This is a genomic window from Shewanella sp., assembly GCF_047975355.1.
Classification (GTDB): domain Bacteria; phylum Pseudomonadota; class Gammaproteobacteria; order Enterobacterales; family Shewanellaceae; genus Shewanella.
In genome coordinates, this window is sequence record NZ_JBKEDJ010000001.1 from 1 (window position 1) to 57,671 (window position 57,671).

Sequence of the window (57,671 nt, forward strand, 5' to 3'; positions counted from 1 at the left end):
GTAGACTGAACTGAATTTTTGTCTGCTAATGAGGGATACGATGCTTAACAATAAACTAAAAGGATTCGCGGTTTTGACCTTCGCCTGTTTGGGCGTGACCGCTTGTGGTGGCTCCGATAACAACAAGGATGAGGACACCTCGAAGACCGATACTTATGTGCAATTCTACAATGCTTCAGTGGGGAGTACGGCTACTGCACTGAAGATTGGGGATAAAACCTATGAGAGCGTGAGCTACGCCGATGCGATGCCAAGATTTACCTCTACACCTGGCGTTAGTACGGTTGAAGTGATGGGCAAAGACGCGGCCAATAAGGATATTTCTCTCTACAAGGAAGATATAGATCTAAAAACGGCGACTGACCATTTCTTTGTCTTGCATGGGGATTTTGCCTCGCCATCGCTGCTGAATATCAATTACTCCCGTACTGAACTCGATAAGCAAAACGCCGAAGCGGACAAGAGTAAAATGCAATTATTGATCGCCCACACGGCGATGAATGTGCCTGCTTACGATGCTTATATTGCTAAAGCTGACCAAAGCATTGCCGATGCGGTAATGCTAGGCAGCGTCTCCTACGGTGAGGTCTCAGCGCCGCAGATTTTAGACACTGGGGATTACAAGGTTTACCTCGCGCCAGCGGGAACGACTAACGTGAGCTACACCACGGCAAGTATTAACTTTAAGACTAAGGTGCCCTATAAGTTGATTTTACGGGAAAGCTTTGGCGCTTCGGATGCCAAAATCAGCTTAGATAGCGTCGATTCGACCACCAATGTGCGTAACCATGTTGCCCTCGAAAGCAGTGTCGATTTTAGGGTATTCAATGGTTTGGCTGCACATAATGTCGATGTCAAAGTGGTGAGTAACAAGCAAGAAGCCCTGTTTAGCAATGTGGCCCCCTTTGGTGTTACTGCCTATCAAGGCGCCGAGTTTAATGACTTTGGGGTGAGCGTGTTTGACCATACTAGCCAAGCTAAATTGCTCGACAATGTGTTGATTACCCTCAACCAAGACGATATCAAAACCATCTTCATCTACGAGCAAACAACCGAAGAAGGTAGCCAAGTGAAGGCGATGGAGATGAAGCAAACGCAAACGCCGAGTCCCTACAGCTTTAAGTTTGATATCGTCAGTTTTGCCGACAAGAGTAACCTGACGCTGTACTTCTTAAAGGCGAACGACACCATTGAAACCGCAGCCTATAAGATCAGTGCGGTTAACCCTACGGCGCCGCAGTCGTTAGTGGTGCCAAAAGGTGAATATTCTATCAAGGTGATTGCGGTGGAAAATGGCACTAAGACAGTGGTTTATGCATCAGAGATGATGGATTTTAATAACGAAGATAATGTCACTATGGTGCTGAACAAGGACACTTCAACCAGCTTTGGCTATAACCTCGTTAAGCTTTAATCGCAAAATTGATTAGGCAATAAAAAAGCACTACCTTGGTAGTGCTTTTTCGTCTTAACCGTCTTTATTCCGACAGTTTTAGCTCTTGGCCTGGCTTAATAATGCTCTTGGCATTGAGCTGGTTCCACTTCATTAAATCCGCGAGCTTCACTTTGTTTTTGCGCGCGATTTTATCTAACGAGTCACCGGACTTTACCTTATAAGTGCTGGCTTTCGCGGCGGGCTTGTCAGCGGTTTTACTGCTGGTTTTAGCCTTAGCCGATTGAGACGTTGTTTGAGCTTTGCTCTGTTTTGGCGTCTCGGTCGAGGCGTTATCTTCGCTTGTCATCGGCGTTAACAGGGTCAGCTCTTGGCCGATTTTAATTCTATCGGAGCTGAGGTTGTTTGCTTGCTTTAACTCTTTGACTGAGATATCAAATTTCGCAGCAATTGTGCCTAGGCTATCGCCGGATTTCACAATATAACTTTGGCTGTCGTAACGTTTTTGTGCGTACAGTTTGTGCTGATTCTCTTGATACTGGCCAATGTTTTCAATCGGCAGGGCGATTTGGTATTTGCCCTTACTTGGGATCACGCTTTGGCGATAACCAGGGTTATAGGTTTTAAACTCCGCCTTAGTGAGTCCCGCAGCATTGGCAATTTGGCTGAGTTCAACGCCGTTAGGTGCAGGTAAACGCTCCAAAAATGGGCGGTTGGCAATCGGCATTACTTTGAGATTGTAATGGCTAGGTGCGCGGATAATTTGAATAAAGGCGAGCCATTTAGGCACGGTTTGCACTTGGCGAGCCGGAATATTCAGCGACCAGAAATCCGTGGGTTTGCCTTTAGCTTTGTTTCTATCGATAGCGGCTTTAATCACAAGCTCGCCACTGTTATAACCCGCAACGGCGTTGATCCAGTCGTTACCTAAGGTGTCGTGCAAGTGTTGTAAATAGTCGAGCACGGCATCGGTCGAGGCCAGCGCATCTTTGCGGCCATCGTAGGCTGAGTTGATGGTCAGGCCAAAATTACGTCCCGTGGCGGGGATCATTTGCCAGAGTCCAGCTGGACCATTTGCCTGAGCGAGCGGGTTATAACCACTCTCAACAATTGGTAGGAGTGCCAGTTCGAGCGGCATGTTGCGGGCTTCGAGTTGGCTGACAATATAGTATAAAAAAGGCTCGGCGCGCTGGGTCACCTGAGTCATAAACTTTTGCTTATCATCGAAAAAGTTACGCTGTTTGCGCACTTCGGCATCGTCATGCACATCAATGGTGCGGGCGTGTTGGATTTTCTCCCACACATCGGTATAGCGTTCGTAGACCACTTCCGCCTCAATATGCTGAGGTTGCGTTGTCTGTTCGCTAGTGCCTTGGGCTTCTGGCAAGGCTGCTGCGTATTCTGTAGGCGAAGTTTGCGCCGAAGTAGTTGCGCAGCCGCTTAGCTGAGCCGTCAACATGGCGACCACGAGCGCAGCTAATGCACTGGGTTGGCGAAAGGTTTTCCGCATGATTGTCCTGTAATCTGTGATGACTTGATGTTCCATGATTTGGCACATGCTAATCTGTTTTCGCATTTCTGAATAGCTTTGCTGGAAATTTGACCGCCTAGGTCAGATTTAGATTTAGTGCAAAATGGGCTAAGATAGTGGCGATTTTTCATCACAGTGGATTACAGAGTGCAGACGTTAGCGCAGTTAAAAGCAGGGCAATTACAAGGGATTACTCGTTTACAATTGGTTGAGGATTTAACTGAGTTTCCGCGGGAGATCTTTGAATTAGCCGATACGCTCGAGATCCTCGACTTATCCAATAATCGGCTCAGTTCACTGCCTGAAGATTTGTCTCGTTTAACCCATTTGAAGATTTTGTTTGCTTCCAATAACCGCTTTGAAGAGCTTCCCGAAGCGTTAGGCCAATGTCCGAAACTGGAGATGATAGGCTTTAAGGCGAATCAAATTCGTTCGGTACCTGAGACATCATTGCCCTTGCAGACCCGTTGGTTGATTTTAACCGATAACCAAATCTCAGCCCTGCCAGATAGTATGGGCGAATTGCATCGCCTACAAAAATTAGCCTTAGCGGGCAATCGGTTAACCTCGCTGCCAGCATCCATGGCCCAATGCCAAAACTTAGAGTTAGTACGTTTGTCGGCAAATGCTTTAGCCACACTGCCAAACTGGTTACTTAAGTTGCCAAAACTTACATGGCTTGCGTTTGCGGGCAATCCCTTTAGCCATACACTGGTCGATCCCCATGCCGACGTAGCCAGTGTGCCCAATGTGTCATTAGCGGACATCGCCCTCGGTGAGAAATTGGGTGAAGGCGCCTCTGGCATTATTTACCAAGGGCGTTGGTTAAACCCCGAAATGGTCGCCGCTACTGGGTGTGAGCAGATTGCCGTTAAGTTATTTAAGGGAGAGGTGACCAGTGACGGTTACCCTGCCGATGAATTGGATTGTTGTTTAACCACGGGTGAGCATCCTAATCTAATCAAAGTATTGGCGCATATTAGCCAACAGGATCAACTTGGATTAGTCATGGCGTTAATTCCAAAAGAATTTAGTAACTTAGGTTTACCGCCATCACTAGTCACCTGCACCCGAGATACCTTTAAGGTTGATACCGAATTTAGCCTTAAGGACATAGCCAAGATTGCCCAGCAGTTGGCCGACACCTTAGCGCATATGCATGGTCAGCAAATCAGCCATGGGGATGTGTATGCGCACAATATGATGATTAATCCGCAAATGGCGCTGTTATTTGGTGATTTTGGTGCCGCCTCAAACTTGGCAAAATTGTCGCAGTCAGAGCGTGATGCCATGCAGGCCATTGAGGTGCGGGCACTTGGTTGTTTGATTGACGACTTATTGCCCTTCGCTGGCGCCGACGAGTACGAAGCGATGCGAACTCAACTACGGCAGTTAAAAGATCTATGTATGCAGCCGGAGTTAATTAACCGCCCGCGCTTTAGTGATATCGCCAATACATTATGTACAGCACTAAGCTCACGCATTTAGCATGTAGCAAAACTCAAGGGGTGGTTCCATTGGTGAAAACCGATGCAGAGACATTAAAGCAAGGGCGATGGTCTCTCATCAGCAATGGAGAGCTGGCATTATGAGGTTGATTTCTAAAGTAGCAGTGCTTTGGCTGGGCCTTGTCCTGAGTCTCATCTTGAGTTTGAGTCTGCTGAACTCAGCGCCTGTTTTGGCGGGATTTTGGGATAACCTGTGGCTACAGGAGTTACCCGTCGACCAAACGACGCCACCTAAGGATGCGCAGCGTTTCGAGTTTACTGGGGCTTTACCCGCTCACACCCAGTTAGAGCTAGTAGGTTATTACACTTCCTCTGTTTGTACCCGTAAAGAAATCCGTTTCCCCAATGGTGATATCGCCAATCCATATCGCGCCACGCTGAATAAGAGTTCGGTATTGCGTCAATCGCTCGAGAGTACAGATAAGGCCAAGCCTTTCAGTTTCACGCTAGCGCTGCAAGGTGGTGGAGATTGTGACTGGCAGTTGGAGGATCTCGTCCTCGATCTTACCCTGTTGCCAAGCCATCCCGTATGGCAAAAGGTTAAGTCATTAAAAGACAAATACTTGCATACATCGCCATTATTAACATCGGGTCAACCGCCCGCTAAAGCTTCGCCCCATGATGGGTTTTATTTGAGCCAAGAGTTCACTATCGAGCCCGTGCCCGCAGGCAGTGAAGAGGATACTAATCTGGTTGCCGCTTTGCCGCTTGTCCTTAATCCCGTGTATTACCCTATGGTGATCTACAGTCCTAAGACTGACAGCCCCTTTGAGGTGAAGCTTAAGAGCAATTTGCAGTCGACCAGCCGTTTATGGTCGAGCACGGCGACGCAGCTAGTGCGTTTCGATAAAGAGGCCGTGCTGCGGGTGCAGTTTAACCCTGAGATATTGCCTGATTATCAAGTCAATGTGTGGCGTCAGACGGATCATATCTCGGTGCATTACCCCGATGGTACCGAATACCGTTATCCGCATGGCGATGTGCATCTCTATGCCTATGGTAAGCCTGAATCTATGCTCAATACCTTAAGTGCGAGCGCCAAGGCCGAAGATAAGCGTGTATTAGCGCAAATCTATTGGGCAGGTAATGCGCTGGCAGAGGATAGAGAAAAAGCACGTAAATTTTACCGAGAGGCGGCCGAGGGCGATGACTTGATTGCTATTCAATGGATACAATCACAAGCAGCCTATGCGGGCGACGTTGAGCAGAGCCGTTATTGGCTACAACGCGCGGCAAGGCTTGGGGATGTCGAGGCCAAACTGGAACTCATTCGTCAGCCGTTTGAGACCATACTGCAAGGCAAGCCGAATACTGCCGAGGCGAAAAGCGACCAAGTCAGCGCTTGGCAACTGTTAAATCAGTTGGTTAGCCAAGGTGTACCCGAGGCTATAAGTATGATGGCGCTGTACCAAGTATTGCCTTGGTCGCCCTACCATGATGCAGCAGCGGCATTAGCCAACTATCGTTTGAGTGTGCAGGCTAAGCCCGCTTTGGCCCATAGCGCCGCCAGTGATTACTATTATTGGCTAGAGGATTTTGAGCAAAGCCAGGCGTTTTGGGAGATTGCCGCCGAACGTGATCTCTATGTCGCCGCTGAGTATGCGGATATTCTGTTAAAACCCGCCACGCGTGATGCGCACAAAGCGCGTTTCTGGCTCGAGAAAGTGGTTTCGCATGGCGAAAAACAAGGCATGCAGCGGGACGTGTTGGGCCAGGCTTATTTTCAACTCGCGAGTCTACTCGATGCGGGTGACGGTGGCAGCGCAGAGCCGGAGCGCATCCTTACGCTCTATCAGCACAGTATTGAACTCGCTAAATCTTTTACGAATGATTACGAAGCTAAGGCCAAAGCAAGAGTACAAGCGCTTGAAAAGCTATGAAACTGATGCCTGTTTTACCGTTTGAACTTGGGGTAGTCTAGCCCTATCGAGCGGATGATTATCGAATTATGCCAGCGACTTATGCCAGAAATGGCCGCTAACACGAGCAGTGAAGACTGCTTTGTTAGCGGAAGTACTATCCTAGGAGCCCGTTATGTCCGAATTACCCCATGATTACACGCATATTTATCTTGAGGAGCCCGGCGCACCAGAGGTGATGCAGTTGACGCGCTCACCCTTACCTGTGCCGAGTGCTGGCCAAGTCTTAATTCGTAACCGCGCCGCCGGTGTAAATGGTCCCGATATCAAGCAAAGGATGGGAGTATATCCGCCACCACCTGGAGCCTCATCGATTATAGGACTGGAAGTCGCTGGGGAGATCTGCGCCTTAGGCGAAGGCGTCACTCAATGGCAACTGGAGGATAAGGTTTGCGCCTTAGTGCCCGGCGGTGGTTATGGCGAGTATACCTTGACCTATGCCGCCCATTGTTTACCTATTCCCAAAGGCTTTTCTGATGTGCAAGCAGCGGCGCTGCCCGAGACCTTTTTTACTGTGTGGGGCAACTTATTTATGCGTGCTGGACTCAAGGCGGGTGAAACCGTGTTGATCCACGGCGGCTCGGGGGGCATTGGCAGCACAGCTATTTCCCTTGCCAAGCATCTCGGTGCGATAGTGATTGCGACCACAGGGCAGGATGAAAAACGCGACTATTGCTCGGGATTAGGTGCCCATCTGGTGGTGAACTACAACACTCAGAATTTTGTTGAAGAAGTCATGGCCTTTACCCAGGGTAAAGGCGTCAATGTAGTGTTTGATATTGCGGGTGGTGACTTTATCAACTTGAATCTTCAGGCATTATCGCTAGATGGCCGCATGGTGTCTGTGTCGACTCAACGTAGTGCCAAGGCCGAGGTGAACATTCTCCAGCTGATGGCCAAACGTATCGTGTGGACGGGCTCGACCTTAAGACCTCAGACCGTTGAGGCAAAAGCCGAAATCGCCAAGCAATTAGGTGAGTATGTTTGGCCTTTGCTCGATAGCCAGCAAATCGTACCGCATATCTGTGCCACCTTTCCTCTGGCCGAAGCCTCTAAGGCCCATGCGCTTATGCAGTCGGGAGAACATAGAGGCAAAGTGGTATTAACCTTGTGACCCCACTGTGCTACATATCTGTAAACGCGCTCGCCTCAATCCTTTGACGGAGGCGGGCGTAGAATTAAAACTTGCTGTGATGTTTTTTTAGACTAAAGTCGTTAATGACAAAATTTTTTAGGGACTTTGGCCGAAATTAATGCGTAATAAGTGAAAATTTCATGATATGAGGCATTGATTATCGGAAATATTCTGTAAAAATACCCAGTTGAAAACGTCAGAGACTTTCCGGCGCTATTCGTGGATCAAAGCAAGCGACGCTTCGCTTATTCAGACTAAAAAACTCATAGTGTATGTGTTGATTTAAGGGTATTGGCATATATGTATAACACAGCAAAGAAACAGGTTTGGTATGGTGAGCTGAGAACATCGAAGGGCAACGCGATTGTCGTCCATGACAACCAGCTGCCAGAGGCTTCCCCTGGACGAATCTACCTCTACAATACCGAGCGTGATGCCATTGTTGAGTATGTAGAAGACATCGTAAAAGTGAACCTACACGACTTAGATGATGCTGCGTTAAAAGCTGCAGAGACTAAGTTTAGCGGCGCATGGAAAGCAGCTCGAGCTCAATTTATGGGTAAACATCAAGCCCGTATTGATCTGAACAATGTTAAGGATTCAGGCCCTGTCCGTAAGGCTAAGGCTGAGGTTGAACCAGAAATCGAAACCGATGCCATTGGCGCCGATTTTGATGAAGATTGGGGCGATGATTTCGATGATTAACACTGAGTTTGCCTAGGCAAATTTGGTCAGGGTAAGGAATAAACCACTTTATTCCTTACCAGCTTTTCCTTTTTACATCCTACAGATTTATTTCCTACATACTCATTTTTAGCCTTCAAGATCAAATTGATAGCGGCTAATATGATGGTAAATTTCCCCCGGTAATAACCAGGCATTGTCACCCAATTGCGGTTGATTAGGCGAGTCAGGTAGCTTTTGTGGCTCGATACACACACCCTGATATTGGTTCAAGCTTTGCTGGTTTCTCCCCAAGGTTCCCGCTAAAAAGTTGGCGCAGTAGAGCTGTACGCCGGGTTGATTGGTAAACACTGTCATGGCGCGGCCACTGACGGGGCTAGATAAGCAGCCAAAACGGCGTAGCGAACCATCGGGATTGTCCATCAAATAACAATGATCATAACCTTGGGTCGTTGCCAAGGTCGGATCTTGGAGTTTGTCCCCAAGAGTAACGCCCTGAGTTAAATCGAAAATACTGTTTTTGACCTCGGCAATTCCCGTAGGCACGCCCACCTCATTCATGGTGAGGTAGCGTGTCGCATCGATTTGCATTCTATGTTGATGATTGTTCGGCAGACCATCGAGGTTGAAATAGGAATGCTGCGTCAGACTGACGGGGCAGGGCTTGTCCACCGAGGCGAGGATTTCCACATAGAGATTATTGGCGGCGAGGCGATAGTCTAACTGGACAGTACAATTACCGGGGAAGCCCATGTCACCATCGGGGCTGACTAACGACAAACGCACCCCGTCGGGAAGTTGGCCTAAGTGCCAGTTTTTTCGATTGAACCCTTCGCGACCGCCATGCAAGCAGTTACTGGCCTGATTGATATCCAGTTGATGCTCTTGTCCTTGATATTGCATCTTGCCCATCGCAATGCGATTGGCAAAACGTCCAGCAATGGCACCAAGGTGGGCGTTTTGGGTTAAGTAATCCTCGGCACTGTCGCAGCCAAGCACGATATTGGTACGCTCTCCCTGTCTATCGGGCGTCCAGAGCGAGCGAATAATGCCACCTAAACTGAGCACTTCTAAGGCGATGATGCCATTGTCTATCCGCACACGCTCAATTTCACCGCCGCGGGGATCGGTCCAAGGATCTAATACACTGAAACGTACCATTAGGCTTCCCTCTAATGTGATTTAACCTTTTGATTTTGCCTCGTAAAAACAACAAATACCATAGGAACTAAAATTGAATTCGTATGGTATTTGTCTGGAAGAATGGATTGAGCGTGATGGACGAACTAACTGTCGATACGCCCCGCGCCGGCACTCGCCGAGCAGAGATATACAGTGGCATCGATTCCGGTCTGCTCATAAAACGCATTTTCAACCGCCGAGACCACGGCATCGGTGAGCTCATGGTCCACTAAGGCGACGACACAACCGTCGGTCATGCGAATGCCGCCACGCTCCCCAATCACTTGACTGACGATGTCCACTAAAGTGTCAAACTCAGGCAGAGTTACCTCAAAGTCATCCCGCAAGGATTGATGGGACTGTGCCATTAACAAACTGAATTTAGAAAGATTATTTTGCTCTAGCGCCCGGGCTGCACTCTGTGTGCGCTTGTTTTCGGTGACAACGTGTTTGGCACGGCGATACAGGGTGTCATCCAATTGTCCTTTAGCACTTTCGAGTTGACGCTGATCGAGGTGACGTAGGGCATCGAGGCCAAAGTAGTCGGCGGCCTTAGCGCATTCTTCGCGGCGCTGCTGGCTAATTGCAGCTAAACGTTGCTTCTCGATATGGGCATCGATAATGATAAGGCTGAGGTTTTCTGGTATCGCTATAGGCTCGCTATCCAGATCCAGACAATCGATGAGCAAGGCATGGTCAGGTTCGCCCATAGCGCAGACCATATGATCCATAATGCTGCAAGCCGATGAGACATATCGATATTCACCACGCTGCGCGAGTTGTGCAACCGCCATGGGAGATAAATGCAGTTGGCTACTGTCGCTGATGGCGGTGCCAAAGGCGACGACTAAGGCGCCGGAGGAAGACAGACCCGCCGCCAGTGGTACATCGCCCACTACGGCTAAATCTAAGCCTTTGGCAATAAGTCCTGTATTGGCCATGGCCACAGTCAGGCCCTTTAAATAATTGACCCAGCCATCTTCGGGATTGATTTCGGTGTCTTTGCCGAAGCTCCATTCCTTTATTTGTCCCGGAAAGGCATCGGCAACGGCGCGAAACTTATTATCGTCTCGGCGTTTAACCGCAATTACCGTATGAAAATTGATCGCGGCGGGCAATACGAAGCCGTCGTTGTAATCCGTATATTCACCGATCAAATTCACCCGACCTGGGGCTTGGTATAAATCATCGGCTTTAGTGCCAAAGGTTTGGACAAATAATTTAGTGGCGCGCTGCGCAGGGTTCGACATGCTGAGAAGACTTCCAAAAAGCTAGGCTAAATGCGTTCTTGTCTTCGATTTATATCACGACTAACTCGGCGTTGTAACTGAGATTTTGTAGGGCATAGCCGATAGTCTTGTCAGAGAAAATCGATACTGCAAAATGCAGCCAAGCCTTGGAAGAGATGATTTATATCAATCTATTGATTTTTATCAGTTTATAGATTGGTGATGGTTTAGCTATGTTGACTCAGGGGATCCCTTTCCTGAGTCAACATCAGACTAAATAAGATGAGTTTTATTCATGGGTAAAATTAGTCATTACTGAACTAAACATGAATTAATTCAGCCGTTTTAGGCTATGACAGAATCCTGTTTCTTATTGTCTTCATGGGGTTCTGTATTGGCCTTAGTTTCAGAGTCGGGTAACAGCTCATGAATCACATGGTCGACAAAACCCGCTCCCGCCGCTTCGTACAAGTTATACACACTGTGTACGCCTGAGCTTCTAAGTGACGCTGCATCATCGCCGTATTGCACAATCGCACTGAGTTTACCTTGATAGTTCAGCTTCTTGAGCTGCTCTACGGCGAAGAGATTCCCCGCATGGTGCGGCATAGCCAACAGCACTAGTTCAAGATTGGGTGCTCTATCGAGCTTTTCCCAGAAGTCGGTATCCGAAGCGTCTCCTTGAACCACATTACGGCCATTGGTGCGGTGTAAATCGACCAGTTCCTGTTTGTGTTCAATCCCTAGGATTTCACCGTCGAAACGCGCGCGTAGCTCATCGTAGGCACCGCTACCAATGCGGCCCATACCTAAAATCAAGAAGCGTGGATTACCAATGGCAATCGGTCTGTCTTCAGGGTGCAGTGGTGGTTTCTCAAGCCTTATCAGACGTTGTTGGAATCGTTGATAAATATTGCCCACTGTGGCGTTGAGTGGCGCCGCAAACAAGAAGCTGAAACTTAAGGCTACGGCAATAATTACCAGCCATTGTGGGGGCAGCCAACCTTTGCTGGTGGCAACGGCGGCCACGATAAGGCCGAACTCAGAGAAGTTACCTAAGTTGAATGAGGCCAGCATCGAGGTGCGTGAACGCAGCTTAAATCGCGTCAGAAGGTAGACGAACAACAGGATTTTTAACGGCACTAACAGTACTAACAAGGCCGCGAGTACCACATCGGATATCGTAGGTAAACCATTGAGACCAATGGTTAAGAAGAAGGCGACAAGGAAGAGTTCTTTAAAGTAAAACAATGATTTAGCTAACTCTGAGGCCTTTTTATGCCCCGCGAGTAAAATGCCGATGATAAGTGCGCCAAGATCCGGTTTAAGCCCTACAGACTCAAACAACCAAGCGCCGACAACCAGCGCCATCACTAATCCGAATAATACTAAGAGTTCGCCGTGACCAACACGGTCGAAGGCTTTGTAAATCAGTGGTTTTACCAGAGGTAATAGCAATAACGCCAGTGCCCAAACCGATGGAACTGCGCCCTTAGATATGGTTAAAAACACCACGGCAAAAATATCCTGCATAATCAGGATACCGATGGCGACACGGCCATAGAGTGATTGCACGTCGCCTTTATCTTCCAATACCTTAATCGCGAATACTGTACTGGAGAAGCTGAGTGCAAAGGCGATCAACGACAGCTGTGCCACGCTTAATCCATCGAGTTGGCTTAGGCCAATAAAGCCGAGGATTTTGAGGATAGGAATAAACAGCACCATGGAGAGCACTAAATGTATGCTCGACCCTGCCCAGACTTCAGCCTTAAACAGGCTACGGATATCCAGTTTAAGACCAATGGCAAAGAGTAATAAGGTGACCCCAAGGTTAGCGAGTTCTTGCAGCAGGGGCAGGCTTTCTTTCTCAATACCAAGAACAAAGAGTACAAAGCCTGCCACTAAGTAGCCGATAAGGGGAGGCAGCCCTATGCGGCTAACCAGCATGCCGCAGATAAGTGTAATGATGAGAATAGCCGGTTCCATAATGCTCCAATCAAAAAAGTCCACGTTAAACAGGGATTGTATAAGAAATCGATGACAGCGTGATAAAAAAGCGGACTTTTAGTGAAAAAAGTCCGCTTTTTATTGGTTTTACGCTAAAACGGCGCAGTGAAAATTTGGCCTTTTAGCCGAGATTATTTCACTAAGTGATCTAAATGGGCGGCAAATTCCTTCGGTCCCATAAAGCCTGTTACCCTTAAATCTTCCCTTTGCTCACCTTGCTCGTTAAACATCAGCAGCGTAGGCAGACCAAGCACGTTGTATTTCTCCAGCAGTGCCACATCCACGGCATCGCTCTTCGTCACGTCGGCCTGTAATAACACTATCTTATTCATCCGGACTAAGACCTCGGCGTCCTTAAAGGTGATGGCCTCAAACTCTTTACAGGCCACACACCAATCGGCGTAGAGATCCAGCATCACGGGCTTACCCGCTGCAGTGGCTGCGGCGAGTTCGCGGTCTAAATCTTCAATGGATTTAATCCGTTTAAAGCCGTGTTCCTCTTCCGTTGTCGCTACGCCACCCATTGGCGCATGGGTAAAGCCAAAGTGACTCATCACCGCTTGGAAACCATAGGAGAAGCTGGCCAGCAGGGTTAAGGTCAGCAGCACTGAGCGCACGGTTTGTTTCCAATTGAAGGCGCTGAGTTTGTTTTGGTGCATTAAGTAGCCGGTGAAGCTAATGCCCCAGAGTGACCAAAGCACATCGGAAACCACGCCCGTCCAAATGCGGCCAAGCATCACAATCGATACCGCAATCAGTAGGAAACCAAACACGGTTTTAATGATGTTCATCCAAGCGCCTGCGCGTGGCAGTAACTTACCACCCGAGGTACCAATGATAAGTAGCGGCACACCCATACCCATACTAAGCACGTAGAGCGCGAGGAAACCTTGCAATAAATCGCCAGTCTGCGCCACATAGACTAAGGCGCCAGAGAGCGGGGCCGTTGTACAAGGTGAGGCCACTAATCCTGAGATCACCCCCATCAAAAATACGCCAACTAAGTTGCCGCCCTTTTGACTGTTTGAAATCGAGTTCATCTTCTCCTGCCAGCTAGAAGGCAGTTTGAGATCGTACAAGCCAAACATGGACAAACTAAGCACGAAGAACAGGATTGCTAAAAAGACCAGCACTGCAGGATGTTGAAGCGCCGCTTGGTATTTCATCCCCGCAGAGGCAACCACTAACCCTAAAATCGAGTAGGTGATCGCCATACCTTGCACATAAGCCATCGACAGGGTGAAGGCCTTAGCGGTTGAGAGTTTTTGCCCTTGGCCGACAATAATGCCCGATAGGATCGGATACATAGGGAAGACGCAAGGCGTGAGCGCCAGACCAATCCCTAGGCCGAAGAAGATCACTAAGGTCCAGAGCAAACTGTCGTTAGACAGCATCTGGCTGAGAGTATCTTGCTGAGTAATTGGTTGGCTTGAAGTGCTACCTGGTTGCTTGTCACTCGACTCAGCAGCAGGCTCGCTATTCTCGCTGCTGCCTGCGCTAGCCGCGATTTGTCCATCATTGGTGGCGACGGCTTTTAGGGTCACATCGCGTTTGGTTGGTGGATAGCAGAGCTTACCTTCGGCGCAGCCCATAAAGTTCACACTTAAGGTGGCGTTGTCATCGGCGTATTTCAGGCCAACGGGAACATCGATATAGGTGTAGTAAACCTCTTGCTCACCGAAATATTCGTCGTTATGGGGTTTGCCCCTTGGCAGGTCGATGGTGCCAAGCTCGGCGCCATTGACGCTAAATTTCAGCTTATCCCGATACATGTAGTAGCCGTCGGCAATCACCCAATTGAGGGTGACCTTATTACCTTCTTGCTTAAAATCGAAGACAAAGGCTTGATCGACGGGCATTAACTCCGGTTCGCTTTTTAGAAAACCAAAGCTATTGGCGAAGGCGTTGCCACTTAGGGAGAGAGGCGTAAGGAACAGTAACGCGGTGAAAATAAGGCTAAGTAGTTTTTTCATGGCTGAGTGTTATCTTTTATCCAATCTAAGTAGGCTGGTAGCCCGTGAGTCACGGGTACGGCAATAATTTCAGGCACTTGATAAGGGTGGAGTTTAAGCACAAGCTGTTCTAACTCGGCATAGTGGCTTTGTAAACATTTAATGTGTAAGCTAATTTCTTGCTCCTCACAGATTTTTCCTTCCCATGCATAAATGGAGCGAATAGGCGCCGAAATATGCACGCAAGCGGCGATGCGCGCTTCCACTAAGGCGCGAGCGATGCGCTTTGCCTGAACTTCATCAGGGCAGCTAGTGCTGACCACGAGATACTGAGCTTGCATGGTGTGAGGTATCGTCCCATAACAATCTTAAACTTCGCTTAAGCCTATTAGGCTAAGCTACTTTACGTGTTTTTATGGTCTCATACATTAAGCTGGTAACAAAACAGTGAGCTAAATATCAGAAGTTTCGCTCCTTTATAGACAGCTCCTGCCGAATGACTTGAATTAAGACCGGATAGCCCCCATTTAGTTTTCAAATAAGCGAGATAAATCTGAGGTCGGTATGTTTTTAATCCTGTTTTTATTATTTGTGCTGATCCCAGTTGTTGAACTGTCGGTGTTGATCCGCGTTGGCGAAGTGCTTGGCACTTGGACGACTATCGGTCTGGTGTTATTTACGGCGGTAGTCGGTGTGTCTCTCGTGCGTAGCCAAGGGCTGAGTACACTGATGCAAGTGCAGCAAAAACTCGCTCGAGGTGAGGCTCCCGGGCAGGAAATTGTTGAAGGCATGATGTTAGCCATGGCGGGCGTATTGCTGGTTATTCCTGGCTTTGTTACTGATTTTATTGGCCTATTATTGCTCACACCCTTAACTCGTCGTCCGATTGCCGCCTTAGTGTTTAAGCGTATGCAGCTGCGAGTGGTTTCAGGCTTACAGGGTGGGATGCACGGTGGTTTTGGAGCCGGCCCATTTGGCCCACATTCAGGGGCGCAGTCGAACCCATTTGGGCAGCATCCCTTTGAGCAAGATAAGCATTCCGATGGCAATGTGTACGAAGGCGATTTTGAGCATAAGGCAGACCCAAGCGATAAACGTCCCGAGAGCCATCAACTCTCGGACAAAGACTTTGATTCTAAAGAGCATGAGCCAAAAGATACTCAGTCTAAAGATCCCAAGCCTTAGCCATTTATCCTGACAGATTAAGCTGTTACTCAGCCTCATTTTGCCAGCTCCCACAGATGTTAATCTCTGGGAGCTTGTTTTTTATTTGGGTTTTGTCGCAATAGTCTGCGGTTGATCACCTCTGTGCCCTTTGCTTCGATTTAGGGGCGTACTATAGTAAACCTCGAACATCTTATTCATGGAGGTTGAATATGCACCTAACTAAGTTAAAGCTGATTTCGGGATTGCTGTCTGTCCTAACTTGTTCACTGATTACCTATAGCGCGGTCGCTGGACCTTTAGATCCAAATTGTGACCCTGAAAAAGTCGCTAAAAATGCGGCGGTCAAGGCGACCGTTGGTGTGAGTGGCCGTTGTACTCCGGAAAAAGCCGCCGAGCGCAAGGTGGATGATGCTAAGGACGCTGTTGGGGATGCCAAGGATAAAGTCACCGATAAGGTCGATGATATCAAACCCGACGACAAGCTATCCGACAAAGCTGCCGACGCACTTAAGCACGAAGAGCATCATAAAAAAGAGGGTGTCGATGCGAAGAAAGTCGTTAAAAAGGTCGTCAATTAACGCCTGATTCGATAGCCATCCAGTCAACCACGCCTAGATTTTGTCGATAACTAAGATGAAATTTAGGCGTTTTTGTATCCGTATTTCGGCGTACAAAAGGGAAAAGAAAAGGCCAATCGACGAGTCGGAACTACATCGATTGGCCACGCCGGGAAGCGTTTAGGGGGAGGGCGGGCTAGTGGTTTTCGCTCGCCACTGCATTCGGTTTAATGTTAAAGGCTAGGCTGTACATCACTGGTAACACGATAAGCGTCAGCAATGAGGCAAAACCTAAACCAAAGATGATAGTGATGGCCATTGAGCCGAAAAAGGCGTCGGGGATCAGAGGTATCATCCCGAGCATAGTTGTGATCGCCGCCATCATCACGGGGCGAACGCGGCTAATACAGGAATCGACTAGGGCAAGATAGGCGCCTTTCCCTTCACTGAGTTCGAGGTTGATCTGATCCACTAACACAATGCCGTTTTTAATCACCATGCCCGACAAACTTAGCAGGCCGAGCAGTGCCATAAAGCTGAAGGGCGCGTCGAAAATCAGCAATCCTGCCGATACCCCAATCAAGGCCAGTGGCACGGTAAACCAAATCACTAAGGGCTGACGCACAGAGTTAAATAGAAACACAGTGATTAAAAACATTGCCAAATAACCCAGAGGGATTGAGCTAAATACCGCGGTTTGTGCTTCGCCAGCGGTCTCATACTCGCCGCCCCACTCTAAGTGGTAGCCCGCAGGCAAACTGATGGCTTCGACCTTATCTTTTACTTTACGTAGCACAGAGTCGGCGGTCTCATCGCTGCCAAGCTTAGGATCTGCTAGTACCGCTAACATCCGCATTCTATCGCGGCGTTTTACTAATGGATTCTCCCATTGGGTTTCAAACTGACTGACCACTTGGGTGGCAGGCACAAAAGTGCTGTGCTCGCTACTCCAGATTTGCAGTTTCCATAGGCTGTCCGCCTGTAAACGCTCTTCGGCGGGTGCACGCGCAACTATTGGCAGTAAATGGCTGGTTTCGCGGTAAAGGCCAATCTGTTTACCGGTAAAGTTAATTAGCAGCGCATTATCCAGATCTTGCTTACTGATCCCCGTCTCCCTTGCTTGGGCGTTTTCCAATTGTGGTCGGATCAAGGGCACTTGATTGCGCCAGTCATGGCGAATACCGTCCATCGTTGGCTCCGCATGGAAGATAGCTTCGGCCTGCGCACCTAGTGCACGCAGCACTTCAGGGTCATCGCCGTAGAAGCGCGCCTCTATCTTAGCGGCCGGAGAAGGGCCGTTTTCCATATTCTTGAATCTATATTGCGTCTGTGGGAATCGTTGATTTAACAAGGTTTCCAACTCCGGCATATAAGCTTTTAAGGACGCTAAATCTTCCATTTCGATAATCAGCTGCGCATAGGCTGGATAACCCTTTTCTGGTTGATATGGCAAGATAAAACGCTGCGCACCTTGACCGATAACTGAGGTTAAGTGTTTTAAGCCGCTGTGTTGTTCCTCGGCTTGCTTGAGTAACAGTTTTTCAATATCGGCGGTGAAACGCTCGGTACCTTTAATATCTGTGCCTTCAGGCATCCAAATATCGACAAAGAAGATTGGCGTATTCGATGCGGGGAAGAACACATTTTTGATATGACCAAAGCCTATCACTGCACTAACGAGCATGACGCCGACCAATAGAATGCTGGCGATCCTAAAACGCAGGGCAAAGGTCAAACTCACGCGGTATAGGTTAAAGAACCAGCCCTTGTAGGGGTCCTGCTCTTCCACATCTGCTGGTGCATCTTTAAACAGCAAATGGCAGAAGAAGGGCGTGAGGGTGATTGCGGTAATCCAACTGATAAATAAGGAAATCATCAACACTTGGAACAGTGAGCGACAAAATTCACCGGCGGCATTTTGTGATAAACCAATCGGCGCAAAGGCGATAATCGCGATCACTGTGGCGCCAAGTAGCGGCCACTGGGTTTGCGACACAATTTGTTTTGCAGCTTCGAGGCGAGTCTTACCCCGGCGCAGGCCAATCAGAATGCCTTCAGTCACCACAATGGCGTTATCGACCAGCATACCGAGTGCGATGATCAGGGCTCCGAGGGAGATCAGTTGCAGCTCAATGCCCAGTACTTTCATCACGATAAAAGTGCCGAGAATGGTCAGCAGCAGAATTAATCCCATCAGTAAGCCTGAGCGGAGGCCCATAAACAGCAATAGCACGGCAATAACGATGGCAATCGATTCTAATAGGTTGATTAAAAAGCCATTAACTGTATCGTCTACCGCCAGACTCTGGTTATAAACCGTGTCTAGGTTCATCCCAATCGGGCGCTGTGATTCTAGCTCGGCAAGGCGCTGGCTAACGCTTTTACCCACTTCAACCACGTTAACACCGCTTGAGAAGGAAATCCCCAGTGATAAAGCCGTCTCGCCACGGTTGTGATAGAGCACACTCGGGGTCTCGTCGTAATCTTTCTCTATATTGGCAATATCCCCTAAATAGATGAGTTCGGTGCTACCCGGTGGGCTGACAATCAGACGCGCCAGATCCTGCATACTGCTAAATTCACCCGTGGGGTGGATACGAATGCGATTATCGCCAACGACTAAACTCCCAGCGTTTGACACCACGTTTTGGTTGTTGATAAGACCGTAGATATAGCTTTGATCTAGCCCCAGTGCCGAGAGTTTTTGTTGCGATATTTCAATCACCACTTGCTCGGTTACACTGCCCGCGACTGAGACTTTTTTCACCCCAGGCACTAGCACTAATTCGCGGCGTAAATAATCGGCATAGTTGCTTAATTCGCGGTTGCTATAATCCGGGCCAGAAAGGTTAAACAAAATCCCATAGACGTCGCCAAAGTCGTCATAGACCTTGGGTGGGGTGCTGCCGGGGGGTAATTGTCCTGAGGTGTCGTTCACCTTACGGCGCACTTCATCCCACACCTGTGGCAGGCTGGTTTTGTCGTAGGTTTCTTTAATCTCAATTTGGATCTGCGACAGGCCAGCACTGTTGATGGAGGTCACGTGCTTAACCGCATCGAGTTGCTGCAGGGCATCTTCGAGGGGAAGGGTGACTTCCTCTTCCACTTGCTCGGGTGACGCGCCTGGATAAGCGGTGATCACTAGGGCTTCTTTAATGGTAAATTCGGGAAACTCTAATTGCCCAAGACCCGTAAAACTGACGCCGCCACCCACGAGTAGCAGCAACACAAACATCCAGCTGATGACTTTGTGGCGGATAGAATACTCAGCAATATTCATGAATTAGACTCCGCGTTGCCAGCGTAATGGCTTCACTTTCATCCCATCGGATAATTGGGATACCCCCGCGCTGACAATCAAGTCGCCCTTGTTGATCCCGCCTAATACCTCGATGCCTTGGGTGGTGACTCGACCTAAGGTCACTGCTGTGGGTTTAACTTCACCGGATTGTGCTTGATAGACCCACACTTGTACTCGGCCATCTTGGTCGCGTTTATCGATGGCGGTAACGGGCACTATGGCAGATGCGGTTTGGTCTGGGGTTTTAACTAAGGCGAGGGTTAACTCGGCGCTCATCCCTGGAAGTAGTTGAATATCTTTAGGTTGAGGTAAAGAAAACACCACTTCATAGGCTTGAGTGCCAGGTGTTACTTGGGTCGAGTATTCCTTGTATTTTGCGTCAAATTCCATTCCTGCTAGTGCGCTAAATCGCACCTTAGCTGTAAAGTTTTGCTGCTGAATATAGTTATTTAAGCTCGCGGCCATCGCCTCGGGGACTTGAATACTCACATCGAGCAAACTGTTGTTTTGCAACGTCAAAATCCCTTGGTTGGCCTGTACGATTTGGTGGTTATCCACTAAACGTTTCGCAACTGTGCCGCTAAAGGGGGCGATGAGTTTGGTATAACTTAATTGGTCACGGGCGGCGGCCAAGGCCGCTTTGGCCGATTTAAGCTGTGCTTGGGCACTATCAAACTCGGCTTGGGAGATTAACTTGCGCTTGAGGAGTTCGGTTTTACGCTGAAAATCCGCTGCCAAGAGTTCATGCTCGGCTTCGCGGGTCATTAAATTGTTATAGGCATCCCTATCGTCGAGTTTAGCCAATAGGCTGCCTTGGCGGATCTGTTGGCCTTCGATTAGGGCCAAATCGGTCAACTCCCCTGAAATCCTAAAGGACAATTCGGCGCGACTATTCGCACTGACACGAGCCGGAAATGTCCTGAAATCTCCGCCTTCGAGCTGCACTACCTCAAAGAGTTTGACGGGACGAATGACAGTTGCCTGTACCGAGCTTTCCGCGGGTGTGCAGGCAGTCAGTAGCGCGGGCAACAACGCCGCCAAGGGGAGCAGTCGATATGGTTTCATGGTAGGGGAGTCCTCGATAACAATTTATCAGCATTTTAGGGACGCGAAGATAACAGTTAAATTTGTTGCAATAAACGGGATACTTTGGGATTATGAATCCCACATAATGAGATTGAAATTAAGTTAAAAATGAAGACAGAGGACTTAGCGTTATTTCACCGCATAGCCGAAACCGGCAGTTTGATCGAAGCTGCTGATTTGCTTAACTTACCTAAATCGACTGTGAGCCGCCGTTTGCAGGCATTGGAAGATGAGCTGAATATCAAGCTATTCCACCGCCAGAGTCGTTCGATGACGCTCACCTCGGCGGGCAGCCATTTTTATCAACGCTCGTTAAATATCTTGGCGCAGCTTGATGAAACCCTGTTCGAGATGACCAATGATGATGCCGAAATCAGCGGCCACTTACGGATCCAGATGTTCCCCATTCACAGTATGAATGTACTGATGCGGGCGATTTTCCGTTTTATGGATCTGCACCCTAAGTTGACGGTGGAGGTGATCAACAGTGCTGAATCCGTCGATATGGTGAAGAATAACCTCGACGTAGCATTTGTGGTCGAGCCCGCGCTAGATACCTTAGATTTAGTGGTGCGGCCTATCTTCACCACAGATCTGCGCTTTTATGCCAGCCCCGAATACCTAGCTAAGCATGGTACGCCAAGGACGCCCCAAGAGATTGAGTCCCACAATGTATCCTTGTTTAGACTATCAAATGGCAAAATTTTCAATGAGTTATGGATAGGTGACGAACAAGAAGTTAGAGTAAGAGGTAATTTTTGCTCTAACAGTGTGCAGGTAGCGGTGGAGTTTGCCTTGCAAGGGCGTGGGATTGTCTACGCTCCAACCGAAGAGGTGGCCGAATATGTGACGTCAGGGCAGTTAGTTACCCTGTTACCTGAGATTGATTCACATCCAGGTGAATGTTATTTAGCTTATCCATCAAGACGTTATGTGAGTCTTGCCTGCCGACGCTTTATCGACTTTATCGTACAAGAGTTGGCACCCAATGGCATACCGACGAATATGAGTGCCGAAGGCACCTCATCTCGCCGTTGTAAACCCTCGGAAGAGCCATTCCCGCCCAATGATGTTCGCTTTTGTCAGAAAAACTCCGACTAATTCAGAGGTGTTGCCATGGCAGAATTGCAGCGCATACCAATTATGTGGCGCACTCGCGCCATGGCGTGCAAAGGGCACGGCAGGATGGGCGTCATTTTTGCCTGGGACAAATGTGTTATTTCTTAACTACAGCGAATTGTGCTTGAGTCTTTCGCGATAAACGCTTTTAACCTTAATCGGTTAGATAGCATCGGCGGTCGTGACTTTGGCGGGTTCGCAAATGCGCTGGGCTAGATAATAACAGGCAATCCCCATCAGCAGGTTGGTGATGGGGAGTGCGAGCAACAAGCCTTTAACTCCATCGATATAAGACCCTAGCGCCGCCAGTGGCAGCATCAGCAGCACTAGACGGCACAGGTTAATCACCAATGAGCTCATGGGTCTGTGGTACGCATTGAGCGCCGTGGCAAAAATAATCACTATGCCGAGTGGGCCATAGGCGCAGGGTAAGACCAGAATATAAAAACTCAGCCACTCTAACACCTGCGGATCGGTACTAAACAAATGAGCGAAGGGCTGGGCAAAAAATGTCAGTGGAATATAGAGTAAGGTCTGGAATATAAAGATAAATTTAAGTGATAACAGCAAAGCCTGTTTAGCCCTTTGAGTTTGCCCTGCGCCAAGGTTTTGCGCGATAAAAGGCATTAGGCTCGAGGACAAGGCCATTACCACAATCAAGAGGACGGATTCTAAGCGCGTACCCGCACCAAAGGCGGCCACGGCGCTATGGTCGATATGCGCCAGCATCGCCATAATAACCGCATTGGCGAGCGGATTGATTAAATTCATCAAGGCCGCAGGCTGGGCGATATGGGCGAGTTTACTCCAGTTCGCGCGCATTCTATCGATATCAAATGCGGCTCGCTCAAGCATTCGACGCTTAATAATCAACAAATAAGCCGAGAGCGACAGTGCGACCAGCCAAGAGAAGAGCGTTGCAATGGCTGCGCCTTGGATCTCAAGACGAGGAAAAGGCCCAATGCCGAAGATCAATAAGGGATCGAGGATTAAGTTAATGATCGCCGCCAGCGTCATAATCATTGCGGGTGAGCGGGTGTCCCCGGTTGAGCGCAGGCCTTGGTTGCCAACCATCAGTAATACCAACAGTGGCGCGCCCACATACCAGTACATCATATAGTCATGAATGAGCGGCAGGCTGGTGTCATTGGCACCGAGCAAGCTAAAGAGTGGCTCGATAAAAATGCTGCCAAGGGCGGATAAGCTGGCGATCAGGATAAAGGTCAGCAGCAGTGCATCGTGTAAAAATACTTTCGCCCTTGGGGCATTTCCCGAGCCAATCAACCTGCCAAGGTTAGTCGATACTCCGGCACCAATGCCTATGGCAATGCTGGATATAATCAAAGTAACAGGGAAGGTAAAACTGATCGCCGCTAAGGCTTCAGTCCCTAACTGACTGATAAAAAAAGTGTCAGCGAGGCTAAAACCCAGAATGGTCATAATGCCAATCAAGTTAGGGAGGCTCATGTTGAGCAGTACACGACCAATTGGCGCGCTAAGCAGCCCGTGTCTGTCTTTCATGGAGGAAATAGTGCCTTGTTTGCGAGCGGAGGCCGAATTCTAGCAGGATTGTGCCCGCTTGAAAAAACCGACATCAAAAATTTGAATTTTTTTTTGTAAAGACACTTGGATCTGGCAGGAGGGAACCCCATATCACAGACATCAAAGGGGAAGGCGGAAATGCCTCCTCTTTTTCATCACAAAATCGCCTCGATTGTTGGGCATTAAATCATTAGGAGAGTTCATAGATGAATATTCGTCCATTACATGACCGCGTAATCGTTAAGCGTTTAGAAGTTGAATCAACTTCTGCGGGTGGCATTGTGTTAACTGGCAGCGCCGCCGAAAAATCGACTCGCGGGGAAGTCCTTGCAGTAGGTAATGGCCGTATTTTAGAAAACGGCACTGTAAGACCTCTGGATGTTAAAGTGGGTGATGTAGTGATCTTCAATGAAGGTTACGGTGTTAAGAAAGAAAAAATCGACGGTCAAGAAGTCTTGATCCTGTCAGAAGCTGACCTGATGGCCATCGTAGGTTAATCCACGACATCAATTCGACATTCCAATTAATCATCAAAAATTTAAAGGATACTCAATATGGCAGCTAAAGAAGTTGTATTTGGTAACGACGCACGCGTAAAAATGCTGGCTGGTGTAAACATTCTGGCTAACGCAGTAAAAGTGACCTTAGGCCCTAAAGGCCGTAACGTGGTATTGGACAAGAGCTTTGGCTCACCACTGATCACTAAAGACGGTGTGTCTGTTGCAAAAGAAATCGAATTAGAAGACAAGTTCGAAAACATGGGCGCGCAAATGGTGAAAGAAGTTGCTTCTAAAGCCAACGACGCCGCCGGTGACGGTACCACTACTGCAACCGTTCTGGCACAAGCCATTGTGACTGAAGGCTTAAAAGCCGTTGCAGCGGGCATGAATCCAATGGACTTAAAGCGCGGTATCGATAAAGCCGTTGCTGCAGCCGTTATCGAGCTGAAAAACCTTTCTCAAGATTGCGCCGACTCAAAAGCTATCGCTCAAGTAGGTACTATCTCTGCTAACTCTGACGAGTCAATCGGCCAAATCATTGCTACTGCAATGGAAAAAGTCGGTAAAGAAGGCGTGATCACCGTTGAAGAAGGTCAAGCACTGGAAAACGAACTGGACGTAGTAGAAGGTATGCAGTTCGACCGTGGTTACCTGTCTCCATACTTCATCAACAAGCCAGAAACTGGCAGCGTTGAATTAGATCACCCATTCGTACTGTTAGTAGACAAGAAAATCTCTAACATTCGCGAACTGTTACCAATCCTTGAAGGTCTGGCAAAAACCGGTAAGCCATTACTGATCGTTGCCGAAGATGTTGAAGGCGAAGCCTTAGCAACCTTAGTTGTGAACAACATGCGCGGTATCGTGAAAGTGGCAGCGGTTAAAGCCCCAGGCTTTGGTGACCGTCGTAAGGCAATGCTGCAAGACGTGGCGATTTTAACTGGCGGTACTGTAATCGCTGAAGAAATCGGCTTAGAGCTTGAAAAAGCAACCTTAGAAGACTTAGGTACTGCTAAGCGTGTTGTGATCACTAAAGACAACACCACCATCATCGATGGTAACGGTGAGCAAGCGCAAATCGAAGCGCGCGTTAGCCAAATCAAGCAACAAATCGAAGAATCAACGTCAGACTACGACAAAGAAAAACTGCAAGAGCGTATGGCTAAATTAGCTGGCGGTGTTGCGGTCATCAAAGTCGGTGCTGCTACCGAAGTTGAAATGAAAGAGAAAAAAGCACGCGTAGAAGACGCGCTGCACGCAACTCGTGCTGCGGTTGAAGAAGGCGTGGTACCAGGCGGCGGTGTAGCTCTGGTACGTGTAGCTTCTAAGATTGCTGACGTTGAAGTCGCTAACGAAGACCAAAAACACGGTGTGGTTATTGCCCTACGTGCAATGGAAGCGCCACTGCGTCAAATCGCAACCAACGCAGGTGAAGAAGCCTCTGTTGTGGCTAACACTGTGAAGAACGGCAGCGGTAACTACGGTTACAACGCGGGTAACGACACCTACGGTGACATGTTAGAAATGGGTATCCTTGACCCAACTAAAGTGACCCGTAGCGCACTGCAATTTGCAGCGTCTATCGCAGGCCTGATGATCACCACCGAAGCAATGGTAGCTGAGCTGCCAAAAGCTGATGCACCAGATATGGGCGGCATGGGTGGGATGGGCGGAATGGGCGGCATGATGTAATTTTTGCTGGTTTAAATCGGTGATTACGGCGTTGCTGCTCGCTCACATACAAACAACGTATGCTACGCTCACAGCGCCTTGTACTAACACGATTTATCCTGCGCAAAAGCATCTGTGGTCTTTAGCTTAATCGCTTAAAACCCAACTTCTTGTAAGAGAAAAATGAAAACCCCGACTCGGGTAACTGAGTCGGGGTTTTGTTTTTGGCTCGGGCAATTTGGGGCAGCGGCGTTTTTCAAGATAGGTGTACTTATCTACACTTTTTGGGTTTTAATCACTGAAATAGTTACTAAAAGTGTAGCATCGTATACTTTTGCAGGTGGTTAGATGGTTCCATCTTTCAACATTATTAGTCATTGCGGCCTAACGGCCGAGGTGAATCAAAGTCGTGGGGCTTCACCCCACACCCGACCAAGGAGGACTGCTCGTCCTATCCTCCTTGGATTCTCCAAGACGCCCCTAACGGAGTTGAAAGCCCCTTGGGCATTAAGCGTTCTTATGCTATCGCGTCAGACGCTCGTCCCTGATTCGACTGACGCTATCTCGGCATCCATGCCTCGCTCACGCAACGAACGCAAATGCCCTGCGGCAACTCCGAGGGGAGGATGAACTTCTGTAGCCTTGGCGTTGGCTGTTAAACTCAAAAGAGTTATGCCTGTCCCATCTTTCGACGAACACAAATGCCCTGCGGCAACTCCGAGGGGAGGGTGAACTTCTGTAGCCTTGGTGCCGGCTGTTAAACCCAAAAGAGTTATGGATGTCCCATCTTTCGTAGCCTTGGCGTTGGCTGTTAAACTCAAAAGAGTTATGCCTGTCTTTTTTCATTGGCAGTTAAACACCAAAGATTTGCGCCTGTCCCATCTTTTTTCCAGACGTCAATTTGGATCTCATTAGGGCGCAACAGACGCCGGATATATGTTGCAAGACCACGAACCATTAATGACCGATACCCCGTTGTGAAAGGTGAATTATCGATTAGCACAAATTAGTTTGAACAAAATAGGACATTGGCCTTACTAACCCCGAGGTGACCATATATGTCCTTTTTTCCTCTTTGACATTATGCATTCATAAACCCTCCATTACAGAACTCCGTATTAGTCTTTAGATTTCTTAATAATGCGGTTTTCCAATGATTTCGTCCATGCTCAGCCATCGAATCTGCATATTTTGAGGCAAGAGCATTTTTGAGGTTTTCAGTATCTTGATTTAAACCATAGGCATTATTAAATACAGATTTCATATTAGCTAAGTAACTATTTGCATATTTTAAGTATCGAATTCCCAACTTTAAATGCTTAAAGTGTTTCTTCAAAACAAGTGTTGTAGATGATTCCAAACCAGAGTCGGAATGAATGCCATAGTTTATAAAGATTATTCCATCATTCACTCTAACGGAGGTCCTTAATATATCAAAATTATTGATGCTGTCTATATAAGGGTGGAAATATACTCTAAAACCATCTTCTTTATAACTAGTCTTCTTATAATTAGAGTTGCATTTATAGCAACAAGGAATTAAGTTTCCAGTATAGAGAGCATACTCAGAAAACTCACTCTTAGGAAGGTAATGATCCAAGTGTTCAGTTTCCCCTAAACCGCAATAAGGGCATTCGGATATATGCTCAAATAGCTTGTCACGAAACGAAATGATTGCTTTTGATGTATAACTTTCATATACATCGATCATAGTGTTCTTTTCATTCTCATCAAGCTTGTTTGGCTTTATTTTATGTACATCAGATTTATGCTTTTCATAATGATGATAATAATATGGTATTTTCTTTTTAACGCTTTTTAAATTAACTCTTATATCACCACTCCGATATTTTATGAAAGTATCGAAATTGTCAGGTTCTACGATACTTGGTCTAGTACTACTCTTCATTACTAATTCCACTTAAGCTCATGTAATAACTCTTTGCACTAAAATCTAAGCTATTACCTAAGATTTGTTCCAACTCTTGTAAAGATACATTTCTTTCGTAGAAACTTTGTAAAGTATCAAAAAAGCTTAAATCATCAAGTTCAACCTTGAAAACCTCATTTATTATAGAGTTAAGTCCTTGCCCCAGAGTTTCTGTTCTCGGCTTTTTAGCCTTTATATTAGAACCTACATTAGATATGATGTTTATATATTTAGAAGGAGTTTCTTGAATAAGAATTGGAGAGTGTGTTGCCAAAATACAGTAAGACTGCGTATATGAAAGTAATTTATTTAGGCAATGATAGAAATTGCTGACACCTTGTGGATGTAAATACGTTTCTGGCTCATCAATTAGCACTAAATCATCTTTCTCTACAGAAGAAAGAAAATCAGTAATCATTTTAAATAAAATCTTCTGACCACTACTGAAGTTATCATATTTATCTAAAATGTTTTTATTATTTCCAACAACATTCTGTCCTAAGCAAATTTCCAGCATCTGAGTCAGAAAATCTCTTCGATTTTTCTTGAGAATATCATTATAACTCTTACTCAATTCTTTTTTCGTTTCTGTGTGAGATTTTAGTAAAACTTCTTGTTTTCCTTCAATGTTTACAAGTTTTCTTATTCCATAAAAGTTATATGGCAACAAGCCTGATTCTATATTGTTCTTTGAGATTTTACCTCCGTTAAGTTCAGATAGGTCTTTAAATGTATCAAATGGACTGTAGGATATTACGTGAACATCACCAAATAAGAAATTGTTATTTTTTCTGGATACTTCTCCTTGAGAAATTAGTGCCATTCCTGATAAATTCAAAGCCAAACTAGATAGTATTTGTGATTTTCCAGAAGCATTTTTCCCAACAATTATATTAATCCGGTAAGGTAGGATATCATGCCGTGAAAGGTTAAAGTCAATGCTTGTTATTTCTCTTGAGTTTGGTAAGTGTATTTTGTAATTAAAAGAAAAGTCATCATTTAAATTATTAGGTACTGTAACTTGGCTTGAAAATATTACTTTTGCTTCATGTAATAGTTTTGATGCTCGACTAGACCTGAGAAGCGAAAAGTTAAAGCCTTCTAAATTTATGAACTCATCCCGGATCGTATCGCTTATCGCACAGTCTCTGATGTCTTCAAGAACATTGTCAAGTTCAAGATTCTTAATGTTGATATAATAATCTGAGCTTTGCCCAAGAGAACAGTAATCCTCTCCCAAATAATTGAACTCTGGACTTTCAAATTGTGTATAACCTAAATTATCCTGTTTATTTAAGATCTTGACGTGACCTAATAGTCTTCCTGGTTCACCTTCGGAAGGATAATATGTTAACTCTAATGTAGTTTTATATCCGAAATCATCCCAGCTATCCCTTCTCATAACTATTGCAGGATAAATGGATATTTCACTCACTTTGGATTTGGATGTAAAGAGATAGTATCTCACGTTTATTAACTCTCATATTTTTTAATATTTAAACTGTATTAATATTGTTGTTTATAGTAATGATTTAACTGCGACTAATTTTTAAAATTATTAATTTTATTATCAAGCTTCTTGGCTGGTACGTTATCGGCATCAATAAACACCGCAATTTTTTCTTTATTTTGCATTTTTGTTCCAACGAATGTGATTATTGTTTATTCGTTTTTAAGGATGAGAAGTAGTACCCGCAGATGGAGCCAATTATTGCACTTGAAAAGGCAAGAAGTTCGGTGAAGTACTTGTTTTCGAAAAGGGCGGCTAGGCTAATGATTGTAAGTAAGGCTATCACTAGCATGATTGCTAAAATAGGCGCAGTCCTTTTATTCATTCGTTCAGTTAAAGGTTCAGCTTTTCCGATTCCACCGCATGAACCACATATCAATCCAAATTGATTTCGTCTTCGCCAAATTGGTAATTCATTGAGTTTTGCACAGCGTTCACACGAACTGTTATTCGTTCCATTGGAACAAGTTCCTGTTCCTGAACAATGTTTGCAATCATAAAGATTGACCATGACATCTTGCATTTATGTTCCTTCACAAATTTTTGGGGATTGGATGCAGGTCTTGTGATGGTGGCTTTATCTTAGGATTTAAGCACGCTACCGCCCATGGCACTTGCAACCAGACAGCACATAGATGATAAATTGTAGTAAAAACAATAATAAAGCTATCAGCTTGTGGTTGGTGAAACCTTAAACTGAATCACAATTGGTTCTGAGGGGGAGCATCTTTAAGGAGAGGCGTAGAGTGCTTGTCCTTGCCTTGTTCGCTTTGTCGAGCGGATCTTCCCTGACTCATTTTATCGCCATTTTAATCAACGAATTTATCGTTAACACTAAACCGGCATTGATTAAGTAACAGCTTAAGCATTGTTTATTAATCAAAATTTCACTTAGCGTACAGCATATGATGAACAGCGGCAATAGTGCTGCGTTGCCAAGTAAAAGTTATCTCTTGGATTTTAAACGAGCCCCGATTGTTAATTTTCTAAAGATATAGATGGAATCACTCTGCTAGTTTTGCATTAGCTCAAAATGGAACATTCATTTGTTTTTCAGTAAATCGCAGACAACACCAAAGTGACAGAAGTTCACCATCCCCTCGGAGTTGCCGCAGGGCATTTGCGTTCGTTGCGTGAGCGAGGCATGGATGCCGAGATAGCGTCAGTCGAATCAGGGACGAGCGTCTGACGCGATAGCATAAGGACGCTTAATGCCCAAGGGGCTTTCAACTCCGTTGGGGCGTCTTGGAGCATCCAAGGAGGATAGGACGAGCAGTCCTCCTTGGTCGGGTGTGGGGTGAAGCCCCACGACGTTGTTTTAGCCTTTAAGAGGATTTAACAAGACTCCAAGATCTAACAAAACACCCATTGTTAAATACTTGGCATGCCCTAATTGTGAGTAACAGACCATCTGCCATACCAAAGGCTAAACTCGATTCGGGTGCGGGAGTGAAGCCCACGACATTATTTTGTTTTTTATGCCACGACAGAGTAATCTAGCCAAAATCGACAATGGGGTGTTCTATGGACAGAAAATCATTATTGCTAGTTACACTTATCCTGCCTTTTTCGGCCAATGCCGCCGTATACCAATGTGCCGACGGAAAATATCAGGCCGATCCCTGTGATGAAAATAGCCAACCCGTAGATCTCAGCGGCGTCGGTAGCGTGGTTAAGGGCCCTGATATTGCCCATGCAAACGCTGTAACTCACTCGGATAAAAAACAAGAAATTAGCGATTTTATTGATAAACAACGTATTAGCCGTGAAATCACTAAACTAGAGAACGACCGAAAACTCATTATCGACCAAAGAGATAAACGAATTGTCGAGCTGAGAAACGATAGAAGTTACGCCAATAACAATCTTGCCGGAGCGACTTGGGAGCAAAGCTTGGCGCAAGAAATGTCGGCTGTGGCGCAGCAAGCAGATACACAGGTTGCGTCTATCGATAGGCAGATAGAACAATTACGACTCAAGTTAAAGTAGAACAAATACAAAAGAACCAATGCAAAGGAGTTGCGATGAAATACTATTTAACGATGTTGCTCACCCTCTGTTGTCTGCTGAGTCCATCCGCAAACGCGAGCCAAACCTGTGATGCTGAGTGCCAATTACCGCAAATTCATGCCTACTTTAAAGCCTTAGATAAGGTCAGCCAATCGGGGTCTAGCGAACAAAATGTCGATGATTTTCTGGGATTACTGCATCCCAATGTGAATTATATCCACCTCGAATATGGCGCTAATTTTGATAGGGTCAGTTGGCGCAGTGCCTTTATCCGCAATATTGCTCGCGGCGCCTATCAACAACCGAAGGAACAGCGGGTATTAAATTACATTGTGGGTAAAAACCATGTCGCCGTCGAATACGCCCACGGCAGCATTCAACCCGATGGACAATGGCAGCAAGAGCAGCCCCTGCTCGTCTTATTTGGCTTTACCGATGGCAAAATCTCCCTTGTAAAAGAGCTTTGGTAGTCCTTGTTTTTCCTATCAAAGAAAGAGAGCACCTCGATATGTTTCTAACATAGAAAGTGCTCCTCTTAAGCATCTACTTGAAATGGAAACATACTGTCGAGTCAGTGTCTCTGTTTCTCTGGATAAAAGACACCAATTTTCAACTTAATGTGTGGCATGCTCTACTGAATTTACCTAAGGAAAATGTCGCCTTTTACGGTGATATTAAACTTTTAACAGCGGGTTAGATTGTGCGGCCATGTTCTTAAGTAAGCTCTACTCTTAACTGCGATCAACGACCCAATGCTTAGCCATTGAATGAAAAGGGAGGCAAATATGCCGACGCATTCCCCATCCCAACTGGGACCTAACCCGAATGACAAATCCCCCTTAAAAGGTTTTCCTCAAGTGGGTTTTCTGAAGAACTTCATTAGCCGTGACAATATTATCGTCGGCGATTACACCTATTATGACGACCCTGCAGGGCCAGAGCGCTTCGAGTCTAATGTGCTTTATCACTTTGACTTTATTGGCGATAAGCTGATTATTGGTAAATTTTGTGCCATTGCACGGGACGTAAAATTCATTATGAATGGCGCCAATCATCAGGTATCGGGCTTTTCCACTTATCCCTTTTATATCTTCGGCAATGGTTGGGAAAAGGCGGCGCCAGCCCCCGAGGATTTACCCTTTAAGGGCGACACCCGCATAGGCCATGATGTGTGGATAGGTTATAACGCCACCATTATGCCCGGCGTCAACGTCGGCCACGGTGCCATTATCGCCAGCCAAGCCGTGGTCACTAAGGATGTGCCACCCTATGCCATCGTCGGCGGCAACCCCACAACTGTGATTAAGTTGCGATTCGAGCCCGAGGTAATAGACAAATTACTCGCCATTGCCTGGTGGGACTGGCCGATTGAGAAAATCAGCGAGCATTTACCTGCCATTGTGGGCGCCGATCTTAGCCTGTTAGCCCGCTTGGCCGATGAGATGCATACGCGGCCCTAACCACAGATGTCAGAAAACGGCGTCCAAAACTTCCCCAAAAACACGGCAAAGCGCAATTTTGTACAAAAGTGTTGAGGCTTTCGGGGTTACTATCTGGCAAAACAAACGTTAAACACCTTGGTCTTGATAAACGCACTCGCCCATTCATCCAGTCGATATAGGAGGCCGAATGAACACTGAACATGCGGCCTACCACATCGCCAATGAACTGGGGGCCTTGAGCTACTTAACGCTCACTACCATAAACAAAATTTTAGTCGCCACACCCACGAAGGTTACACGGTTGGCGTGATTGAAACGGGCACCCAGCGCTTTTATCGTACCGGTGGCAACCATGTGGCGCCAAAGCACAGCATTATTCTTGTCAATGCCGACGAAGTGCATAATGGCTGTAGCGCCACCGAGGACGGCTGGTCCTATCGTGCTATGTATCCAGTCCCCGCTCAATTTGCCAATATTACCCAAGAGCTCACTTCAACTCGCGGCGCGCCCTATTTCCCGCAACCCGTAGTGCAGGATCCTGAGCTTGCCGAATTACTGCGCCTCACTTTTAGCACCTTAGATACCTCGGACAATCGTCTACTGCGCGAAAGTCTGGTCTATTCGAGCCTGACACAACTGATGGCACGCCATGGCCGAAATTATCCCAGTGAACACTTGGGGGCAAACGCTAAGCCTGCATTAGCTTTGGTGAAATCCTTTATTGACGATCATCCCGCGGCCGATATTTCCCTCGAAGAGTTGGCAACACTCGCAGGATTAAGCCCCTATTATTTGCTCAGACAATTCCAACGTTGTTATGGTCTGCCGCCTCACGCCTATCAAACTCAGGCCAGAGTCAGACTGGCAAAACAAAAAATAGGCCAAGGTATTAAGCTACTGGATGTTGCCATGGAATGCGGCTTTCATGATCAAAGCCATTTAAACCGCCATTTTAAAAAGACTGTCGGACTCACCCCAGGGCAATTTGCCAAGGGGATTGGCCGCAATATTATCCAAGCTTAAACCCTGATGTTACGTTAGCCTTAACCCCTTATATTCTTTTTATTCCAGCAGTTGTGAGGAGTCAGAGTGTCAGAGCCGTATATTGTCCACACCCATTCATCCAGTAAGACCAAGGCGTTTTTCAAGGGCACACTCGCCATGTTGCCACTCACCATTGCCGTAGTGCCTTGGGGGATCCTCGCAGGCTCGTTCGCGATAGAGGTCGGACTGACACCAATAGAAAGTCAGGCCATGTCGGCCATTATTTTTGCGGGCGCCGCGCAATTGGTCGCGCTCGGCATGGTTAAGGCGGGGATTGGACTGTGGAGCATTTTAATCACGACCTTGCTGATCACCTCGCGTCACTTGCTGTACGCCATGGCGATGCGCGGCCAAATCAGCCCCTTACCACTGAAATGGCGCCTCACTCTGGGCTTTTTATTGACCGATGAACTCTTTGCCATCGCCAACCAAGGCAAGCTGCACAAGTTCGATCCTTGGTACGCACTGGGAGGCGGCCTGAGTTTTTACCTCGGTTGGAACCTCGCCACCCTGCTCGGCATTATTGCCGGCAATGCCATCGACAACTTAGGTGAATTAGGACTCGACTTTGCCATTGCCGCGACCTTTATTGCCCTCGTAGTGCCCACAGTGAAAAAACCGTCCATCTTAGTCTGTGTGCTGGTTTCGCTCACCTTAGCTGTGGCATGCGCCTTGCTGGATATTCAGGCGGGACTGTTAATTGCTGCCCTATCGGGAATGAGCGCTGGCGTGCTCTATGCCAAAGTCACGGGCGAACATAAGTCAGCCCCAAAAACCGACACGACCGCCACCCAAGCTGAGGAAACACTATGATCTGGTTAATGATTTTTTCAATGGCGGCGGTGGTGTTTATCAGTCGGCATTTACTGCTCGAACCAAAACTGCCGCTAAGGCTGAGTAAAAACACTCAGACCCTTTTGAGTTATTCGGCGCCCGCCGTACTCACGGCCATCTTTGCACCTATCGTATTTGTGCAGGAAGGAAAACTCGATTTAAGCTTAGATAACAGCTACTTGATATGCGCTGTGGTCGCAACGGTATTCGCATTTGTCACGCGTAATACCCTATTGACCACAGTGCTGAGCATGGGACTTTTCTTTGCTATTCATTAACCATGCAGTTATCGAAGCTAATAAGCAAAGCAAGACTGATAACAATAAAGCCACTCCCTAGTGGCTTTATTTTTCTGCCTCATGTTGGCTCATTTGAGCATCCATCAAACAAATATAATCCTCTAATTCCTGCCCGGGCGTCGGTTCAAAATGGCGGTTAAGCCTTAATAACCCTGTGATACGATCGACCCGAAAGTTGCGAAAATCTTGGCGTAACTCACACCAGGTCAGCAAGGTCCAAGTACCGCGCCAAAAATAGATGGCGAGCGGCCGCACTTCGCGCTCGGTAAGAGCCTTATTCACATCTTGATAGAAGAGTTTGACGTACTCACGGCGCTGGGCCGCATTACGCAGCGGATCGAGAAACTGAAACTCGTTGGAATCTAAATAAAAATCCGGCGAAAACATCAAGGATTGATAGGCTTGCAAACGCTTAGGTAGTACAGCCTCCACTTTTATCATCGCCTGGCGCGCCGCACTGCCAAGCTCTTTGCCGCCCCATGTTTGTACCATACGCATGCCGACTTGAATTGCCTCTAATTCGGCCTCGTTAAACATTAGTGGCGGCACATTCACCTCGTGGCGCAATAGATAGCCCACGCCCGCCTCCCCTTCAATGGGAATGCCGCTCAAACACAAATCCTGCACATCGCGGTACACAGTGCGAGTCGAGACTTCTAAACGGTCCGCCAGCTCTTGGGCGGTCGTTAGTCGTCGATGTTTAAGAATTTGCACTATTTGGAATAGGCGGTCGGCACGGCGCATGGACAGTAATCACACCTCAAATTAACTTTGCTGCGAAAGTTTAGGGATCTTAACCGCTAAAGCTTACCCGCCCAAGCGATACTGTACAGGCAAAGCGTTATGGATTCGGCCTACGCGATCCCGATATAAATCTCGACCTTATCGGCGCTTCGATAGACCTCAAAGTCCGTTTGATAATCACGCTGATGCGGACAATCAGGTGTACTAAAGTAGCGCCAAATCTGTCCCCAAAGATCAACCACACAGTGGGGCATTTCCCCTTGTGCACTGAACTTAAGGTAGTTTCCTTCTCGTAGCAGCAACGCGGTAAAAGGGCCAGTTTCATTTACAGACTCAACGCTTTTCCCCACTAAAACCGAATAGTCTCCCGTCATATCCGATTCATAGTCGTAGTAAACCCCATACATGGGAGAATCGAGCATCGCCGTGAGTTGTGATGATTCAAAGAATGTCTGCCAAAGCGCTGCAATCTTGCCGCCCTCACCCGCCATTTCGGCGCTATTTTTGGTGCGCGTACTCAGCCCAAGCATAGGTTGAGCCGCCATAAAAACCTGTTCCATTATCCTTTACCTTCATCACTGAAATTTGCTGTTGCTTGTTTAAGGCTATCGCGAGACGTTACTGCATATCGCTCTTGTCCGCAGAACTTACTGTATCCACTTGAATTAAAGATCGGCGTAAACATCAGTACCAAGAGCCGTGCCAAGGCACGACTCTGCAGAGTTTACATTACTGATTTTGCGACCAGAGGCCAACCTTATTGCCTTCGCTATCCACGAACAGGGCGATGTAGCCACAACCGCCGTCTTTGATAGGCGTTACAGGCAATAGCATAGTCACATTGGCGGCCACGAGTTTATCCACTAAAGGTTGCAATTGCGCACTGAAATGCAGGTATACAGTGCTACCTTCCATCGACGGTTTGCTCATGCTGCATTTAACGAGGCCAATGCTGGCGGCGCCTTCTTCCTCTGTTACGAGCGTCGCGTATTGCATGTCTTCCATATCGTCACGTTTAAATTCAACCCCGAAATGTTGTTGATAAAAAGCGATGGCACGATCCATATCACTGACAGGAATTTCACCCCAGACTAACGGTGCAATTGATAACATTTTCACTTTCTCCTTGTTGAAAAATGCCGATGATTCATCATGTTATAAATGTGATTCACCAGCGAACGACAACAAGAATAAAACAAGGCTACTGACAACATCATGTCAGTAGCCTTTGAGTTGAGCTGATTTTATTGAGTGCGCTAAAAGCGCTTATTTAGGTAGGCTCGCCTGATGGGCAGAAATAAACGCCTCCATCGCCTGAGTTGCCCGTGCTTGGGCGCTGGCCAAGGTGTCTTGCGCCGTCATTGGCTGGACCACCTCGTAATAACACTTGATTTTAGGCTCAGTGCCCGATGGCCGTACTATCACCCGCGCGCCATTGGCTAAGCGGTAGGTTAATACATCACTGGCGGGCAGATTGATTTTCTCAACCTTGCCATCGGCAAAGCGGCGCTCTAACGCCTTGAGATCATCGGTCGACACCACGGCATGTTCACCAATTGCCAACGTCGGATGTTCACGCAGATACGCGCCGATATTAGGCGTGTCGGGTTTTAAGGCAATGCTGACTTGGGCATTGAGATGAAAACCCTGCTCGCGATAAATCTGCTCGAGTCTATCCCAAATGGTTTGCCCTTTGGCGGCAAGCTCGGCGGTTAATTGGGCAAAGGCGACGAGAGCTGACAGGCCGTCCTTATCCCACACCATGCTACCGACCGTGTAACCCAGTGCCTCTTCGTAGGCAAACAGGAATTGATTGTCAGGCTGACTCTGCGCAATTCCCACATTCATCAGCCACTTAAAACCGGTGAGCGTGGTATAGCTTTCAACGCCAAAGCCTTTGGCGATTTTAGATAATAGACTGGAGGACACAATAGTCGTGCCTACCAGACGTTGATCCTTGCTCGCATGGCTTAACAGATAATGACCAAAGAGCACACCCACTTGGTCACCCGTTAGCATTCGATACTCGCCATCATCCTTACGTACCGCAACTGCAAATCTGTCGGCATCGGGGTCATTGGCGCAGGCGAGCATGGCTCCATACTTTTTTGCTTCGGCGATGACTAAGTCCATCGCGCCCTTTTCTTCCGGATTCGGGAAATTAACCGTTGGGAAATCCCCATCGGGTTCGCGCTGCGCCGCCACCGAATACACTTGGGAAAAACCTGCATCTTTGAGCACGGTTTCCGCCATTTCAGCACCCACACCGTGCATAGCGGTATAGGCAAGACTGACTTTTTCGGGCGCGGTGTTATTTTGCAGCACATTGGCGTGCATCACGCCGCGGCGATAGGTTTCGTAATAATCGTCCTGCAACCAGATAAGCTTGCCCTGTTTGGTCGCCTCCACCTGATCCATAAACGGAATTACTTGGGTTGCCGCCAGCTCAATCTTAGCGGCGATACCTGAGTCATGGGGCGGGATAATTTGCGCGCCGTTTTCCCAATACACTTTGTAGCCATTGTATTGTGGCGGGTTATGGCTGGCGGTCACCACAATACCGGCGGCGGCATTAAAATGCTTAACCCCAAAGGCCACCAGCGGTGTTGGTGCCACTTTGGCGGTGAGGCGCACTTTAATCCCCATCGCGGTGAGCACACTGGCGGTATCATGGGCGAAAGTGCGTGAATCGTGGCGGCCATCGTAACCAATCACGACTCCGCGCTCGGCGGCATCTTTAATTTGTTCGAGTAGATAGGCACCAAGCCCAGCAGATGTCTGGCGGATCACTAGGCGATTCATGCCCATAGGACCCGCGCCCACCACACCGCGTAATCCGGCGGTTCCAAATTCTAAACGTCCCGCAAAACGCGCCTCAAGTTCGGCATCATTTCCAGCGTCGATTAAAGCTTGCAGTTGTGCCTGATTGCGGGGTTCGGGGTCATTTTCGAGCCAATGCTTAACCTGTAATTGCAATTGGGTATTCATAGGGGGCCTCAGTGAAAATCATTTTCAATCACCTTAGGAAAATCCATGCCGAAGAACAAGCGAATTTGTACTTTTCACGGCGGATTTAAGTGTAAAGAGGGAGAGTGTGACGAACTTAGGAGAGATGAAGTAACGCAAAGACGCGGTTTGTTAACCCTGTTAATCCTTATGCAACAGGGACTGTCGTGCTTGCGCAGCAGCACTCTGTTGCGTGTCGAAAGCACTCACCACCTCAAGCAAATTTGCACTGTTCCAAGCCACGGATTGCCGTCTTAACGCAGCAAATTAATCGACACTACGTTAGAGAACAGCTCCTTTTCAGAGTCCTGCTCCAGTTGACTGCGCCAAGGTTTATCACATACTCGTACAAGATAATAAGTATCGCGCCCCGTATCAGTTACAAAGGCGATGCCAAAACGCATCAATTCGTAGTGGATATCATGGACAAACACCAATGAAAAATTTTGGCGCCCGGTCAGCTGATTGATATCTTCTCGGGTTAAACTCACGCCCTTTTCCATACCCTCGAAGCGTTTCATTAACCAATGAGCAAATTCCTTCGCACTCACCATAGACATGATCTTTCTCCTCGTAGTACGAACCTCGGCGCCAACGGCCTGGCTCGCTGTCATCTATTCGTTATTTGTAATGATGGCGTGGCGCAACGGCCAAGATCGCTGAATAAGCCCAACAGTTGCTCCATTCAAGGAGATAATGAGCTAAGCCACAAAGTTGATGGTGCTAATAATTTATTGTTATTAGTACAATTTGATGAAAACAGACTCTTTATATCTGACTCGATGCACTGCAAGGCATTACTCAGGTAGAAAAAGATCGAGCCAAACGTCTGTCTATACGAAAAATAGAACAGTTTGCACACTTTTACCAAACCTAAAAACCGCAAATAAAAATATTTCATCGGTGGAAGGGGCTGAGAATGCACTGCTGGTATAAGGGATAATCAAAGAAAAACTGGCGCACTATGGCGCCAGTTTTATGTATTAAAAACATCAATCTGCTTTATGCTCGCGCGTCTTCCACAGGGAGAATAATACGCCCGCCAGCAGGAGGCCGAAGGTGACGCCAAGGGATAATGCCGTAGGGATCTTAAAGTCCACAATGCCTTCATGATTAAAGTACACCAGCCCCACTTTCACGCCGATAAACACCAACACGACTGACAGCGCGTACTTGAGGTACTCAAAGCGATGCACCATGGCCGCGAGGGCAAAATACAATGCTCGCAGACCTAAAATAGCAAAGATATTAGAGGTATAGACGATAAAAGGATCTTGGGTAATCGCAAAAATCGCCGGGATACTGTCCACCGCAAATACCAGATCCGCGGTTTCGACTAAGATCAGAGCCAAGAACAAGGGAGTTGCCCACCAGCCTTTGCTAAGTTGATGCTCCTCACCCCTTACCCAAAACTTCTCTTGATGTAGGCTTGGGGTAAAACGCATTTTAGAGCGTAACCACTTGTAAAACTTATTATCCTGAATATCACCGTGCTCGTCATTGGAGAAGAGCATCTTAATACCAGTGAATATCAAGAACAGGCCAAACAACACCAACACGCCTTGGTATTGCGCCACAAGCGCCGCGCCTAAACCAATCATAATGGCACGTAGCACGATAACACCCATGATACCCCAGAATAACACTCGGTGCTGATACAGGCGGGGAATGCCTAAACTACTGAAAATAAGCGCGATAACGAAGACGTTATCCATAGATAAGGACTTTTCGATAAGATACCCCGTGAGATACTCCATCCCCGCAGTGGAACCCTTGTACCACCATAGCCAAGCGCCAAATAACAAGCCCATACAAATGTAAAAGGCCGATAATTTAAGACTCTCTGCCACGGTAATTTCGTGCTGCTCTTTGTGTAGCACACCTAAGTCGAAGGCTAACAATGCCAACACAAAACCAAAAAACATTAACCAAACCCATATCGGGTAGCCCACAAATAGCGTGGTTAAAAACTCCATAACACTCCCTAAAACCTAAAAAAACCGAGTTTTCTCGGCCGCATTGCCACACATGATCTTAGTACTAAGCGATACCAAAAACCGTGAAACAGTATAAAAACCCTAAAATGTCAGACTAATATTTATTTAAACCCACACGCAGCTGTAAAAACCACAACTTACACTAATTTGTATCACCTAAGCAGTCATCGACTCCTTGTCAGATTTAAGCTTCACCCTTAAGCTAACGGGATAACTGAGTCAAAATATTCTCGTTAACTCATCACAACTCTCGCTTTAACAAGCACAAAGCGATAGGGCTTATACCTTAGCTAAAGATGTGAAAATCTATGTGTTTCCGCGCACTGTGTAACACTTGAGCATTAAGCGAAAATGAAAAAATCAGCGTGCAAGAAGGCCACTTGAAATAACACAATAGCGAGCGTGGTCACTCACAACAAGGGATAAAAGCGTGATTCGATAAGAAGTGAAAAACCTATTCGCGCCCAAGCAGGCGGCGCACAACTAATACCACAAGGTGCAGTAACAACAGGCCCGTAAAGGCTACGCAGAAAAACAGTAAGGCGATGGAGTTGACCTCTCGAGGAGCGTCACTGTAGAGATACCACCACAAAGGCCAACCGATAAGCGACAGCAGCGTCAACTGCCACATGCAGCGTTTGCAGCGGCCAATCTTTTGCCGAAATATTGAAGTATTACAATCGTCGCAGGCCATTAACGCTTTAATCCATTAGGTTACCGTGATGTCATAAGATAACACGAAGTAAGCCCAAACCCTTGTTAAATAAAGAACTAGAGCGATGCCTTAAGGCGCTTCATCCCCTCTTCTATCGACACTAAAGCATGATAGCCAAAGTCCCGTTTTGCCGCGCTGATATCGAAATAATGGCTACAGGAAAGCTGTTTAGCGACAAAGCGCGTCATGATCGGTTCTTCTTGCTTATTCAGCAGTCGATACGCCGTTTCTAACACAGCGCCCACCACATAGGCCAGGGTCTGTGGCACTCGCACGGTCACAGGCGGCAGTCCATCACAGGCTAAGATGAGGTTCAGCATCTTGGCCATAGTCACTGGCTCATCATTACTGACAAAATAAGCTTTCCCTTGGCACTTGGGCGCCACTTGGCAAAGCTCCAAAGCCGCCAGAATATGGGCATAGGCGACGTTATCGATATAAATGGTATCGACCAGTTTATCCTCGCGCCCCACCAGCTTAAGTTTACCCAAACGACCACGGGCGAGCACCCGCGGCACTAGATGCGGATCATTCGGTCCCCAAATCAAATGCGGCCGCAGGGCAACCGTCTTTAACGCATACGCCGTCACTGAAGAGGATTGATTGGCATCGAGCATCATCTTCTCGGCGATGGCCTTGGAGTGAGCATAATAATTTAAAAAGCGGCTGGCGTAGGGCGTCGACTCATCGATACCCGATTCATCCTCGCCCGCAAAGGTCACGCTTGGGGTGCTGGTATAGACTAATTTACTGATTTTAAGCGCTTTGCAAGCGGCAATCACATTGGCGGCACCCTTTACATTGGGGCAAAAATAACTGTCTCTATCACCCCAGACACCCGCCTTTGAGGCCACATGGAACACGATATCGCAGCCCTGCATCGCCTGTTTGACTTGCTCTGGATTAGCTAAATCCCCCTGCACCATAGTAATGCCAAGGGCTTCAAGCTCTGGGTAATGTCCACGGGCAAAGCCTGTAACCTTAATCCCAGCCGCGACCAAACGTCGGCAAATGGCCTTACCCAAAAATCCCCCCGCACCGGTAACAAAGGCATGGCTGATCTTAGCCGCCAAGGCATGAAGCGCAGTTTGCTCACGCGGATCAAAGCCTGCTTGAACGAGGTTATCGCCACGGCCAGTTTGTGTCGCATCGGCTTGGAGAACAGCAGAGTTGTCAGTCATATCGCATTCCGTGACAGTGAGTGTCATCTTAGTATTCAGTTCAGTGATTAAGTGCAACAAGGCACCACTCGCGGCAAAACGTGCCACGAACAAACAGTCGAAATTTCGACCCTATTTAAGTTAAAAATTAGCTAAATTGAAATCAGCCTTTGGTTTGCGATTGCGCCCAAACGGCTAATTTTTCTCTAAATATTTTGGCATTGTGGCGCACATCCACGGGGAAATCGGGATGAATGAGAAAACGCCGAATCCCCTGAGTTTGGCGATATTGCTCGGCAATCGCCATCAACTCTTGATAGAGCTGCGCGCTCTTATTGCAGACCAAGGATTGGTCAAGCTCGATGCAGATGAGTGGTTCAATCTCACTTGCGCCACCTTGCCCCTTTACCTTGATCCCCACTAACGCCGAACGCTTCACATTCGGATGGGTATTAAAAATACGCTCAGTCGGAATGGAATAATAACGTTTAATACACTGCCCACCTTGGGTGGCATCCACTCTATGGGCTTTGCGACCACACATCCACAAGCGGCCGCTGTCATCAAGATAACCTAAATCACCCATTCTGTGTCTAAAGGTTTGCTGCTCGCGATCCCAGATTTTGGCCGCCGTAGTTGCCTTTTCGCGGCGATAATAGGACTGGCTCACCATAGGGCCTGTTACCACTATCTCGCCAATTTCCCCCGCGTTAAGACGCAAGCCATTATCCCACTCAGGGATATCAGCTTCAGTGATGGCAATAATCTCGATACTGACACCATCGATGGCGCGGCCGACACAAATTCCACCGCCATAGTCCGTGGTTTGAGTCGTGGTCAATAGCTCGTCGCTGGCGATCATGCTGATGGGTAAGGATTCGGTTGCGCCGTAGGAATTGAGTACAGGCACGCCGTCACTGAGCATTTTGCTAAAACGGGCAATCGAGGCAATGGTCGCGGGCGCGCCAGCGGAAATCACGCGTTTCACACTGCTGAGTTTGTGCTGGTTCTTCGATTCGGTTTGTTCACCGGCGCGGCCTAAACGTTCAAGCAAGGCTGGATTAACAAAGATATTGCTGCATTGATATTTCTCTATGGCGGCAAATAAAAATTCAGGATTGGCCGTAATCGGTTTGCTGGCATCCATCTCAGGCACAATCGATGCCATGCCGAGCGCCGGACCAAAGAGGGAGAATAGCGGGAATGTTGCTAAATCACGCTCGCCATGTGCAATGCCATAATCCTGCTTCAACGCTTGAATTTGCGCCTCAAACATGCCGTGACTATAGACAACGCCTTTTGGCGTCCCCGTGCTGCCACTGGTAAAGAGAATCGCCGCCATCTCATCATGCCTAAGCAGCGCCATCGGGTACTCGCCCTGTTCCGGCAACTTTGCCGCAGGTGACTGAGTAGCAGATGACTTAGCTGTAGATGACTTCGATGTCGACGACTTAGCTGTTGATAAGAGTACCGTCGCTAAACTTGGCGCACCTGTGAGTAAGCGCGATAGCATGCCAGCAAGCCTGCTTGGATTGCCATCCACATTGATAAGATGCTGCACACTGCCCTTACCCCAGCCTAATAAGCGTCTGGCGATATGGGCTTTAGGAATACCGATAAACGCATCGGGCGCAGCTTCAATAAAACATTGCTTAAGGTTTTTAATCCCCATGCCAGGATCAACCAGCACAGGAATAATCCCCGCCTTGAACAAGGCGAAAGTTAACGCAAAAAAATCCAGACTCGGGGTGACCATCAGCACTGCCTTCATCCCCCGCGTCAGCCCATGGGCATTGAGCGCAAAGGCGATGGCATCGCTTTGTTTATCGAGGCTAATAAAATCGAGTTCTTGGTAAGTCAGATTGGCAAGGGATTTACCCTTGCCCTGTTGCACCGCAACCGCGAGATGATGGGGAATGTGATGGGCGGCCAGCTTTAAATGCCGACAAATATTGGCATCGCTTGCTTGCTCGGCGGCAGATATCCCATCGCCGAGCGGCGCATCATCCACCTTGGCCATTAGCTTGCGGCCTGCGGCGCTTGAGTCTCTGCCTCAGGCTCTGTGACCTGCACCGTTTCAACAGGCTGCACTTCTGGCTCAGGCGTTTGTGTCTCAGCCATAAAGTGTTTGATATGGGTAATCACCTCATCGCTCGCATCTTCGAGGATATAGTGACCACAATCGGCAAATTCATGCACCTGTGCATGGGGCATATGTTCGCGCCATTTGGCTAAAAAGTGCTTATCGAACACAAAGTCCTGTAAACCCCAGCAAATCAGTGTCGGCACCTTGGCAAACGTTGGCAGGCTAGCGGCAATATCCGATACCAGTTGATAGTTTCTATCACCCGGTTTTAGCGGAATATCCTGCACAAAGCGCAGGGTCGAAATGCGATTTGCCCATGAGTTAAACGGCGCGACATAGGCCTCACGAATGTACTTAGACATCGGCTGACGCTTTACCCCAACATAGGAGGCAATCGATGAAAAGGCATTAAAACCCCGGACTAACACTGTGCCGAGCAGCGTATTTCGGCAGATCCACAGTGCCAGCGGTAAGGGTTTAGTTTCGGGTAAATGGAAGGCGCCGGTATTTAAAATCACCAGACGTTTAATTCGTTCAGGGTAACGCGCAGCATAGCCCATGCCGATCATGCCGCCCCAGTCGTGGACGACTAAGGTAATGTTTTCTTTTACCTTTAGGCTATCGAGCAGCGCCTCTAAATCGTCAATGCGATTCTTAAGGGTGTAATCGTAACCGCTGTCATCCGGCTTATCCGACAGGCCACAACCAATATGATCGGGCACGATACACTGGTGAGTATCCTTAAGGGCGCTCACGAGATTACGGTAATAAAAACTCCAACTTGGATTACCGTGCACCATGACCACAGGTTCACCTTGGCCTTCATTGATGTAATGAAGCTTGTTGCCATTACGGCTAAGAAAATGACGTTTAAACGGCAACAGAGTGTCTAACATGACGCTTCCTATCTTTTGTTCTAATTGTTTTTGTTTTGGTAGCCTGTGCAGGCAAATTCGCCTTCACCTTGCTTTAGCTAATGCCCATCGCTAAACCAATAAGCATAAAAAATGCCCTAGTGAACCTTGCTCTTTAAAGCATTGGCTAAGGCTGATAACAATCCTTGGAAAACTACCACTTAATGCCCAGCATCATGCAGTTTAAGCCACTACCGATACCTAAAAAGCTCACCTGATCCCCGGGGCGTAAAAAGCCTTGATCATGCGCCATAGCCGCTGTGACGGGTAAAGAGACTGTACCCATATTGCCAAGCAGTTGATATGTTGGAAATTCTTTTTCAGGCGGAATGTTTAACGCGCTCAAGACCTGTTTGCGGTTTGAGGCGCCGACCTGATGGCAGATCACTTTATCTACCTGCTCGACCAACCAATTACGCTGGGTGAGGAAATGCTCCCAAGTGTGTTTCGCCAGCTCGACCCCTTCTTTGAGTAAGGTCACAGCATCGGTACGCATAAACTCACGGTAAATATTGTGACCCACTTCCTGCAGGCCCCACTGACACAGTTGGTGGTGCTGCGGCGCAGATAAATGGGAGGCGCCGAGCAGTTGATGCTTACGCACATTGGTCAGCGGCAAACTGCCATCGGTCAGGATCACCGCCACCGCGCCTGAGCCGCCGGTTAAGGTCGCCAGCGACTGAGCAAAATTCTGCATGGTCGGATCGGCGAGCATATTATCAATAGTCACATCGACAATATCCCGCGCCGATTCGCAGGACACCACCATGCCCGCCTTAATTTGGCCAAGCTCAATACGGTTAGCTATGTCTAAAATGCCCGATAACACCCCAAGACAGGCATTGCTGATATCGTAAATCGCCGTGTCCTTCGACACACCTAATGCCGCCGCAATCCGGCAAGCGGTGGCGGGTTCGTGCTGGTCACGGCAAACGCCGGTATACACCACAGCGCCCAGTTCGGCGACATCTATTCCCGTTTCTGCAATCGCCTTGTGCGCCGCTTTAATCGCTCCATCGGACAATTGATGCCCTTTAGGCCACCAACGGCGTTCGGTAATGCCCGTTAACGCCGCAAGTTGCCCCATAGGAATGCGAAATTTTTGATATAAAGGCGCGAGGCGAGATTCTAGCTCGCTACTGGAAACCACCACAGGTGCCAGTTCATAGGCAAGGCTATTAATAAATACGCGGGAATATTTCATGAAACTGTTTTATTCGCTCACTAAGATCACTGATCTTTTAGGTCAGTTTTTAGTTGTTATTTGTCATTAAGGCGACATTTGAACAAGAAAAGCCCGATGATTCAATAAAAAACCATCTTTCACCTAAGACTTGTCTCACAGAGCTTATAAGCCCTTGTGCAGATCATGCCGCCTATCCGTTAATTCAAAATGAACTAATAAAGAAATACTTCATAAAAAACAGGCAAGTATGGCCTCATTATTCAGATTATTTTTCAATCGCTCGATTTTTGCGCCAAAATCAGCGCATTTCGCGGCGTCACGCTGGTTGCACAAAATTCCCTCAGGGTTACCCGATAGCCACTTTCCTGCAAAAAACAGCAGCGATCGAGAATTAACCATAGCTCCAGCGCACGGCGGAATAAATGCGCGGCCAAATCGATGCGCCGAGTTAACCTTTGTCGCTGTTTGCCTATCTCAAGCCAAGCGTCAAAATCACAATCTGCGGCTAAGTTAACCGCCTTTTGCGCCGCTGCCCAGTGGCAAAAATCGGCAAATGAGCCACTCAGTTGGCTTTGTTTTATCGCTGGTAAGGGTAAATAAGCATCTATGCCACGGCTATGACGCTGCAGCGCATCAAAACCGAGCCGCCAAGCGATTTCTTGATGACGTAGCGCCTGCTGCTTGGTATTAGCAATCACGCTCTGCTGTAAGGGCAATTGCAAGTCATGGCGACTTAAGCGTAAGGCACTGTGTTTGGCGAGAGTAGATAGGCCTTGATATTGATTAGCTTGAATTAAATGGTAACAACAGGGTGAGATTGCCAGCGCCTGCGTGCCCGCAGCTACGGCCAATTGCAGTAAACGCACATGCAAATCGCCACAGGCATGCAACGCTACCGCCTGTTGCTGGGCGCAAAATGGATTTGCCTGATGAGCGGTATTGTCGCTAGCCTTATCGGCGATAGCGAAGGCATCGGCGCAGATAAATCGCTGTGATAAATGCCATTTATCGGCAAAGGCTTGGCCTTCTTCACAGAGCATCGCCTGCCACTCGAGGCTTAACACATCCACCCCACGCGCTTTGGCAATCAAACGGCCCAAGTGCCCTTTGCCCGCACACCACTCGAGCACGGGTAATCCCGCATCTGGCAAATGCTGCACAAAGGCGGTAATTTGCTCCCATTTACGGCCTTTAATATGGGCGCTAAAGTGAGCCAATTCTGCAAGTTCAATAATAGGTGAAGTAGCTGTTTCAATATCGTCAGAGCCAATATTAGAGTCAATCTCTGAGCCCTGCGAAAGTTCGGCAAAGGACGATATAAGTAAAGACAGATCCCACTCGAGTCCTAACGCGGCAAGATCCTGCTTGAGTGCGGGCGATAAGGCATCGACTAACGCCGATTCCTCGGCATCCAAAGTATCGAGCACGGCATCATCAAGCGCCCAAAGAATGTTTGCTAGCGTTGGGAATTGCGCCTCCCAAGGCAATGCTTTTGCCTCAAAGGCGCGCACTTGCCACAGGGCGCGGCTCTGCTCGAGTAGCTTATCCAATTGGATAAAGTGCGCCCTAAGTGGCTCCTGACTCTCGAGCATATGACTGCCAAACTTATGATTATTGTGCTTAATTGCCATGCTTAACTTGATTCACTCTGACGTTTCCACTTGCCTTATCTTATGGGCCCTAACCGCCAAGTATTCATTACAGCGCTGTTGTGAAAGGTGCTGTCGTCATTAAGACTTTACGAATATCAAGGCGCATTTCACCGTATTATCGCTGCCCAAATGGCGCCTAAAGCTGCTACTATCGCCGCTGTTTACTCTGCTTGCTATACCTGCTGGCAATCCATAAGTGTTTATACGCTAAAAACGCCATTTAAAGAGAAGAGTTGTAGAGGAAAAGTATGCTCTCCCCCTGTGTTGCCCGCTGCGGCTTAAATGATGAAGATTATTGCATGGGCTGTTTTCGCCATATCGATGAGATAGTCACTTGGCGCGACGCCAGCGATACTGAACACGCCGCGATTATTGCGCAACTCCCCGCCCGCAAAGCCCATTTCGAAGGCGACGAAAATCAACAGGTGCTAAGCCGCGCCAAATGGCTTGAAGCCGAGGCACGTCTTGCAAAAAAAGCCTGACATTTCAGGCTCTTTACTTTTACCACTACTTTTTCATCATCGCCTTTAAATCGGCAAAGGGATTATAGGTCGCCGCCGCTTGCTTGGTTTCGGTGGTGCTACCGTAACGGATCAGTTCTTCGAAGCGTGAATGCTCATTATCGTGGCAATACAGGCACAATAATTCCCAATTCGAGCCGTCGGATGGGTTGTTATCGTGGTTGTGATCTCTGTGGTGAACCGTCAACTCGCTTAAATTTTTTGAGGTAAATTCGCGGGTACAGCGGCCGCAGATCCAAGGATACAATTTGAGCGCCTGCTCGCGGTAACCGCCCTCACGCTTTGCACGGTATTCCCGCTCTTGGGCTAAGACTTGATCTAACTTACTCTGTCCTGGATTTGCTGACATGCTCACACCTAACTGATGACCCCTAAAAAAGTGCCCCAAGGATAATCCGAGTTATTCCTTGGGGCAATATTTCTGACACGCAAAGCGTTTAGGTTACATGCCCTTGATCGGCATTGGACAAGTGCAAATAGTGCAGATATTTCTCGTATTGGGTAACCACATCCGCCAAGAGCTGCTCTTCGGTATAGCCCATCACATCATAGTGTTGGCCGCCCTGCTCTAAGTACACCTCTGCGCGATAGTACCAGTTGTTGCCCTGCTCTAACTCTTCACCGACGGGATTGACAATTTCAAAACAGCGCATTCGCACACCGTATACGAAGGGTTGATAGGACTCGTTACTGATCACCAGTCGCACTTTGCCGTCGAGATACTCTAAATCCGCGGTCAGGCCTTTGGTCATAAATTGCTGACACACCTTAGATAACGCTGGCGTCGCGACATTATTGAGGAAAACCCGCGCCTCATCTTCAGTAGGATGGGACACTAACACCTCAATGCGTTCCTCCCAACTGATATTGGTCTTAGCGTATTGCACACTGGTGGTATGCATCTGCACACTGTTGATCTTAAGCCAATCGTCTTTCAGAGCCTTATACAAACCCAAACACATCAGCAGCATCACGCATAAAAATGGCATAGCACTGGCAATGGCAGCCGTTTGCAATGCCTGTAAGCCGCCTGCAAGCAGCAGCACCGAGGCCACCACTCCCTGCAACAGAGCCCAAAATACCCGTTGCCAGACAGGCGCATTGTTATCGCCCCCCGATGTCAGGTTATCGATCACGAGCGAGCCTGAGTCCGATGAAGTCACAAAAAAGGTGACCACTAAACAAATCCCAATCCCCGACAGGAGATGCGGGAACGGCATATGTTCAAAAAACACAAACAAGGCCACAGGTACATTGGTATTGACCGCATCACTCAGGTATGTCGCCCCTTGATTCATGATGGCGTCGATGGCCGAGTTACCAAATACCGTCATCCACAGGAAGGTCAGCGCCGAAGGCACAAATAAAATCCCGACTAAAAACTCACGTATGGTACGGCCGCGGCTCACCCGCGCAATAAAGGTGCCGACAAAAGGAGACCAAGAGATCCACCAGCCCCAGTAGAGCAGCGTCCAACCGCCAAGCCAGTCTTCTTTATGTTGATAGGCGTACAAATTAAAGGTTTTATTAACGATATCACTAAGATAGCTACCAGTATTTTGCACAAAGGCTTGCAGCAACATCACTGTTGGGCCAAGGATTAACACAATCAGCAGCAGAATAAGAGCTAACCCCAAGTTAAGCTCACTTAAGCGCTTCACCCCTTTATCGAGCCCCGAAAATACCGACAGGGTTGCGAGTAAGGTAATGCCAATAATCAGCGATACTTGCACCGTGGTGTTATTAGGCAGTTGCTCGAATAAATAGCTTAGCCCCGAGTTAACCTGTAACACCCCAAACCCTAGGGAAGTCGCCACCCCGAACATAGTCCCCAATACCGCAAAGGTATCGACGCAATGGCCAATCGGGCCGTGGATGCGCTCACCGATTAAAGGATAGAGTGCGCTGCGGGGCAAGAGTGGCAACTTATGGCGATAGGCAAAATAGGCCAGACTCAGTGCGACAACCCCGTAAATCGCCCAAGCATGAATGCCCCAGTGGAAGAAGGTAATCTTCATGGCCTCTTTGGCGGCAGCCAAAGTCTCTGGCGTCGCATCGGGCGGCGCCAAGTAATGCATAACGGGTTCTGCGACGCCAAAGAACATCAACCCAATTCCCATCCCCGCCGAAAACAGCATGGCAATCCAGCTCTTATAGCTATAATCAGGCACGGCATGGTCGGGGCCGAGCTTAATGTCGCCAAAGCGACTGACCATGACAAAGATGATAAAAATCAGAAAAATCGCCACACCAAGGATATATAACCAGCCCGCCTTCACTTCTAACCAAGACTGCATGGATTTAAAAAAGTGATTGGCCTCGGTGGGCCAAATGGCGCAGATCATCACCATTAATGTGATAAAAAAGACCGACGAATAAAAAACCGGTGGATTTATACTCGACTTGATAGACATAAAACTCCCTTGTATTAGGCAATTCCTATTGAAATCCCTTCAATTTTGAAGAGATAGCTCAATAATAGATAACTCTTGCCTCAGCAGTATGTGACCAGGATGAAATATGCACAAATAATCCATGACAAGGGCTCGCAGTCGGCAATTCCTTGTGATGTCATACTCGTGTTGATAGCACTTCCTCACTTTATCCCCGTTTGCTCAACAGTAAAATCGGTAAACAAGTAACTCAATAAACAGCTAACCCGCTGTTGTGCAATGCCATTTAGGAATCCGTCGTCATCTCGAAGACGGCGAGCATCGACACCATGGCGACGGAGCCGTGGTTCAACCTAAATGGCACATAATGCATGTAAACGGTTCGATATCGCGTGATATCGAGTGTGAGGAATGCAAGGCCTATTGATTAGTAACAGAAGCTCGTTAGTAGCTGATAACGACTCGTAACTAAAAGATAGCGACTATTCATAGCAATATTAGCTATGTATCGAAACAGCCTTGCTTAAGCCCAACTGAGACGCCTTCGAACAGAGACCACATGCTGTCGAAATAACGCTCAATAGAGGCATGGATAATGCTAAATTGCTTGAGCGAAATCAGCATAAAAAAATGGCGACTTATTAAATCGCCATCGGATTGTATCACAAAAATGATTTTATTTGATTCAAAAAACCAAAATAGGCTTATTCGACTTTGGTTTTTACCGTTGCCGCGCTCGGCGTTTGGGAAATCCCCGCCGTTAAATTAAAGCGCATCGCCTCTTCAAAGGACCAATCGACGAGGATCAGATCTTCGCGTTTAACCAAGCTAGTCACCCCCGCCATTTGGTAACTGAGTTGGAATAACACAGGCACCCAATCCCCTTCGGGTAAGGAATCGAGTAAGGGTTGAGGTGGTGTATCCGTCATAATAAAGCCCACCACAAACCCGCCATTGGCTTGCTTAACCAACACGGTTTGTTGAGTATTAGGTTTACCCTCACGGTTCATTAAGGAAGCGATATCACGAATACTGCCATAGACAGATTTAAACAGCGGAAAACGCATCAGCTGACGTTCAATCCAACCATAGAGCCACACTATCGGGCTCACCGAAAACAACAAACCCACCGCAAACACTATGGCCACGACTAAGATAAAGCCCGCGCCGACAAAATGTTGGTTAATCCCTACCAACTCTAAAATAAAAATCCCTAAACCATCTAACGATACAAACAATGACCAAAACAACCACAGGCTTAAAGCCATGGGCAGCAGGTTCATTAAGCCACGGGCTAAGGTTTTCTTCATTACAATCTCATCAAATCCAATGGGATAAAAAAAGGCATAAATTATTTACGCTAAAAAGCGCGTTAAATGCTACCACAGAGTCACTTTTGCACCAGCACTTGATGTAAGGTAAGGCGCAGAGAAAACCAATAACAAACCGCTACGGCATCGAGGGAAAGAATATGCGCGTGACCCGCCTAGACCATTTAGTGTTAACCGTGAAAGATATCGAGGCCAGCGTCGACTTTTATCAACGCGTGTTAGGGATGAAAAAGTCCGTATTTGGTCAGGGCCGTATCGCATTGAGTTTTGGCGATCAAAAAATCAATCTTCACCAAGCAGGCGCCGAATTTGAGCCTAAAGCAAACCTTGCCACACCCGGCAGTGCCGATCTCTGTTTTGTGGTCAGCCACAATATCGAAGAAGTGATTAACCACTTAAACAGCCTTGAAGTTGCGATTATTGAAGGCCCAGTACTGCGCACCGGCGCGACAGGCCGCATCAACTCCGTCTATATCCGCGATCCCGATTTGAATCTATTGGAATTATCCGAATATTTGCCCGCCTGCGCGCTGTGATTGCTTACACAAACCTTGCTTAATCTCAGCGAAATAGGCTCTTAAAGCAGCTGACAGGATTAATCGAGGGCAAACGGAATTTGCTCCAAAGAGAGTGATTGGCAGCTGTGTCGTGTTCGTAAGGTGTTTAATCATTGACCAAATTTTAGTAATGATACAAAGTGAATGCGGTATTGGTGGCGATTCACAATGTAGTCTTCGGACACGATAGCGGCGAGTTGAAAGAAGAAAGGCTTCACTACATTGGTGAATGTATCTTGCTATTCTTGAACGGCAACCCGTCTCACTAGTTTCAGATCGAACTTGATTTGGAGATTGATCAAGAGGTAGAAGGAAAGGGAGAGGCTGACTCAAGAAGCAATTCATAAAAACGTTTTGTAGCGGGCCCCGTTTTTACTCCTTTAGGTAAAGTCAGATGTAATGGAACATGATAGCCACTGCCATTTTTCACATTCAGCACAGTCAGTTTCTCGCTGCCTCGACTATCTATAATATGCTTAGGTAGCCTGCAATAACCCACCCCCTGCACTACCGCACCAAAGGCATGGTCGAAATTATCAACCGTAATGCGCTGACTCGACTTCAACCAGCCCACGTCTTTTTTTTCGCCCAGCTTTTCAACCGAGCCTAAATCTCTCACCACAATTTGTGGTAGCGACGAGAGCTGATTGAGCGATATAGACGTCGCCCTAGCTAGCGGATGCGAACTCGCCACAACAGGCTCCATCTTAGTAAAACCAAAGGCTTCCGCAGGGTAATTGGTGATGGGGAGATTAATGATGGCAACATCGGCTAATTCTTGAGTGACCATTTCAGTGGTCTTCGATAGTGATGTTTCTACCACTTGTATAGATGTACTGTTGTTCTCTGCCAGAAAATTAGCCATCGGCTTATAAAGGCGCTCAAGACAGCACAAATGATCAACTGCGACCACTATTTCAGACTCAACCCCCTTTGCTAACTGCTCACTGAACAGCTCAAGTTCTCGCGCTTGTTCCAGCATGCTGCTAGCCCTGCGCAATAACGCTTTACCGTCTTCAGATAACACCGCTCTGCGACCTTCAATCTGAACCAGCGAAACGCCCAGTTGATCTTCCAGTTTTCTCAACGCATAGAGCAGCGTGGTATGGCTCTTATTCAGTTGCAATGCTGCAGCCTGGATACTTCCTGCACGATCTATCTCATGGAGTGTTTGCCATTGGTCAAGGGTGGTTTTTAATCTCATCGGTCTAAAATCCTGACATTTAATGGCAAAATTATGAACTTTTCTGTCTGTTTTTTAAAGGTAATATATATCTAAACAGGCAATCAAGCCTCCTATGTTTTGCGATATGACCATCAGTCTCAGTGCAATACCAAGTAACTGTTTGGAGAAATAATCATGAAATTATTACAAGTCGATTTTGATTTTAACGGCCCATTTGGCGAAGATATGTCGAACGCACTCATTGACCTAGCAAAGTCTATCAACAATGAACCGGGTATGATCTGGAAAATCTGGACAGAAAACCAAGCCGAAAAACTGGCTGGTGGCGTCTACCTTTTTGAAGACCAACGCAGTGCAGAGACTTACCTGGCAATGCATAGCGCACGCTTAAAAGAGATGGGCGTGAATGAAGTTCGCGGCTTAATTTTTGACGTGAACCAGCCATTAACAACCATTAATAAAGGCCCAATCAACGACTAGTTAATAATAGTCATAGGATGTCTACTGAACGAGGTCCACTCCAGTCGTTGAACAACCTAGTTTTACGCATATTGAAAATACGCTTAGCCATGAGTGTGGTTATGGACAAATCACTAAACAATCGTGGACGACCTTTCTTACCTTGCTCTGCTTTAGTTTGCCAACTGGCGATGGCTTCTTCATCAATCCAAAAGGTAAGTAGACCTCGGTAAATTAAGGCTTGGTGTAGTGATCCAGTTCGTCGTTTTATAGCGAGATTTAGGCACAGTGGCTTGGTTGGTCTGTAAATGATGCAGATCTGATCATAGGCTTCGAAAAAAGTCATGTTATGTCTAGTAATGAACAATAATAAGAAACTGGAACATAAAGGACGAAACCCTTCCATTAAGAGAAAAGGAAAAAAGCTATGGTGAAATTACCAAGTAAGTTAAAAATCTGTGTTCTCTCAATCTCTCTTGCCATCGGGGGGAATGCATCAGCGCAAATTAATTCAAGTCAAGACTTGCTGTTATCAACGCCAGGTTCACCCGAGGTCATTCAGAAGGGCCAGCGTGCTGACGGCTACAGCTTAGCTGTTATGGCGTATTACTGGGGCTACCCACTTGTGAGAATGGAGCGCGTGGTGCGCGAATATATCAATGTGCCATCGCCAAAGCCTGCGACGAGTTACCGTGCACCGCTCGGGCAAATTGGCTGGGCCACAGAGCTCGCTTCGCCCGACGCCAAAGATATGCCGGCAGCCAACAACGACACTTACTATATGAGTGCGGTGCTCAATCTCACCGAACCCTATGTTTTAACCGTACCGGACACAAATGACCGCTATTACGTGATCAATGTGTTCAATATGTGGCAAGAGCTGGAGCACTACGTGGGCCGCCGTGTGACGGGCACTAAGGCTGGGAAGTACGTGCTAGTGCCACCTGGTTGGAAGGGAGAACTACCAAAAGATGCCAAACGTCTAGATGTCAGCACCAGTAAAGTCTGGCTGTGGGGACGGTTGCGGGTCAAACAAGGTGAAGACACAGCACCGCTATTTGCGCTTCAGAAAAAGTTCACTGTTGCGCCACTCAGCGGTAAGGCAGGAGCCACTTTGCCGCCGCTACCTAAATCAGCAAACGACGAGTTCGCTTTTTTCTATGATCTAGCAGCAGTGCTCAAAGCCAACCCCGTTAAGCCTGCCGACAAGGCCTTGTTTGCTCAGTTTACGCGCATCGGCTTGACTGAAAATGGCTTCGACCCCAGCAAGTTGAGTGCTGAGACCCGCAAGGGCATGGCAGAGGGGCTGGCTGACGGTCCAGCCGCTGCGATCTCATCACTTGAAGGCCCATCATCATCCATACGAAACGGTTGGACTTGGGTTACTGATTTGGATAACTTCGGCTTCAATTACCCCATGCGTGCCTTGGTTTCAGGGCCATATCTGGGTGGACAGGGGCAGCGCGAAGCCATGTATCCGATCCGCTATACGGACAGTAAGGGTGAGACACTCAGTGGCGCGAACCAGTATGTGATCAAGATGGATTCTCCGCCACCGGTGGGAGCGTTCTGGTCACTGACCCTGTACAACGCGGACGATAAGATGTTAGTGGCCAATGAGATAGGGCGTTACAAGGTTGGTCCCGATACACCAGGACTTAGAACTGCCCCGGACGGTTCGATCACCATACCTATCTCGCACCAAAAACCGACGGGCGAGAACGCGGCAAATTAGCTACCAGCACCAGCTGGTGATTTCTTGCTGGAGTACCGACTGTATCAACCTTCGGACGAGGTCCTCTCAGGCAAGTGGGCGATGCCGCAAGTGAATAAGACCAATTAACAGTAAAACAGATTAGCGCGGCGGTCGGGCTTTGGTCCGGTCGCTGCCGCTAATGCACTGCCACTGTAGCCGGTGGTGATTCCAAGTTTGTGGGGGATTAACATTTAAGGTTAATCCATAGAAATTTTAAACCGAAACTTCTGAGTTAGAGCTAGGAATCAAGTTCATTATGTCCCAAAACGTGCTGTTTATTTCTTTAAAATTTACAGGCTACGGCGATGCTAAAAAGGTGAGCCATGGTGATTAGCGAGACGACCGTCCGCCCCGTGGCCGCATTTTGGCATCCATGCCATCGCGGCATTCGTGAGTCCATTCACATCAAACCGGGCGGCCCTCCATCCATGGATGGACTTGAACAACATCCTTGTTTAAAGGCCAGTTTGCCATCCATGGCTCTCGTTCATAAGCTTAGAAACCCTAGGTTTCTATTCACCGTGTCGTTAAGCAAATACCATGGCTCGCCCATCGTCAAAACGAACAAACTTGCCAACCTACTTATCGTCTATTCAAGGCCATCCCCATTTAACCCCCTCAAACAAAAACGCTCTGCGGTTAGGCAGAGCGTTTGTGGATAAAGCCGTGTGATAAAAGGCGTTTAGTCCTTCATATCCTTTTCCATATCTTCGTAGGAAGTATGGCGAACGTCTTTACCTTTCACGTAGTAAATAATGTATTCGCAGATATTTTTACAACGATCGCCGACACGCTCAACCGCACGGGCTGCCCAGAGTACGTCTAATACATCGGGGATTGAGCGTGGATCTTCCATCATGTAGGTCATTAATTGACGGATAATGCCTTCGTATTCACGGTCGAGCTTGGCATCTTCTTTATGAAGCTCCAGCGCCGAATCGGCATCCATACGGGCTAAGGCATCGAGCGTTGCGTGCAACATACGAATCGCATGGCGGCCCATATTTTCAATGCTGACTAATAACGGCTGCTGATTATTCAAACGCTTATCTAATGCGGCCTTGGCGATACGCACACAGGCATCACCGATACGCTCTAGATCGGCAATCGATTTTGAAATCGCGATGATCAGACGTAAGTCGCTCGCTGCCGGTTGGCGTTTGGCGATAATGCGGGTGCATTCTTCGTCAATCGAGACTTCCATGCCATTCACTTTGTGATCGCCGGTGATCACCTTTTGCGCTAATTCGGCATCTAAGGTGCTTAAGGCGTCGATGGCTTGCTCTAACTGACGCTCAACCAAGCCACCCATGGCGAGTACACGGTTACGGATATCATCTAACTCGGCGTTAAATTGCCCAGAGATATGTTTGTTTAAATTCATATTTTCCATTTGGCCAACCTTTTACTCAACTGTATCAACGCCTAGATGGAGTGTGCAATGCTTAACTCA

The 57,671-nt window shown here is 47.6% G+C and carries 49 protein-coding genes and 2 pseudogenes; 20 read left to right on the forward strand and 31 right to left on the reverse strand.

The window, feature by feature from the left end; translation table 11 throughout:
• Positions 1-40: 40 nt before the first annotated feature.
• Positions 41-1,414 (forward strand): DUF4397 domain-containing protein, encoded by a 1,374-nt coding sequence (locus ACK5NH_RS00005; RefSeq protein WP_416917259.1) that lies wholly within the window; start codon positions 41-43, stop codon positions 1,412-1,414.
• Between the two features lie 64 nt (positions 1,415-1,478).
• Here ACK5NH_RS00005 and ACK5NH_RS00010 read toward each other — a convergent pair whose 3' ends face one another.
• Positions 1,479-2,903, reverse strand: a complete 1,425-nt coding sequence (locus ACK5NH_RS00010) for a LysM peptidoglycan-binding domain-containing protein (RefSeq protein ID WP_416917260.1) — start codon at positions 2,901-2,903, stop codon at positions 1,479-1,481.
• A 168-nt stretch (positions 2,904-3,071) separates the two neighbouring features.
• On the opposite strand from ACK5NH_RS00010, the gene ACK5NH_RS00015 reads away from it, so the two are divergent.
• The 4 genes from ACK5NH_RS00015 (at position 3,072) to ACK5NH_RS00030 (ending at position 8,191) form a co-directional block, all read left to right on the forward strand.
• Complete coding sequence (locus ACK5NH_RS00015; protein WP_416917261.1) at positions 3,072-4,412, forward strand: leucine-rich repeat-containing protein kinase family protein; 1,341 nt, start codon at positions 3,072-3,074, stop codon at positions 4,410-4,412.
• Between the two features lie 100 nt (positions 4,413-4,512).
• The gene (locus tag ACK5NH_RS00020) at positions 4,513-6,312 is read left to right on the forward strand and encodes a sel1 repeat family protein (RefSeq protein WP_416917262.1); all 1,800 of its coding nucleotides are present in this window, start codon (positions 4,513-4,515) and stop codon (positions 6,310-6,312) included.
• Positions 6,313-6,466: 154 nt separating this feature from the next.
• A complete protein-coding gene (locus ACK5NH_RS00025; RefSeq protein WP_416917263.1) occupies positions 6,467-7,465 on the forward strand; it encodes an NAD(P)H-quinone oxidoreductase in 999 nt (332 codons plus the stop codon).
• 321 nt (positions 7,466-7,786) lie between these two features.
• Positions 7,787-8,191 (forward strand): hypothetical protein, encoded by a 405-nt coding sequence (locus ACK5NH_RS00030; RefSeq protein WP_416917264.1) that lies wholly within the window; start codon positions 7,787-7,789, stop codon positions 8,189-8,191.
• Between the two features lie 108 nt (positions 8,192-8,299).
• Here the strand turns inward: ACK5NH_RS00030 and ACK5NH_RS00035 are convergent, their stop codons facing one another.
• From ACK5NH_RS00035 to cutA, 5 genes are all read right to left on the reverse strand, one after another.
• On the reverse strand, positions 8,300-9,331 hold the full coding sequence (locus tag ACK5NH_RS00035) for an aldose epimerase family protein (RefSeq protein ID WP_416917265.1): 1,032 nt from the start codon (positions 9,329-9,331) through the stop codon (positions 8,300-8,302).
• Positions 9,332-9,456: 125 nt separating this feature from the next.
• Positions 9,457-10,602 carry a galactokinase gene (gene galK, locus ACK5NH_RS00040; RefSeq protein WP_416917266.1) on the reverse strand — a complete coding sequence of 382 codons (1,146 nt, stop codon included), beginning with the start codon at positions 10,600-10,602 and terminating at the stop codon, positions 9,457-9,459.
• Between the two features lie 324 nt (positions 10,603-10,926).
• Positions 10,927-12,570, reverse strand: coding sequence for a cation:proton antiporter (locus ACK5NH_RS00045; protein ID WP_416917267.1), 1,644 nt, complete (start codon positions 12,568-12,570; stop codon positions 10,927-10,929).
• A 152-nt stretch (positions 12,571-12,722) separates the two neighbouring features.
• Positions 12,723-14,564 (reverse strand): protein-disulfide reductase DsbD, encoded by a 1,842-nt coding sequence (locus ACK5NH_RS00050; protein ID WP_416917268.1) that lies wholly within the window; start codon positions 14,562-14,564, stop codon positions 12,723-12,725.
• Positions 14,561-14,884 carry a divalent-cation tolerance protein CutA gene (cutA, locus tag ACK5NH_RS00055; RefSeq protein WP_416917269.1) on the reverse strand — a complete coding sequence of 108 codons (324 nt, stop codon included), beginning with the start codon at positions 14,882-14,884 and terminating at the stop codon, positions 14,561-14,563. The genes ACK5NH_RS00050 and cutA overlap by 4 nt, the downstream gene beginning before the upstream one ends.
• A 223-nt stretch (positions 14,885-15,107) precedes the next feature.
• Here cutA and ACK5NH_RS00060 point away from each other — a divergent pair, with 223 nt between their 5' ends.
• Both ACK5NH_RS00060 and ACK5NH_RS00065 read left to right on the forward strand, forming a co-directional pair.
• On the forward strand, positions 15,108-15,728 hold the full coding sequence (locus tag ACK5NH_RS00060) for an FxsA family protein (RefSeq protein ID WP_416917270.1): 621 nt from the start codon (positions 15,108-15,110) through the stop codon (positions 15,726-15,728).
• Positions 15,729-15,919: 191 nt separating this feature from the next.
• Complete coding sequence (locus ACK5NH_RS00065) at positions 15,920-16,288, forward strand: hypothetical protein (RefSeq protein ID WP_416917271.1); 369 nt, start codon at positions 15,920-15,922, stop codon at positions 16,286-16,288.
• 175 nt (positions 16,289-16,463) lie between these two features.
• Here ACK5NH_RS00065 and ACK5NH_RS00070 read toward each other — a convergent pair whose 3' ends face one another.
• Positions 16,464-19,547 carry an efflux RND transporter permease subunit gene (locus tag ACK5NH_RS00070; RefSeq protein WP_416917272.1) on the reverse strand — a complete coding sequence of 1,028 codons (3,084 nt, stop codon included), beginning with the start codon at positions 19,545-19,547 and terminating at the stop codon, positions 16,464-16,466.
• A 3-nt stretch (positions 19,548-19,550) separates the two neighbouring features.
• Positions 19,551-20,633 (reverse strand): efflux RND transporter periplasmic adaptor subunit, encoded by a 1,083-nt coding sequence (locus ACK5NH_RS00075; protein ID WP_416917273.1) that lies wholly within the window; start codon positions 20,631-20,633, stop codon positions 19,551-19,553.
• Between the two features lie 129 nt (positions 20,634-20,762).
• On the opposite strand from ACK5NH_RS00075, the gene ACK5NH_RS00080 reads away from it, so the two are divergent.
• On the forward strand, positions 20,763-21,755 hold the full coding sequence (locus tag ACK5NH_RS00080) for a LysR family transcriptional regulator (protein ID WP_416917274.1): 993 nt from the start codon (positions 20,763-20,765) through the stop codon (positions 21,753-21,755).
• Between the two features lie 180 nt (positions 21,756-21,935).
• On the opposite strand, the gene ACK5NH_RS00085 is transcribed toward ACK5NH_RS00080, so the two are convergent.
• The gene (locus ACK5NH_RS00085; RefSeq protein ID WP_416917275.1) at positions 21,936-23,294 is read right to left on the reverse strand and encodes an MATE family efflux transporter; all 1,359 of its coding nucleotides are present in this window, start codon (positions 23,292-23,294) and stop codon (positions 21,936-21,938) included.
• Positions 23,295-23,521: 227 nt separating this feature from the next.
• Here ACK5NH_RS00085 and ACK5NH_RS00090 point away from each other — a divergent pair, with 227 nt between their 5' ends.
• Positions 23,522-23,812, forward strand: coding sequence for a co-chaperone GroES (locus ACK5NH_RS00090; RefSeq protein WP_011071021.1), 291 nt, complete (start codon positions 23,522-23,524; stop codon positions 23,810-23,812).
• 57 nt (positions 23,813-23,869) lie between these two features.
• Complete coding sequence (groL, locus tag ACK5NH_RS00095) at positions 23,870-25,507, forward strand: chaperonin GroEL (protein WP_011718348.1); 1,638 nt, start codon at positions 23,870-23,872, stop codon at positions 25,505-25,507.
• Positions 25,508-26,567: 1,060 nt separating this feature from the next.
• Here the strand turns inward: groL and ACK5NH_RS00100 are convergent.
• The 3 genes from ACK5NH_RS00100 to ACK5NH_RS00110 all read right to left on the reverse strand — a co-directional run bounded on the left by ACK5NH_RS00100 (position 26,568) and on the right by ACK5NH_RS00110 (position 29,449).
• Complete coding sequence (locus ACK5NH_RS00100) at positions 26,568-27,395, reverse strand: HNH endonuclease (RefSeq protein WP_416917276.1); 828 nt, start codon at positions 27,393-27,395, stop codon at positions 26,568-26,570.
• Complete coding sequence (locus ACK5NH_RS00105) at positions 27,385-28,884, reverse strand: AAA family ATPase (protein WP_416917277.1); 1,500 nt, start codon at positions 28,882-28,884, stop codon at positions 27,385-27,387. The genes ACK5NH_RS00100 and ACK5NH_RS00105 overlap by 11 nt, the downstream gene beginning before the upstream one ends.
• Positions 28,885-29,071: 187 nt before the next feature.
• Positions 29,072-29,449: a molecular chaperone DnaJ gene (locus ACK5NH_RS00110; protein WP_416917278.1), complete on the reverse strand. Its 378-nt coding sequence runs from the start codon at positions 29,447-29,449 to the stop codon at positions 29,072-29,074.
• 1,001 nt (positions 29,450-30,450) lie between these two features.
• Here ACK5NH_RS00110 and ACK5NH_RS00115 point away from each other — a divergent pair.
• The 6 genes and pseudogenes from ACK5NH_RS00115 to ACK5NH_RS00140 all read left to right on the forward strand — a co-directional run bounded on the left by ACK5NH_RS00115 (position 30,451) and on the right by ACK5NH_RS00140 (position 34,534).
• Positions 30,451-30,915, forward strand: coding sequence for a hypothetical protein (locus tag ACK5NH_RS00115; protein WP_023267497.1), 465 nt, complete (start codon positions 30,451-30,453; stop codon positions 30,913-30,915).
• A gap of 35 nt (positions 30,916-30,950) precedes the next feature.
• Positions 30,951-31,406 (forward strand): nuclear transport factor 2 family protein, encoded by a 456-nt coding sequence (locus ACK5NH_RS00120; RefSeq protein WP_416917279.1) that lies wholly within the window; start codon positions 30,951-30,953, stop codon positions 31,404-31,406.
• Positions 31,407-31,721: 315 nt separating this feature from the next.
• Complete coding sequence (locus tag ACK5NH_RS00125; RefSeq protein ID WP_416917280.1) at positions 31,722-32,396, forward strand: Vat family streptogramin A O-acetyltransferase; 675 nt, start codon at positions 31,722-31,724, stop codon at positions 32,394-32,396.
• 169 nt (positions 32,397-32,565) lie between these two features.
• Positions 32,566-33,401 (forward strand): annotated as a pseudogene (locus tag ACK5NH_RS00130) (AraC family ligand binding domain-containing protein).
• Positions 33,402-33,467: 66 nt separating this feature from the next.
• The gene (locus tag ACK5NH_RS00135; protein WP_416917281.1) at positions 33,468-34,235 is read left to right on the forward strand and encodes an AzlC family ABC transporter permease; all 768 of its coding nucleotides are present in this window, start codon (positions 33,468-33,470) and stop codon (positions 34,233-34,235) included.
• Positions 34,232-34,534, forward strand: a complete 303-nt coding sequence (locus ACK5NH_RS00140; protein ID WP_416917282.1) for an AzlD domain-containing protein — start codon at positions 34,232-34,234, stop codon at positions 34,532-34,534. Before ACK5NH_RS00135 ends, ACK5NH_RS00140 begins: the two co-directional genes overlap by 4 nt.
• A gap of 66 nt (positions 34,535-34,600) precedes the next feature.
• Here ACK5NH_RS00140 and ACK5NH_RS00145 read toward each other — a convergent pair whose 3' ends face one another.
• From ACK5NH_RS00145 to ACK5NH_RS00200, 12 genes are all read right to left on the reverse strand, one after another.
• Entirely contained in the window at positions 34,601-35,299 is a 699-nt protein-coding gene (locus tag ACK5NH_RS00145) for a helix-turn-helix transcriptional regulator (protein WP_416917283.1), read from the reverse strand.
• A 110-nt stretch (positions 35,300-35,409) separates the two neighbouring features.
• Positions 35,410-35,859 carry a GyrI-like domain-containing protein gene (locus tag ACK5NH_RS00150; RefSeq protein WP_416917284.1) on the reverse strand — a complete coding sequence of 150 codons (450 nt, stop codon included), beginning with the start codon at positions 35,857-35,859 and terminating at the stop codon, positions 35,410-35,412.
• 169 nt (positions 35,860-36,028) lie between these two features.
• Positions 36,029-36,412: a VOC family protein gene (locus ACK5NH_RS00155; protein WP_011623292.1), complete on the reverse strand. Its 384-nt coding sequence runs from the start codon at positions 36,410-36,412 to the stop codon at positions 36,029-36,031.
• 153 nt (positions 36,413-36,565) lie between these two features.
• Positions 36,566-38,287, reverse strand: a complete 1,722-nt coding sequence (locus ACK5NH_RS00160) for a phospho-sugar mutase (protein ID WP_416917285.1) — start codon at positions 38,285-38,287, stop codon at positions 36,566-36,568.
• A 272-nt stretch (positions 38,288-38,559) separates the two neighbouring features.
• A complete protein-coding gene (locus tag ACK5NH_RS00165; RefSeq protein ID WP_416917286.1) occupies positions 38,560-38,865 on the reverse strand; it encodes a hypothetical protein in 306 nt (101 codons plus the stop codon).
• Positions 38,866-39,297: 432 nt separating this feature from the next.
• A complete protein-coding gene (locus tag ACK5NH_RS00170) occupies positions 39,298-40,281 on the reverse strand; it encodes a TerC family protein (protein ID WP_416917287.1) in 984 nt (327 codons plus the stop codon).
• A 475-nt stretch (positions 40,282-40,756) separates the two neighbouring features.
• On the reverse strand, positions 40,757-40,996 hold the full coding sequence (locus ACK5NH_RS00175) for a DUF3624 domain-containing protein (protein ID WP_416917288.1): 240 nt from the start codon (positions 40,994-40,996) through the stop codon (positions 40,757-40,759).
• A 77-nt stretch (positions 40,997-41,073) separates the two neighbouring features.
• Entirely contained in the window at positions 41,074-42,198 is a 1,125-nt protein-coding gene (gene oleD / locus ACK5NH_RS00180; protein ID WP_416917390.1) for a 2-alkyl-3-oxoalkanoate reductase, read from the reverse strand.
• A 142-nt stretch (positions 42,199-42,340) separates the two neighbouring features.
• On the reverse strand, positions 42,341-44,197 hold the full coding sequence (gene oleC / locus ACK5NH_RS00185) for an olefin beta-lactone synthetase (RefSeq protein ID WP_416917289.1): 1,857 nt from the start codon (positions 44,195-44,197) through the stop codon (positions 42,341-42,343).
• Complete coding sequence (locus tag ACK5NH_RS00190; protein WP_416917290.1) at positions 44,197-45,159, reverse strand: alpha/beta fold hydrolase; 963 nt, start codon at positions 45,157-45,159, stop codon at positions 44,197-44,199. The genes oleC and ACK5NH_RS00190 overlap by 1 nt, the downstream gene beginning before the upstream one ends.
• Positions 45,160-45,331: 172 nt before the next feature.
• Entirely contained in the window at positions 45,332-46,381 is a 1,050-nt protein-coding gene (locus tag ACK5NH_RS00195; protein WP_416917291.1) for a 3-oxoacyl-ACP synthase III, read from the reverse strand.
• Between the two features lie 254 nt (positions 46,382-46,635).
• Positions 46,636-47,994, reverse strand: coding sequence for a methyltransferase (locus ACK5NH_RS00200; RefSeq protein WP_416917292.1), 1,359 nt, complete (start codon positions 47,992-47,994; stop codon positions 46,636-46,638).
• A 269-nt stretch (positions 47,995-48,263) separates the two neighbouring features.
• On the opposite strand from ACK5NH_RS00200, the gene ACK5NH_RS00205 reads away from it, so the two are divergent.
• Positions 48,264-48,497: a DUF1289 domain-containing protein gene (locus ACK5NH_RS00205; RefSeq protein ID WP_416917293.1), complete on the forward strand. Its 234-nt coding sequence runs from the start codon at positions 48,264-48,266 to the stop codon at positions 48,495-48,497.
• A gap of 25 nt (positions 48,498-48,522) precedes the next feature.
• Here the strand turns inward: ACK5NH_RS00205 and ACK5NH_RS00210 are convergent, their stop codons facing one another.
• From ACK5NH_RS00210 to ACK5NH_RS00225, 4 genes are all read right to left on the reverse strand, one after another.
• Positions 48,523-48,885 carry a YajD family HNH nuclease gene (locus tag ACK5NH_RS00210; protein WP_011717601.1) on the reverse strand — a complete coding sequence of 121 codons (363 nt, stop codon included), beginning with the start codon at positions 48,883-48,885 and terminating at the stop codon, positions 48,523-48,525.
• Between the two features lie 88 nt (positions 48,886-48,973).
• A complete protein-coding gene (locus ACK5NH_RS00215; RefSeq protein ID WP_416917294.1) occupies positions 48,974-50,950 on the reverse strand; it encodes a BCCT family transporter in 1,977 nt (658 codons plus the stop codon).
• Positions 50,951-51,430: 480 nt separating this feature from the next.
• Complete coding sequence (locus ACK5NH_RS00220; protein ID WP_416917295.1) at positions 51,431-51,553, reverse strand: hypothetical protein; 123 nt, start codon at positions 51,551-51,553, stop codon at positions 51,431-51,433.
• Positions 51,554-51,633: 80 nt separating this feature from the next.
• Entirely contained in the window at positions 51,634-52,239 is a 606-nt protein-coding gene (locus ACK5NH_RS00225) for a DUF502 domain-containing protein (RefSeq protein ID WP_416917296.1), read from the reverse strand.
• A 161-nt stretch (positions 52,240-52,400) separates the two neighbouring features.
• Here ACK5NH_RS00225 and ACK5NH_RS00230 point away from each other — a divergent pair, with 161 nt between their 5' ends.
• A complete protein-coding gene (locus ACK5NH_RS00230) occupies positions 52,401-52,796 on the forward strand; it encodes a VOC family protein (protein ID WP_088210702.1) in 396 nt (131 codons plus the stop codon).
• 319 nt (positions 52,797-53,115) lie between these two features.
• Here the strand turns inward: ACK5NH_RS00230 and ACK5NH_RS00235 are convergent, their stop codons facing one another.
• Complete coding sequence (locus tag ACK5NH_RS00235; protein WP_416917297.1) at positions 53,116-54,021, reverse strand: LysR family transcriptional regulator; 906 nt, start codon at positions 54,019-54,021, stop codon at positions 53,116-53,118.
• A 156-nt stretch (positions 54,022-54,177) separates the two neighbouring features.
• Between ACK5NH_RS00235 and ACK5NH_RS00240 the strand changes: the two genes are divergently transcribed.
• On the forward strand, positions 54,178-54,483 hold the full coding sequence (locus tag ACK5NH_RS00240) for a monooxygenase (RefSeq protein WP_416917298.1): 306 nt from the start codon (positions 54,178-54,180) through the stop codon (positions 54,481-54,483).
• Positions 54,484-54,550: 67 nt separating this feature from the next.
• Here the strand turns inward: ACK5NH_RS00240 and ACK5NH_RS00245 are convergent.
• A pseudogene (locus ACK5NH_RS00245) lies at positions 54,551-54,749 on the reverse strand (transposase); the annotation flags it as partial.
• 140 nt (positions 54,750-54,889) lie between these two features.
• On the opposite strand from ACK5NH_RS00245, the gene ACK5NH_RS00250 reads away from it, so the two are divergent.
• Positions 54,890-56,197 carry a DUF1254 domain-containing protein gene (locus tag ACK5NH_RS00250; protein ID WP_416917299.1) on the forward strand — a complete coding sequence of 436 codons (1,308 nt, stop codon included), beginning with the start codon at positions 54,890-54,892 and terminating at the stop codon, positions 56,195-56,197.
• Between the two features lie 703 nt (positions 56,198-56,900).
• Here ACK5NH_RS00250 and phoU read toward each other — a convergent pair.
• On the reverse strand, positions 56,901-57,611 hold the full coding sequence (phoU, locus tag ACK5NH_RS00255) for a phosphate signaling complex protein PhoU (RefSeq protein ID WP_416917300.1): 711 nt from the start codon (positions 57,609-57,611) through the stop codon (positions 56,901-56,903).
• Between the last annotated feature and the right edge of the window lie 60 nt (positions 57,612-57,671).

Excerpts from the sequence above, each read along its gene's own strand:
- ACK5NH_RS00005 (WP_416917259.1), top strand. The coding sequence starts at position 41 with ATGCTTAACAATAAACTAAAAGGATTCGCGGTTTTGACCTTCGCCTGT.
- ACK5NH_RS00010 (WP_416917260.1), bottom strand. The coding sequence starts at position 2,903 with ATGCGGAAAACCTTTCGCCAACCCAGTGCATTAGCTGCGCTCGTGGTC.
- ACK5NH_RS00020 (WP_416917262.1), top strand. The coding sequence starts at position 4,513 with ATGAGGTTGATTTCTAAAGTAGCAGTGCTTTGGCTGGGCCTTGTCCTG.
- ACK5NH_RS00025 (WP_416917263.1), top strand. The coding sequence starts at position 6,467 with ATGTCCGAATTACCCCATGATTACACGCATATTTATCTTGAGGAGCCC.
- ACK5NH_RS00030 (WP_416917264.1), top strand. The coding sequence starts at position 7,787 with ATGTATAACACAGCAAAGAAACAGGTTTGGTATGGTGAGCTGAGAACA.
- ACK5NH_RS00035 (WP_416917265.1), bottom strand. The coding sequence starts at position 9,331 with ATGGTACGTTTCAGTGTATTAGATCCTTGGACCGATCCCCGCGGCGGT.
- galK (WP_416917266.1), bottom strand. The coding sequence starts at position 10,602 with ATGTCGAACCCTGCGCAGCGCGCCACTAAATTATTTGTCCAAACCTTT.
- ACK5NH_RS00045 (WP_416917267.1), bottom strand. The coding sequence starts at position 12,570 with ATGGAACCGGCTATTCTCATCATTACACTTATCTGCGGCATGCTGGTT.
- ACK5NH_RS00050 (WP_416917268.1), bottom strand. The coding sequence starts at position 14,564 with ATGAAAAAACTACTTAGCCTTATTTTCACCGCGTTACTGTTCCTTACG.
- cutA (WP_416917269.1), bottom strand. The coding sequence starts at position 14,884 with ATGCAAGCTCAGTATCTCGTGGTCAGCACTAGCTGCCCTGATGAAGTT.
- ACK5NH_RS00060 (WP_416917270.1), top strand. The coding sequence starts at position 15,108 with ATGTTTTTAATCCTGTTTTTATTATTTGTGCTGATCCCAGTTGTTGAA.
- ACK5NH_RS00065 (WP_416917271.1), top strand. The coding sequence starts at position 15,920 with ATGCACCTAACTAAGTTAAAGCTGATTTCGGGATTGCTGTCTGTCCTA.
- ACK5NH_RS00070 (WP_416917272.1), bottom strand. The coding sequence starts at position 19,547 with ATGAATATTGCTGAGTATTCTATCCGCCACAAAGTCATCAGCTGGATG.
- ACK5NH_RS00075 (WP_416917273.1), bottom strand. The coding sequence starts at position 20,633 with ATGAAACCATATCGACTGCTCCCCTTGGCGGCGTTGTTGCCCGCGCTA.
- ACK5NH_RS00080 (WP_416917274.1), top strand. The coding sequence starts at position 20,763 with ATGAAGACAGAGGACTTAGCGTTATTTCACCGCATAGCCGAAACCGGC.
- ACK5NH_RS00085 (WP_416917275.1), bottom strand. The coding sequence starts at position 23,294 with ATGAAAGACAGACACGGGCTGCTTAGCGCGCCAATTGGTCGTGTACTG.
- ACK5NH_RS00090 (WP_011071021.1), top strand. The coding sequence starts at position 23,522 with ATGAATATTCGTCCATTACATGACCGCGTAATCGTTAAGCGTTTAGAA.
- groL (WP_011718348.1), top strand. The coding sequence starts at position 23,870 with ATGGCAGCTAAAGAAGTTGTATTTGGTAACGACGCACGCGTAAAAATG.
- ACK5NH_RS00100 (WP_416917276.1), bottom strand. The coding sequence starts at position 27,395 with ATGAAGAGTAGTACTAGACCAAGTATCGTAGAACCTGACAATTTCGAT.
- ACK5NH_RS00110 (WP_416917278.1), bottom strand. The coding sequence starts at position 29,449 with ATGCAAGATGTCATGGTCAATCTTTATGATTGCAAACATTGTTCAGGA.
- ACK5NH_RS00115 (WP_023267497.1), top strand. The coding sequence starts at position 30,451 with ATGGACAGAAAATCATTATTGCTAGTTACACTTATCCTGCCTTTTTCG.
- ACK5NH_RS00120 (WP_416917279.1), top strand. The coding sequence starts at position 30,951 with ATGAAATACTATTTAACGATGTTGCTCACCCTCTGTTGTCTGCTGAGT.
- ACK5NH_RS00125 (WP_416917280.1), top strand. The coding sequence starts at position 31,722 with ATGCCGACGCATTCCCCATCCCAACTGGGACCTAACCCGAATGACAAA.
- ACK5NH_RS00140 (WP_416917282.1), top strand. The coding sequence starts at position 34,232 with ATGATCTGGTTAATGATTTTTTCAATGGCGGCGGTGGTGTTTATCAGT.
- ACK5NH_RS00145 (WP_416917283.1), bottom strand. The coding sequence starts at position 35,299 with ATGCGCCGTGCCGACCGCCTATTCCAAATAGTGCAAATTCTTAAACAT.
- ACK5NH_RS00150 (WP_416917284.1), bottom strand. The coding sequence starts at position 35,859 with ATGGAACAGGTTTTTATGGCGGCTCAACCTATGCTTGGGCTGAGTACG.
- ACK5NH_RS00155 (WP_011623292.1), bottom strand. The coding sequence starts at position 36,412 with ATGTTATCAATTGCACCGTTAGTCTGGGGTGAAATTCCTGTCAGTGAT.
- ACK5NH_RS00160 (WP_416917285.1), bottom strand. The coding sequence starts at position 38,287 with ATGAATACCCAATTGCAATTACAGGTTAAGCATTGGCTCGAAAATGAC.
- ACK5NH_RS00165 (WP_416917286.1), bottom strand. The coding sequence starts at position 38,865 with ATGTCTATGGTGAGTGCGAAGGAATTTGCTCATTGGTTAATGAAACGC.
- ACK5NH_RS00170 (WP_416917287.1), bottom strand. The coding sequence starts at position 40,281 with ATGGAGTTTTTAACCACGCTATTTGTGGGCTACCCGATATGGGTTTGG.
- ACK5NH_RS00175 (WP_416917288.1), bottom strand. The coding sequence starts at position 40,996 with ATGGCCTGCGACGATTGTAATACTTCAATATTTCGGCAAAAGATTGGC.
- oleD (WP_416917390.1), bottom strand. The coding sequence starts at position 42,198 with ATGACTGACAACTCTGCTGTTCTCCAAGCCGATGCGACACAAACTGGC.
- oleC (WP_416917289.1), bottom strand. The coding sequence starts at position 44,197 with ATGGCCAAGGTGGATGATGCGCCGCTCGGCGATGGGATATCTGCCGCC.
- ACK5NH_RS00190 (WP_416917290.1), bottom strand. The coding sequence starts at position 45,159 with ATGTTAGACACTCTGTTGCCGTTTAAACGTCATTTTCTTAGCCGTAAT.
- ACK5NH_RS00195 (WP_416917291.1), bottom strand. The coding sequence starts at position 46,381 with ATGAAATATTCCCGCGTATTTATTAATAGCCTTGCCTATGAACTGGCA.
- ACK5NH_RS00200 (WP_416917292.1), bottom strand. The coding sequence starts at position 47,994 with ATGGCAATTAAGCACAATAATCATAAGTTTGGCAGTCATATGCTCGAG.
- ACK5NH_RS00205 (WP_416917293.1), top strand. The coding sequence starts at position 48,264 with ATGCTCTCCCCCTGTGTTGCCCGCTGCGGCTTAAATGATGAAGATTAT.
- ACK5NH_RS00210 (WP_011717601.1), bottom strand. The coding sequence starts at position 48,885 with ATGTCAGCAAATCCAGGACAGAGTAAGTTAGATCAAGTCTTAGCCCAA.
- ACK5NH_RS00215 (WP_416917294.1), bottom strand. The coding sequence starts at position 50,950 with ATGTCTATCAAGTCGAGTATAAATCCACCGGTTTTTTATTCGTCGGTC.
- ACK5NH_RS00220 (WP_416917295.1), bottom strand. The coding sequence starts at position 51,553 with ATGCTGATTTCGCTCAAGCAATTTAGCATTATCCATGCCTCTATTGAG.
- ACK5NH_RS00225 (WP_416917296.1), bottom strand. The coding sequence starts at position 52,239 with ATGAAGAAAACCTTAGCCCGTGGCTTAATGAACCTGCTGCCCATGGCT.
- ACK5NH_RS00230 (WP_088210702.1), top strand. The coding sequence starts at position 52,401 with ATGCGCGTGACCCGCCTAGACCATTTAGTGTTAACCGTGAAAGATATC.
- ACK5NH_RS00235 (WP_416917297.1), bottom strand. The coding sequence starts at position 54,021 with ATGAGATTAAAAACCACCCTTGACCAATGGCAAACACTCCATGAGATA.
- ACK5NH_RS00240 (WP_416917298.1), top strand. The coding sequence starts at position 54,178 with ATGAAATTATTACAAGTCGATTTTGATTTTAACGGCCCATTTGGCGAA.
- ACK5NH_RS00250 (WP_416917299.1), top strand. The coding sequence starts at position 54,890 with ATGGTGAAATTACCAAGTAAGTTAAAAATCTGTGTTCTCTCAATCTCT.
- phoU (WP_416917300.1), bottom strand. The coding sequence starts at position 57,611 with ATGGAAAATATGAATTTAAACAAACATATCTCTGGGCAATTTAACGCC.